Origin of the sequence: Mycobacterium sp. MFM001 (assembly GCF_003402475.1) — a bacterium.
In the GTDB taxonomy this organism is placed as follows: domain Bacteria; phylum Actinomycetota; class Actinomycetes; order Mycobacteriales; family Mycobacteriaceae; genus Mycobacterium.
In genome coordinates this window covers 115344-171598 of sequence record NZ_BFAB01000007.1, presented here as the reverse complement: position 1 = coordinate 171598, position 56255 = coordinate 115344, and the positions used below count along the sequence as shown (strand labels likewise).

The following is a 56255-nucleotide window of genomic DNA, read 5'->3' as shown; positions in this document are numbered from 1 at the left end:
CGCGGGCGGTGACGTCGTTGGCGATGGTGTAGCCCAGGATGCTGTCGGCCGCCCGGTCGGCGGTGACATCCTTGCAGGGCCGGCTGACGACTGCGGCCAGCTCTCCTTCGAAATGCACCGGTGATGCGTTGGCGGGCAACCGAATCGGAACGTTCGGCCCAACGATCGCGGTGTTGGGCTTCAGGAAGATCACCGGGTCTGCGGCGCCCTTTCCGGAGCCGCCCATCTCGGCGACGTGCGCGGCGTAGTTCTTGCCGACGCAGATCACCTTGCTGGCCAGCATCGGGGCCAGCAGCCGCACATCGGCCAGCGGCCAGGAACGGCCGGTGAACGTCGGTGTGCCGAATGGATGTTCGGCGATTTCACGGGCAGTCATCCCGGTCGGGTCCTGCGGTTCGCCTTCGATGCTGACGAAGGCGACACCGTCCGGGCTGGCGATTCGGCCAAGGCGCATTCGTGAGAGCTTAAAGCGTCTCGCCCCGGCGTTTGCCGGTGACCATCGCCACCAAGAAGTCCTCCAGGTGCTCGCGGCTGATGTCGAGTTCGTCGCGCAGCCAGAGCGTGACCAGATCGAACCCGCCGGCGACAAGCGTGAACGCGGCCAGATCGATGTCGGGGTCCAGCGATTCCTGCCCCTCGAGCAGTGCACGCCCCTGGTCGGCCATCACCTTGGCCAGCATCTTCACCAGCTCCAGGCGGCGCGCTCGCAATCCCTCGGTGGTCTGCGACTCGATCAGCAGCCGCCCGCGCCGCGGATCGTCGGCCAGAAAATCCAGACCGCTGCCGATGGCAGCGCGGGCACGAAGCACCGGATCGGGCGCGGCCGCCTCGATCGCGGGAAGCAGCGCGCTGAATGCCCGGCTGATCTGGTCGTCGAGCATGGCCAGCACCAGCTCGTCGACGTTGCGGTAGCTCTCGTAGAAGTAGCGGTCGTTGAGCCGCGCCCGGGCGCAGACGCCGCGCACGGTGAGGCTGCCGACACCACCGGCGGCGACCAGGTCCAGTGCGGTGTCGATCAGCGCGGCCTGCCGCCGGGACCGTCGCTCGGTGTGGGTGGCACCGCCGTAGGTGCGCGCCGTGCCCGCCATGGGCTCGATTGTCTCATCCTTGACCGGTCCAACTATCTGGTGAAGACTGCCACCAGATGGTCCATATGGGAAGGCCCGTAATGACGCCTCGCAACGAGAAACTGCCGAATCCGCCGTTCCTGACCGCGTTCCCGTTCAACGTGTTCATGCGCCTGCTGGCGCCCGGCGACGTGCGGGCCACCGTCGCCCAACGGGAATCGTTCCGTCGCTTCGCCAACGTCGGTGACCCCCTGGCCGACGACGTCGTCGCGATGATGCAGCGGCTGCCGACCGGAGTGGGCCGGCGCATGTTCAACATCGCCGTCGAGCAGGGCATCGAGGCCGTCGATGACCCGCCCGAGGAGTTGGTGGCATTCTTCGCCCAGGTCGACGACCGGCCGTACTGGCTGGACCAGGCCAAGCTCGACCAGGCAGTGCGGGTGACGATGCGGACCGGGCTGGTCGCCATCGGGTTGGCGCTGCCCGGCCTGGCGCTCACCGGCGGCTACCTGGCGTCGAAGGCCGACAAGCCGCTGGTGGGCACCGGCGATCTGCGCCGGATGGCGCCGCGGCGGCTCAACGAGACCGCGACCTGGTTCATCGACGTCACCTCCCCCGGCGGCCTGGACCGCTTCGCGCCGGGATTCACCGGCACACTGCGCGTGCGCCTGATGCATGCGATGGTGCGCGCGGCCATGAGCCGCCGCAACGACTGGGACTTCGACGCGTGGGACCACCCGCTCAACCAGGTGCAGCTGGCCGGCACGCTGATGCTGTTCTCGCTGGCGAACCTGGCCGGATGCCAGGCGATGGGGGTGAAGTTCTCGCCGCGCGAGCGCGACGCGGTCTTCCACCTCTGGCGCTACGTCGGCCTGCTGATGGGCGTGCAGCCGGAGTTGGTCCCGGCGACCGAGGACGACACCTGGCGGCTGTTCTGGCTCGAGGCCGACACGGAGTTCCGGCCCGACGAGGACTCCTACCGGCTGGCCCAGGCGCTGCACGCCGGCCCGCCCGACGAAGACCCGCTGACGTCGCTGGCGCGCGGCTTCCTGTCCTCCTACAGCCGGCTGATGCTGGGCCGGACGAACGCCGACCAGCTTGGCTTGCCGGACAACAAGCCCCTGCAGGCAGCGGTGCTGGCCACCTCGGCGATCAACCGGGTGTTCGAGTTCCGCCGGCTGCTGCCGGGCGCCACGCGCCTGTCCGAAGAATTCGGGCAGTGGTCGCGGCGGCGCTTCGTCGGCCGCGGCCTACGCGAGACCGGCGGTGACCGCAGCTATCGCCGTCACGACGCGCTGGCCGCCGTCGGCTGACATCTGCACCATGGAAGGGTGCCGACAGCAACGATCAGTGCGACGCGGCGCTGGTCACTACTGGGCATTTCACTCGCGGCGACGCTGTGCGCCACCGTCTTCATCAACGGCATCGCCTTCCTGATCCCGGCACTGGACGCCGAACGTGGCATCAGCCTGGCCGAAGCCGGTCTGCTTTCGTCGATGCCGAGCCTCGGCATGGTGCTCACGCTGATCGCCTGGGGCTACCTGCTGGATTTGGTCGGCGAGCGGGTCGTGCTGACGGTAGGCCTGGCCCTCACCGCGGCGGCCGCATTCGGCGCGGCGTCGATGCACTCCATGCTGACCATCGGAGCGTGTCTGTTCGCGGGCGGTATGGCCGCGGCCAGCGCCAACACCGCCAGCGGCCGATTGGTGACCGGCTGGTTCCCCAAGGACCAGCGCGGGCTGGCGATGGGCATTCGCCAGACCGCGCAACCGCTGGGAATTGCGTTGGCGGCCTTGGTCCTTCCCGAGCTCGGCGAACGCGATTTCTCGGTGGCACTGTTGTTTCCGGGATCGGTCTGTGCGGCGGCGGCGGTGGCCAGCGCCATCGGCGTGCTCGATCCGCCGCGGAAGACACGGGCAGCGGCCGGCGCCGACGAACTCGCCAACCCCTACCGGGGCACCGCGGTGCTGTGGCGCCTGCATCTGGCGTCGGCGCTGCTGATGGTGCCTCAGACGGTGGTGTTGACGTTCATGCTGGTGTGGTTGATGCGCGCGCACGGTTGGTCACCTGCGGCGGCCGGTGTGCTGGTCAGCGTTTCGCAACTGCTGGGCGCGCTGGGCCGCGTCGCCGCCGGCCGATGGTCGGACCGGCTCGGTTCGCGGATGCGGCCGATCCGTATGATCGCCGTGGGCGCCGCCATCGTGATGGCGGTGCTGGCGCTGAGCGAACACCTGGGTTCGTCGCTTGCCGTGCCGGTCATGGTCATCGCCTCGGTGATCACGGTGCTCGACAACGGGTTGGCGTTCACTGCAATCCCCGAATTCGCCGGGCCGTTCTGGAGTGGACGCGCGATGGGCGCCCAGAACACCACGCAGCGGCTGACTGCTGGCGCCGGGCCGCCGGTGTTCGGTGAGCTGATCGACGCGAGCGGTTATCCGCTGGCGTTCGCGGTGTGCGCGCTGTTCCCGATCCTGGCGCTGCCGATTGTGCCGGTGCGCGCTCGGCCGCGCGGCACGTAAGTTTTACCGGCGTCTCCGCCACATGCGTGTGGAACGATGTATCGAATGGCGGCGGAGTCGATCGGTACCGGGGCTCGGTGGTCGATGGTGGCGATCTCGCTGGCCGTCACCGCAAGCGCTTTCATCTTCATCAACGGCGTCGCATTTCTGATCCCTGCGCTGGAAGCCGAACGCGGTACGGCGCTGGCCGAGGCCGGTTTGTTGGCGGCGATGCCGAGCTTCGGCATGGTGGTCACGCTGATCGCCTGGGGCGCCCTGCTCGACCGCGTCGGCGAGCGGATCGTGCTCACCGTCGGTTCGGCGCTGACGGCGGCCGCGGCCTACGCCGCGACGACGGTGCACTCGCTGATGGCGATCGGCGCGTTCCTGTTTGTCGGCGGCATGGCAGCAGCCAGCTGCAACACGGCCGGCGGGCGGCTGGTGTCCGGCTGGTTCCCGCCGCATCACCGCGGGCTGGCGATGGGGATCCGCCAGACGGCGCAGCCAGTGGGGATTGCCTTGGGCGCCTTGGTGATTCCGGAGCTGGCCGAGCGTGGCCCCGTGGCCGGCCTGATGTTTCCGGCGTTGATGTGCACGGTGTCGGCGGTGGCCAGCGCGATCGGGGTGATCGACCCGCCACGCAAGCCGCGCGCCGCCGCCACCGACGAGGAGCTGGCCAACCCGTATCGCCGCAGCCCAAAAGTGTTGCGGCGCATCCACATCACGTCGTCGCTGCTGATGATGCCGCAGACGGTGACCGTGACGTTCATGTTGGTCTGGTTGATCAACGACCACAACTGGTCGATCGCGTCGGCCGGCGCGCTGGTCACTATCTCCCAATTGCTCGGCGCCGTCGGGCGCATCCTGGCCGGGCGATGGTCGGACCGGGTGGGTTCGCGAATGCGACCGCTGCGAACGGTCGCGATCGCCGCCGCGCTGAGCATGTTCCTGCTGGGCCTGATCGACCGGGTGGGCTGGCGACTCGAGGTGGTGGTCATGGTCGCCGCGGCGGTGATCGCCGTGCTCGACAACGGGTTGGAGTCCACCGCGATCACCGAGTACGCCGGGCCGTACTGGAGCGGGCGGGCGCTCGGCATCCAAAACACCACTCAGCGACTCACCGCCGCAGCCGGGCCGCCGGTGTTCGGCGCGCTGATCACGGCGGCCGGTTATCCCACCGCATGGCTGGTGTGCGGATTGTTCCCGCTCGCCGCAATCCCGTTCGTCCCGACCCGCGTGCTTCCGCCCGGGCTGGAGACTAGAGCTCGAACGCGATCCGTTCGCCGACTTCGGCGGTGGAGAGTCGTGCGTTCCCGCGCGTTGCGAGATGAGCCGCCACCGCCCGGTCCACCCGAGCCGCCGCGGCGTCCTCGCCGACGTGGGACAGCAGCAGCGCCACCGACATGATCGCCGCGGTCGGGTCGGCGATCCCCTGACCGGCGATGTCCGGCGCGCTGCCGTGCACCGGCTCGAACATCGACGGGTTGGTCCGGGTGGCGTCGATATTTCCGCTGGCGGCCAACCCAATTCCGCCGCACACCGCGGCAGCCAGGTCGGTGATGATGTCGCCGAACAGGTTGTCGGTGACGATCACGTCGAAGCGGCCGGGGTCGGTGACCAGGTGGATGGTCGCGGCGTCGACGTGCTGGTAGGAAACCTCGACCTCGGGGTACTTCTCGCCGATCTCCTGCACGGTCCGGGACCACAACGTCCCGGCGAACGTGAGCACGTTGGTCTTGTGCACCAGGGTCAGCCTGCGTCGTCGTTGCTGGGCGCGCTCGAAAGCGTCTTGGACGACGCGGCGCACCCCGAACGCGGTGTTGACGGAAACCTCGGTGGCCACCTCGTGGGCAGTGCCGACCCGGATCGCGCCGCCGGTGCCGGTGTAGGGCCCTTCGGTGCCCTCGCGGACCACCACGAAGTCGATCTCCGGGTTGCCGGCCAGCGGGCTGCTCACCCCGGGATACAGCCGGGCGGGCCGCAGGTTGATGTGGTGGTCCAGCGCGAAGCGCAGCCGCAGCAGCAGACCTCGTTCGAGCACCCCGCTGGGCACCGACGGGTCGCCGATGGCGCCGAGCAGGATCGCGTCGTGTGCCCGCAGTTCGTCGATCACCGTGTCGGGCAGCACTTCTCCGGTGGCGTGAAAGCGCCGCGCACCCAGGTCGTAGTCGGTCTTATCCACGCCGGGCAACACCGCGTCGAGCACCTTGACGGCCTCGGCCACCACCTCCGGGCCGATCCCGTCGCCCGGGATAACCGCGAGTTTCACGAAAGATCAACCACTTCAAGCTTGTTGGCGTCGACAGCCACCGCGATCGCCGAGCGCACATCCGCCGGGACGTCGCGGTCCACGCGCAGCAAGATCGTCGCGCCCGGACCCTCGGTGTCCTCGGACAGCTGTGCGGCGTGGATGTTCACGCCGGCCGCGCCGAGCAGAGTGCCGATCTTGCCCAGCGCGCCGGGCTGGTCGATGTAGTTGATCACCAGGTTCGTGCCCTGGGCCCGCAGATCGAAGTTGCGCCCGTTGATTTGGACGATCTTCTCCACCTGCTGCGGCCCCGTCAGTGTGCCGGCCACGTTGACGACCGAGCCGTCGGAGGCCACCGCACGCACGTCGACGACGCTGCGGTGGTTTGGGCTTTCGGTGGCGGTGCTGATGTCGGCGGCAACGCCGCGTTCTTCGGCGATCGCCGGAGCGTTGACAAACGTCACCGGATCTTCGATGACCGCCGAGAACAATCCGCGCAGCGCCGAAAGTCGAAGTACCTCAACGTCTTCGGCGGCCAGCTCACCGCGCACCTGCACCGACAGCGATGCCGGCAGCTCGTCGGACAGTGCGCCGGCGAGCAGCCCGAGCTTGCGCACCAGATCCAGCCAGGGCGCCACCTCCTCGCTGACGACGCCGGCACCGACGTTGACGGCGTCGGGCACGAATTCGCCGGCCAGCGCGAGCTTTACGCTGGCCGCCACATCGGTGCCCGCGCGGTCCTGGGCCTCGGCGGTCGAGGCTCCGAGGTGCGGGGTGACGATTACTTGCGGCAATTCGAACAGCGGGCTGTCGGTGCACGGCTCGCTGGCGAACACGTCGATGCCGGCGGCACGCACATGCCCGCTGGAGACGGCTTCGGCCAGCGCCGACTCGTCGACCAGCCCGCCGCGCGCGGCGTTGACGATGATGACGCCGGGCTTGGTTTTGGCCAGCGCCTCCTTGTCGATCAATCCGGCAGTCTCGGGCGTCTTGGGCAGATGCACGGAGATGAAGTCAGCGCGGGCCAGCAACTCGTCGAGCGTCAGCAGCTCGATGCCCAGCTGCGCGGCGCGCGCTGGCGACACGTATGGGTCGTAGGCCACCAGGTGGGCGCCGAAGGCGGCCAGCCGCTGGGCGACCAGTTGGCCGATGCGGCCGAGCCCGACGACGCCGACGGTCTTGCCGAAGATCTCGGTGCCGGAAAACGACGAGCGCTTCCACTCGTGGGAGCGCAGCGACGCGTCGGCCGCGGTGATCTGGCGGGCCGCGGCCAGCAGCAGCGCGATCGCGTGCTCGGCGGCGCTGTGGATGTTCGATGTCGGCGCGTTGACCACGAGCACGCCGCGTGAGGTGGCGGCGTCGACGTCCACGTTGTCCAGTCCCACGCCGGCGCGCGCGACGATCTTCAGCTTGGGCGCGGCCGCCAGCACCTCGGCGTCGACGTTGGTGGCCGAGCGCACCAGCAGCGCGTCGGCGTCGGGCACCGCGGCCAGCAGCTTCTGCCGGTCCGGGCCGTCGACCCAGCGCACTTCCACCTGATCCCCGAGGGCGGCGACGGTTGATTCGGCAAGTTTGTCAGCGATCAAAACAACAGGCAGGCTCACGCGGCAAGCGTAGTGGGCATCGATTGGCGTGGCCCAGCCGGGCGCGGCGGGCCGCCGAGCGATTACCTGTTGCCGGTGTGAGCGCCGATGGCGGCCTGGAACTCTCGGTTACGCGCATCGATCTGCTCTTGGGTCGCCGGCACCAAACGGTCGCCTCCGGGCGCCGCCATCGCCTGGACCCTGGTCGCGTCGAGCCGCCGGTCGCGGTCGTATTGCGCAAATGCCTGGGCGACGTCGCCGGGGTGGTCGCGCAGCGCCTGGGCCAATGACCAGGCGCCGGTCAAGGCCAGACTGGTGCCACGGCCGGTCAGGTTGGAGGTGCAGTGGGCGGCGTCGCCGACGAGCACGACACGGCCGCGGTGCCAGACCGGCATTCGAATCTGGCTGACCGAATCGAAGTACAGTTCCGGGTCTGCGACCGCGGCCGTTATCAGTTCAGGGATTCGCCACTCGCGATGGCCGGCGAACGCATCGACCAGGATCTGCTTTTGAGCCGCCAGGTCGTGGTAGTCGTAGTCGATCCACGGGGATCGAAACGTGAAGACCGCCAAGGCTTTGTCGTTGTAGGTGGCGATACCGGTCAGATGACCGGGATAGTTGTACATCGGGTTGGTGCGTCCGCTCGGCGTGTAGTCGGGCAGTTCGGCCAGGGCGATGTAGAAACCCAGGTAATGCAGAAACTCCTGTTCGGGACCGAACACCAAGCGGCGAACGGCCGAGTGCATCCCGTCCGCCCCGACCACCAGGTCGTAGCGGTCCCGCTCGCCCGAGGCGAACCGAACGTCGACGCCACGGTCATCGCCACCGAGTTCGGCGACGGATTCCCCGAACCGCAGCTCCGTCGACGGCGTGAGGTGGTTGTAGAGGATGGTGGTGAGGTCTTCGCGGGGGATCTCGAGATCGTCCGCGGAGTCGTTGATCTGGTCCCACGGCGGTTCCGCAACCACGGTGCCGTTGCGGTCGACGAACTGGACGCGTTCGCTCATATCGATCCGCAGCTCGCGGATCTGTCCGAGCACACCCATCTTGTCGGCAATGTCGACCGCGTCACCGCGAATATCGATCGGGGATCCGTTGACGCGCAAGTGGTTGGCGCGTTCGACCAGAGTGACGTCGTGGCCGGCGGCCCCGAGGTTGATCGCGGTGCTCAGGCCGGCGATACCGGCACCGGAGATGAGAATGCGCATCGGATTCGACCCTTCTGTCGGTAAGATACGTGTTGTATCTAAAACATAGGTCGCACCGTTAGGAAACGCAATGTCTCTTAGTTCGACCGGTGTGTCGCAGAGGCGCCGCGGGCGCGCGCTGGAGGAAGCCCTGCTGGAGGCGGCATGGGCGGAGTTGACGGAGCATGGCTACGACGACTTCACGATCGACTCGGTGGCCGCGCGGGCGGGCACAAGTCGCGCGGTTCTCTACCGGCGCTGGCCCGGCAAGCAGGAACTGGTGTTCGCCGCGCTGCTCTACGAGGTGGGCAAGGATCCAGTGATCGCCCCCGACACGGGCAGCCTGCGGGGCGACGTGATCGCGTTGCTGCAGCAAGCCAACAAAGTCAGGGTCGGTTTGGCGACGCAGCTGTTCACCCAGCTGGGCGGCTTCTACCGGCAGACCGGCGCCAGCCTGGCCGATCTCAGCGCGTTTGTGCACGGTGGCCGTAACCCAGCCCTCGACGCGGTGATCCAGAGGGCCATCGACCGCGGTGAGATCCAACCCGACCAGCTCACCGACCGCATCGCTCGGCTGCCGGCGGACCTGTTCCGCTACGAAATCTTGATGACCTTGCGCCCGCTATCCGATGAAGCCATCGAGGAGATCGTCGACACGATTTTTCTTCCGCTGCTGCGCCGGCGCGACGCCGGACGGTAGCGGGATACGTCCTGTCCTGACCTGACCGCGGCGGTCCCTACCATCGCAGGATGGACGTCACCGTCGTCGGCAGCGGACCCAACGGGCTGACCGCCGCCGTCATCTGTGCCCGTGCTGGGTTGTCGGTGCAGGTCGTCGAGGCGCAACCGACGTTCGGCGGCGGTTCACGCACCATCGCCGACCCCGAGTTTCCCGGGGTGTCGCACGACATCTGCTCAGCCGTGCATCCGCTGGCGCTGGCCTCGCCGTTCCTCCGGCAATTCGACTTGCCCGCCCGCGGGGTGAAATTGGCGGTGCCGGAGCTGGCCTACGCGAACCCGCTGCCGAACCGTCCGGCGGCGATCGCCTATCACGACCTGGATCGGACCTGCGACGGCTTGGAACATGGTGCTTCGTGGCGACGGCTGCTGGGCCCGCTTGTCGAAAACTCCGATGCCGTGGTGGGGTTGCTGCTCGGCGACAAACGTTCGGTGCCCACCGCTGTGCTGCCGGCTGTGCATCTTGGGTTACGGATGCTCACACAGGCCACCCCGGCCTGGCGGACACTGTCTGGCGAGGACGCCCGTGCGCTGTTCAGTGGCGTTGCCGCACATACGATTTCGCGGATGCCGTCGCTGGTGTCTGCGGCCGCGGGGCTGATGCTCGCGACACTGGCGCACTCGGTCGGGTGGCCTATCCCCGTGGGCGGGAGCCAGGCGATCGCCGATGCGTTGATCGCCGATCTTCGCTCACACGGCGGCCAGCTGACCGCCGGCGTCGAAATCACCGAACCACCAGGCGGTGTCGTGCTCTACGACACCGCGCCCACCGCGCTGTTGCAGATTTACGGGGACGCACTTCCGTCGCGTTATGCAAAGGCCTTGCGCCGCTATCGGTTCGGACCAGGCGTGGCCAAAGTCGATTTCGTGCTCAGCGAAGACATTCCGTGGTCCGACGCGCGGCTGGCACAGGTGCCGACCTTCCATCTCGGCGGCACCCGCGCACAGATGGCCCGGGCCGAAGCGGAGGTGGCCGCCGGCCGGCACGCCGAGTGGCCGATGGTGCTGGCCGCCACGCCGTATGTCTGCGACCCGGGCCGAATCGATGCCGATGGCCGTCGACCGTTGTGGACCTACGCACACGTGCCGTCGGGCTCGACCGTCGACCAAACCGAAGCTGTCACAGCGATATTCGAGCGGTTTGCACCCGGCTTCCGCGACGTCGTGGTGGCCGCCCGCGCCGTGCCCGCCGCCCGGTTGGCCGACCACAATGCGAACTATGTGGGCGGTGACATCGGGGTCGGCGGAAACTCCGCCGTACGAGCCATTCTCGGTCCGACACCGCGGCTCAACCCGTGGACGACGCCGATTCCCAAGGCGTACCTGTGTTCGGCTGCGACCCCGCCTGGCGGCGGGGTGCACGGTATGGCCGGCTACTACGCCGTGCGGACGGTGCTGCGCCGCGAGTTCGGGATTCGCGAGCTGCCGAAACTCTCGCCCTGAATTGCCGTCGTTACCAGCACTTCCCGGCACTTAACATTGAGCTGTCAGGGGGTTGTCATGTCGGAACGTAGGTTCGCCGGTGTCGCACGACTGGTCGGATCGGTGCCGAACACTGTGGATAGGCGGTTCGCGGTCGGCGACATGCAGCTCTACCACCTGGACCCGCCGATGTGCGGCTACCGGGTGGTCGCCGCATCGCAGACTGGATGGTGGGCGCGCTCGCATCATCCGCCCGACCCGCCCGATGATCCGGTCTCGACGACGTTCTACGGAGTGACCGGCGAGGGCCTAGGCATCGATCCGCACCAGAAGCTGCCGGCCAGCGCGGACGGCAGATCCCCCGCCCGCGCATTGGCCGACGCCGGATACGTGGTCTGGTGAGCGTGATGCCCGCCGAGCGTGCGTAAAACCGCCGCGCGATACGGCGTGTCGCGCGGGGACACGAACGCTCGGCGCAAACGTCAGGCGGTCTCGGTGATGGGACGGTCGACCCAGCTCATCAGGTCGCGCAGCTTCTTGCCGGTCACCTCGATCGGGTGCTCGGCGTTCTCCTTGCGCAGCCGGGTGAGTTCCTTGCCGCCGGCCTCGACGTCGGCGACCAGCTTCTTGACGAACGTGCCGTCCTGAATGTCGCGCAGAATTGCGCGCATCCGCTCCTTGGTGTCGGCGTCGATGACCCGCGGGCCCGACAGGTAGCCGCCGAACTCCGCGGTGTCGGACACCGAATAGTTCATCCGCGCGATGCCGCCCTCGTACATCAGGTCGACGATCAGCTTGAGCTCGTGCAGCACCTCGAAGTAGGCCATCTCCGGCGCATAGCCCGCCTCGACCATCACGTCGAAACCGGCCTTGACCAATTCCTCAGTGCCGCCGCACAATACGGCCTGCTCACCGAACAGGTCGGTCTCGGTCTCCTCTTTGAACGTGGTCTTGATGACGCCGGCACGAGTGCCGCCGATGCCCTTGGCGTAGGACAGCGCCAGCGCCTCGCCTTCGCCGTTGGGGTCCTGGTCGATCGCGATCAGACACGGCACACCCTTGCCGTCCACGAACTGGCGACGCACCAAGTGCCCCGGGCCTTTTGGCGCGACCATCCCCACAGTGATCTCCGGCGCGGGCTTGATCAGGTCGAAATGGATGTTGAGCCCGTGACCGAAGAACAGCGCATTGCCCGGCTGCAGGTTGGGCTCGATCTCGTTTTTGAAGATGTCCGCCTGCGCGGTGTCCGGTGCCAGCAGCATGATCACGTCGGCCCACTTGGCGACCTCGGCAGGCGTGTCGACCTCGAGTCCCTGCTCGGCGACCTTCGCCCGCGACTTCGACCCTTCCTTCAGGCCCACCTTCACCTGCACGCCGGAGTCGCGCAGGCTCAGCGAGTGCGCGTGCCCCTGGCTGCCGTATCCGATGACGCCGACCTTGCGGCCCTGGATGATCGACAGGTCCGCGTCGTCGTCGTAGAACATCTCCACTGCCACTGTGACTTCTCCTTATCTGTGGCGACCCGTCCCCCGCAAGCGGGAGGTGCCCCCAGCGCCCTCGCCGCGCTGGCGATCGCCACGCCTTCTTTCGATGAGTTATTTGGCGGTGCCGATGCCACGCGGACCGCGTGACAGCGACACCAATCCGGACTGGACAATCTCACGCACGCCGTAGGGCTCCAGCACCCGCAGCAGCGCCTCGAACTTCGCCGGGGTACCGGTGGCCTCGATGATGAGCGACTCCGGGGAGACGTCGATGACCCTGGCCCGGAACAGGTTTGCCGCTTCGATGATCTGGCCGCGAGTGCTGGCGTCGGCGCGTACTTTGATCAGCGCCAGCTCCCGCGCCACCGAATTGTCGTCGTCCTGCTCGACGATCTTGATGACGTTTATCAGCTTGTTGAGCTGCTTGGTGACCTGTTCGAGCGGCGTGTCCTCCGCCGAGACGACGATCGTCATCCGCGACATGTCTTTCTGCTCCGTGGCACCGACCGCCAGCGACTCGATGTTGAAGCCGCGCCGGGAGAACAGCGCCGCGACCCGCGCGAGCACACCGGGTTTGTCCTCGACCAGAACCGAAAGCGTATGGCTGCTAGCGCTGCTCATCAGGCGTGCCCCTCATTGCCCTCGTCGTCGAAGAGCGGACGAATGCCTCGAGCCGCCTGGATTTCGTCGTTGCTGGTGCCCGCGGCCACCATCGGCCACACCTGCGCGTCGGCGCCCACGATGAAGTCGATGACCACCGGGCGGTCGTTGATCGCGCGGGCCTGCTTGATCACGTCCTCCACGTCTTCGGCACGCTCGCAACGCAATCCGACACAACCCAACGCCTCGGCCAGCTTGACGAAGTCCGGGATGCGATGCGAGTGGGTGGCCAGGTCGGTCTGCGAGTAGCGCTCGGCATAGAACAGCGACTGCCATTGCCGCACCATGCCGAGGTTGCCGTTGTTGATCAGCGCGACCTTGATCGGTGCGCCTTCGATGGCGCAGGTGGCCAGCTCCTGGTTGGTCATCTGGAAACAGCCGTCGCCGTCGATGGCCCACACCTCGGCGTCCGGGCGGGCGATCTTGGCGCCCATCGCCGCCGGGATAGCGAAGCCCATGGTGCCCAGCCCGCCGGAATTGATCCAGGTGCGCGGGTTTTCGTAGGAGACGAACTGCGCGGCCCACATCTGGTGCTGCCCGACCCCGGCGACGTACACCGCGTCGGGCCCGGCGATGCGGCCCAGGGTTTCGATCACATACTCCGGGCTCAGGCTGCCGTCGCTTTGCGGCCCGTAGCTCAGCGGGTAGGTGTCCTTGACGCCGCGCAGGTAGTCCCACCACGCGTCGATCTCGATGCTGGCCTCGTCGTGGCGCAGCGCGGCGATCAGGTCGGTGATGACGGCCTTGACGTCGCCGACGATCGGGACGTCGGCGTGGCGGTTCTTGCCGATCTCGGCCGGGTCGATGTCGGCGTGGATGACCTTGGCCTCCGGCGCGAACGAGTCGAGCTTTCCGGTGACCCGGTCGTCGAAGCGGGTGCCCAGCGCGATCAGCAGGTCGCTGCGCTGCAGGCCGGCCACGGCCGCGACCGTGCCGTGCATCCCCGGCATGCCCAGGTGCTGCGGGTGAGAGTCCGGGAAGGCGCCGCGCGCCATCAGCGTGGTGACCACCGGGATGCCCGTTAGCTCGGCCAGCTCGCGCAGCTCCTCGGTGGCGTCGCCGCGGATGACGCCGCCGCCGACGTAGAGCACCGGCTTGCGGGCCGCCGCGATCAGCTTCGCGGCCTCGCGGACCTGGCGGTTGTGCGGCTTGGTGTTCGGCTTGTAGCCCGGCAGGTCCATCCGCGGCGGCCAGGCAAAGGTGCACTGGCCCTGCAGGATGTCTTTGGGGATGTCGACCAGCACCGCGCCGGGACGCCCGGTGGCCGCGATGTGGAACGCCTCGGCCATCACCCGGGGAATCTCATCGCCGCTGCGGACCAGGAAGTTGTGCTTGGTGATCGGCATGGTGACGCCGGAGATGTCGGCCTCCTGGAAGGCGTCGGTGCCGATCAGCGACCGGCCGACTTGGCCGGTGATGGCCACCACGGGCACCGAGTCCATTTGCGCGTCGGCAATCGGGGTCACCAGGTTGGTGGCCCCGGGGCCCGAGGTCGCCATGCAGACGCCGACTTTGCCGGTGGCGTGGGCGTAGCCGCTGGCGGCGTGCCCGGCGCCCTGCTCGTGGCGGACCAGCACGTGGCGCAGCTTTTGCGAGTCGAACAGCGGGTCGTACACCGGCAGCACGGCGCCGCCGGGGATGCCGAAGATGACCTCGACGTCGAGTTCCTCCAACGACCGGATGACCGACTGTGCGCCGGTAACTTGTTGCGGCGCAACGTGTTTCGATTTAGATGCAGCAGACGCGCCGTTGGCAACCGGCATTGTGGCCGATCGCTCGGTTGGTCGCGTGGTGGGTGCGCTCACTGGGTCCTCTTCGTGGTCTCGTTGACAACAAAAAACCCCCGCCAGCTCAGCTGCTGTACGAGGGTTGCGCGTTGGTGCTCGAAAACTAGTCAGCCACCAACGCGCCGACCGAGTACTACGAGCATTTCGCGGCTGTCCATAACGTTCGACGGTAGCCTCCGCACAGGTCAGCCGTCAAATCCGGTCCGGTAGACCTCCCGACTCGAGATCGCACACAGGGTCGTGATTTACGCAGAAGCACAGCCGTGAACGCGATCTCAACGGCAATGACATGATGCCAGCGTGGCTTCTCACTCAGCGCCGGCGGTGATCAGGGTTTCGCCGATGGCGCATTTCGCGGTGGGCTTCCTAACACTGGGCCTGCTGGTGCCAGTATTGACCTGGCCGCTGACCGCGCCGCTGCTGGTGATCCCAATTGTGTTGTCGGCGCTGATCATTCGGCTACGCACCGTGGCCGACGAAGACGGCGTGACCGTTCGGACGCTGCTCGGCAGTCGGTCGGTGCGCTGGGAGGAGATCGACGGGCTGCGGTTCAGCAAAAGCTCCTGGGGTCGTGCTCGGCTGAAGGCCGGCGGCGAGTTGCGGCTGCCCGCAGTCACCTTTGCCACGCTGCCCTTGCTGGCCGAGGCCAGCGCGGGCCGCGTGCCCAATCCCTACGGCTAGCTCAACGGGTTGGCGCCGTTGAGCATCACCCACACCGCCACGCCGCCGCCGATACCGGCCAGCAGCGCCGCGAACGAACCGATGAACGGCCGGCGCGCCCAGCCGCGACCGGCGTCGAACCCGTACCGGCCAGGTCCGATCAGGATGACGGCGGCGGCCACCAGGATCAGCGTGATCTCGTACTCGTGGCCGTCGGGCAGGAAGTAGGGAAAGGAATGCGAGTCCGACTGGCCCGACACCCCGGCGATCAGGCCGTTGATCAGGTACGCCAGCGCGCCGGCAGCCGCCAACGGGGTGAACAGACCCAGCACCAGCAGCACGCCGGCGATGATCTCACCGCCCGCGGCGACGTAGGTGAGGATGTCGGCGTGCTGGTAGCCGACATCGGATAGCGAGTTCTTGAACGCAGTCAGTCCGTGCCCGCCCCACCAGCCGAACAGTTTCTGCAGTCCGTGCGCGATCAGCACCGCACCCAGCCCGACCCGAAGGATCAGCAGCCCGAGGTCCTGGGTGCCGCGACGGCCGGCCGCACGGACCCGCTCGTCGTCCTCGGCGGTGTCGGTTTCCGGAGGCCCGAACACCGAGTGGCGCCCGGTGTCCGGCGGCTGGACGTACGGCAATGGCTGCGACGCGCCGATCAGGCCATATCCGCTACTGGACACCCGCGAACTGCTGGAGTCGTAGTGCGGGATCGTGGTCGTCTCGAAATCGCCTGCATAGGTGGCTGACGGCAGGTCGTCTTCCGGGTCGACCAGGCTTGCGGTTGCCGGGCGTCCCGGGGTTGGCGCCTCGGATTCCTCCGGCCGCCGCCAAGGTGCGTCATGCGATTGACTGGTCACGCGTGTCAGGGTAAGGGCAGTTCGGCCGAGATTGGGGATTTGAGCGGCGCTTTTACCAGACTGATGCACGCGCCGGAGTTTCACGCCAGCGGATTGGCGCCATTGAGCAACACCCAGATGCCGACGCCGACGCCTATGCCCACCAGCAGCGCCACCGACGATCCGATGAATGGCCGCCGCGCCCAGCCGCGGCCCGCGTCCAATCCGTAGAGTCCCGGGCCGGCCAGCAGGATCGCGATCACCGCGATGATGGCCACGACGTGGTACTCGTTGCCGTCGAGCAGGAACGTGGGGTGTCCGTGCTGGCGCTGCGCAGCGATGTTGGCCAGCAAGCCGTTGATCAGGTAAGCCAGCGCGCCGGCGGCGACCACCGGGGTGAACAAGCCCAGGATCAGCAGCGCACCGGCCGCGATCTGGCCGCCGGCGGCCACCCAGGCCAGGATGTCGGCGTGCTGGAAGCCGAGGCCGGTCAGCGAGGTGGTGAAGCCGTCGTGGCCCTGCCCGCCCCACAAGCCGAACGCGTTCTGCAGGCCGTGGGCGCCGAGCACCGCCCCGAGGCCCGCTCGCAGCACCATCAGGCCCAGATGCTGGGTGCCCCGTTGTTTCGCGATTTTGAGCCGGGGATCGTCGACCAGCCGCGGCTGCACCGACGGCAGCGGGTCCCGATCGGCGGCCGGCTGTGCGACGTCCTCGCTGACGTCGTCCGGCTCGTCGGGCTCGGTCGCGGTGGTCTCCGCCTCGGCGTCCTCGTCGCTGGCCGCTTCGACCTCTTCTTCGGTGTGCTCCTCGGGCTCGAGCAGTTTGTGCGGCGCCGACTCCCGCTGCGGTGGACGCGGCTCCTCCTGCGGCGGAGGGGTTTCCCGCTTGGGCGAGGAGCCGGCCTCCTCCAGGCGCTGCCAGCGGGTGAAGTCAAAGGAACCGGTCACACTGCCAGCCTAAGGGCAAGCAACTTACGGCCGCGACACTTTGCCGGACGCCTTGACCTCCCCGTTATCCGGCCCATGGGCGGGTCGGCATGGCGGGGACCGGCGCGGTGTCCGTAACCTTGCGGACATGCGGTTACGGCGGTCGGTTCGGTGCGGGTTCGTCGCGCTGTGTGCGGGGCTGCTCGTCGTGAGCGGTTGCGCACGGTTCAACGACGCCCAGTCCGAGCCGTTCACCACCGAACCGAATCGACGCCCGCCGCCGACGTCGACGCCTCCCCCGCCGCCACCGCTGCCCGCCAAGCCCTTTCCCAAGGAGTGCCCGGCCCCCGGGGTGATGCAGGGCTGCCTGGAAAGCACCAGCGGGTTGATCATGTTGCCGGACAGCAAGTCGGCGTTGGTCGCCGAGCGCACCACCGGCGCGGTCAAAGAGGTCTCGGTCAGCGCCGAGCCGAAGGTGAAGACGGTGATCCCGGTGGACCCCTCCGGTGACGGCGGGCTGATGGACATCGTGCTGTCCCCGACCTACAAGCAGGACCGGCTGATGTATGCCTACGTCAGCACGCCCAGCGACAACCGGGTGATCCGGATCGCCGACGGCGACATCCCCAAGGACATCCTGACCGGAATCCCGAAGGGCGCCACCGGCAATACCGGCGCGTTGATCTTCACCAGCCCGACCACACTGGTGGTGCTCACCGGCGATGCGGGCAACCCGGCGATGGCGGCCGACCCGGGGTCGTCGGCGGGCAAAGTGCTGCGGATCGAGCAGCCGACCACGCTCAACCAGGCCCCGCCGACCACCGCCCTGTCCGGCATCGGCTCGGGCGGCGGGTTGTGCACCGACCCGGTCGACGGGTCGCTGTACGTGGTGGACCGCGCGCCGACCGCCGACCGGCTGCAGCGCATCACCAAGGACTCCAAGGTGTCGACGGTGTGGACCTGGCCGGACCGGCCCGGCGTGGCCGGCTGCGCCGCCCTCGACGGCACGGTGCTGGTGAACCTGATCAACACCAAGCAGACCGTCGCCGTGCATCTCGCGCCGGCGACGGGCGCGGTCACCGGCGAGCCCGATGTGGTGCGTCAGGACACCCACGCCCACGCGTGGGCGTTGCGGATGTCGCCGGACGGAAACGTCTGGGGCGCAACGGTGAACAAGACCGCCGGTGATGCGGAGAAGCTTGACGACGTGGTGTTCCCGCTGTTCCCGCAGGGCGGCGGATTCCCGCGGGCCAACGAGGACAAGACTTAGCGGCGACGGTCCGCCATTGCCCACTGTGACCCTCACGACGTCCTACCGGCGTGTCGCGTCGCACAATTCACGGTCGGCGGGCCGGATCACGCCCCGTGGCCCGGCTCGAGGTCGGTGACATCGGAGAAGCTGACGAGACCTTCGTCGCGCTCGGGCGCGTAGCTGGCAACCGGTTCCAGCAGGTAACCCACATGATCGCCGACGTCGATACGGTCCAGTGTCTTGCCCACGAACCATGCCGCTGCATCGTCGAGAATCGGCATTGCCTCGGGACCGCTGTGCCATGAGCACTGCGCGAATTTGTCGACCTGGTCGCCGGTTTGGCCCCCGAACAGCCGGGCCAGTCCAATGTCTTTGCGCGCCAACACATGTACCGCCAGATGCGCGGATTGGCTTGCGACGCCGAAGGTGTGGTTGCGTCTGGACATCCCGACCAGAAACCGCGGCGGATTCAAACTGGTCTGGGTGGCGAACCCGACCAGGCAGCCCGACGGGTGACCGTCTGCCTGGGTGGTCACCACGAACATCGTGTAGTCCAGCATGGCAACCAGCCGGTCGAACGATTCGTCGGCCATCTCAGCCGTCTACGCCTGGCCGCAGGCTTTCAGCACCAGCTCGCGCACCCGCGCCGCGTCGGCCTGCCCCTTGGTTGCCTTCATGACCGCGCCGACGACCGCACCGGCCGCCTGGACTTTGCCGCCGCGAATCTTCTCCGCGATGTCGGGGTTGGCGGCCAGCGCCTCGTCGACCGCGGCCTGGATCAGCGAATCGTCGCGCACCACAGCCAAACCCCGCGCGGTCATCACCTGTTCGGGTTCGCCCTCGCCGGCCAGTACACCTTCGACGACTTGGCGGGCCAGCTTGTTGGACAACTTGCCGTCGTCGACCAGCTTGATGACCTCGGCGACCTGCTTAGGGGTGATCGGCAGCGCGTCGAGGTCGACGCCGGACTCGTTGGCCTTCTGCATCAAGAAGCTCCCCCACCAGGCCCGCGCCTTGTCACTGGAGGCGCCGTGCTCGACGGTGGCGATCACCAAATCGACGGCGCCGGCGTTGACCAGGTCGCGCATCACCTCGTCGGAAACGCCCCACTCCTGCTGAATTTGCTTGCGGCGCAACCACGGTAGCTCCGGGATGGTTTGGCGAAGCCGCTCGACGAGCTCGCGGCTGGGTGCGACGGGCTCCAGGTCGGGCTCGGGGAAATAGCGGTAGTCCTCGGCGGTCTCTTTGGTGCGACCCGGGCTGGTGTAGCCGGACTCATGGAAGTGCCGGGTCTCCTGAATGATCCGACCGCCGGAGGCCAAAACCGCGCCCTGCCGCTGCATCTCGTAACGGACGGCGACTTCGACACTTTTCAGCGAGTTGACGTTCTTGGTCTCGGTGCGGATGCCGAATTGCTCAGCCCCGATCGGCATCAATGACACGTTGGCGTCGCAGCGCATCGAACCCTGATCCATCCGAACATCGGAAACACCCAACGCGCGCAACAGATCCCGCAGTGCCGTCACGTAAGCCCGGGCGATCTGCGGGGCCCGTTCGCCGGCTCCGACAATAGGCTTGGTGACGATTTCGATCAGCGGCACGCCGGCGCGGTTATAGTCGATCAGCGACGTGGTGGCGCCGTGGATGCGGCCGGTCTCGCTGCCGATGTGGGTCAGCTTGCCGGTGTCCTCCTCCATGTGCGCGCGTTCGATGTCGACGCGCCAGGTGGTGCCGTCCTCGAGCGGCACGTCGAGGTGGCCGTTGATGGCGATCGGCTCGTCGTATTGCGAGATCTGGTAGTTCTTAGGCATGTCCGGATAGAAGTAGTTCTTCCGGGCAAAGCGACACCACGGCACGATCTCGCAATTCAGCGCCAGCCCGATCCGGATAGCGGACTCCACCGCGGCCTGGTTCAGCACCGGCAGCGACCCGGGCAGACCCAGGCACACCGGGCACACCTGCGTGTTGGGTTCGGCGCCGAACGTGGTGGCGCAGCTGCAGAACATCTTGGTGGCGGTGGACAGCTCGACGTGTACCTCGAGGCCGAGCACAGGCTCGTAGCGTGCGACGACGTCGTCGTAGTCGAGCAGCTCAGCCGCAGCAACAGTCATGGACTAAATCCTAGTGAGGACCGCGAGCGCGGCGGAGCCGGGCGCGGCGGGTCCTCACCAAAGCTCAGGAGGACATCGTTCGCGCCGGCTCGTCAGGCAAGCGGGCGGCCCGTTCGTGCGCCGTGAGCAGCAGATGGTCGAACATCGATCGCGACGGGATGCCATCTCGACTGGCAGCGCAGAAGTCCGCGGCGACCTGCTGCGCAAGCAGCCGTAGCTTGATGTTGCTTTCCTGCGATCGCCACTTGAGCAGACCGAAGGCGGCGTCGGCGTCGATGCCGTAGACCAGCATCAGCATCCCCTTGGCCTGTTCGATGATCGACCGCTGGCCGGTGATCTCGGCGACCTTCGCTGTGATGAAGTCTTCGCCCGTGCGGTCGGAGGTCGGGGTGATGTCCACGTAGTAGCCGTGGGTGCCGATGACCGCACCGCGCTCCCCGATCAGCTGATCACCGACCACCACGACGTGGTGCACGGTGCCACCCGTGTCGAGGATGCGATGGCGCGTGCTGAACGGCAGACGGGTGTGCAGGATGTTGTCGATGGTGGCGGCCACCTGCCGGCGATCGTCGGGGTGCTTGTGGGAGAGCACCAACTCGGTCGTCGGCGTCACCGTGCCCGGCTCGTAGCCGTGCATGCGCTGCACCTGCTCGGACCATTCCCAGCGCTGGTCGTCGAAATAGAACCGGAACGAGCCCACCCGCTGCGACGCACCGGCGGCCAACGCCTGCTCGGCATCGGCTGTCTGACCGTCTAGTTCGTCGGCCATGCAGCACCGCTCTCTGCATCGTCTCGCGCCGGCCGGGACGAGCCGAACACCCCGGGATAGCGGGTGACCAGCCGTTGGTGCGGCCGGGCAGCCACGCGCCCAGGCTGACCTTCGGCACGTGCCGGCGCGCGCTGCGCGTTACGGGCCCGGTGGGCCTTCTGCCGGCACGCGGGTGAGCAATATCGCGCGTCGGCGCGGGCATAAAAGCTGGTGCCGCAAACGCTGCACGTCAACGTCGTCGCAACCATGATTCGTTACGTTACAGCTATCCGTAACGCAACGGGGTGGCTTAGCGGCGGCGCTGTGAGGGGAACATGTCGGCCAGCGCCGCAGCCATTTCCAGGTAGCGGCGCCTGCTCTCCTGGCTCAACCGCGACGGGACGATCTCTTTCTCGTCCTGCACGTGCCGGTCGAACGGCAACGTCACCACGCGTGTGGGCGAGAATCGCTGCGACAACTCCCGAAGTTCCTTGCCGACCCAGGCTCGCGGCTTTCGTTGCTCGCTGTGGTTGATCGCGAGCATGGCCGACTCGGCCAGTTTCTGATATCCGTTGCGGCCCAACCAGTCCAGCATGGTACTGGTCTTTCGGATCGCGTCGATGGACGTGTTGGTCACCAGCACGAGCGCTGCAGATTCCAGCAGAACCGCTTCGGTCACATTGGATTTGAGTGTCTTGCCGCAGTCCATCAACAGCACCGGGTAGCGTTTGCGAAGCATCGAGAATGCTTTGACGACGTCGTCGCGCTTGATCTGCCAATCACTGTGCGCATAGTCTCGATGCCCGAAAACCTCTAAGCCAGAACCATTTCGGTGACCGAGGCGGTCGGCCAGGTCGCCCGTGTCGACGTCGAGCGCGATCACCCGGTCGTCGCGCACCTCGGCAAAGGTCGAGCCGAGCGCCTCGACGACGGCCGTTTTGCCGACACCGCTCTTGGCGCTCACCACCGCGATCGGAAAGGCGCCGCCGACCGGCACGCGGATCCGCTCGTGCAGGCTGCGTTCGTGGGCCCGCGGTTTGCCCTGTCCGGGTTCGCTTCGAGTCAGGTTGGAGAGCAGATTGCGCCAGCCCGGTTTGGCCGGGACCGGGACGACTTCCACACTGTCGAGCACGGCCTGCTCCGGCTCAGCCTCGACCGGCGCGTCCATGTTGGTCAGCGGAACCGTCGCGCGGATGTCCGCCGGCGACGGCGGCGAGTACGGGCGTAAATCGTCGCGTCGCCGCGCTGACGGCCGCCGTCCCGCCAGCGGCTCCGTCTGCGCAAACATGCCGCGATCAGGGCCGCGGTTATTCATATTCCCGACGGTAGCACCGGTCTGCGGTGTCGGAAAACCTTGGCAGTGGCCGGAATTCGGTGAAAGGTTAGTGGCCCACGGGTGAACGCGGGGTGGACTCAGCCGAAAAAGGCCGCGGCGTCGTCGTAGCGGCTCTGCGGTACCAGCTTGAGCTGGCGGACCGCGTCGGCCAGCGGCACCCGGCCGATGTCCTGGCCGCGCAGCGACACCATCTGGCCGTATTCGCCGGCGTGTGCGGCGTCGGCCGCGTTCACCCCGAACCGGGTGGCCAGCACCCGGTCGTAGGCCGTAGGAGTGCCGCCTCGCTGCACGTGGCCCAGCACCGTCACCCGCACGTCCTTGTTGATCCGCTTTTCCACCTCGGCCGCCAACTGGGTCGCAACGCCGGTGAAGCGCTCGTGCCCGAATTCGTCCATGCCGCCTTCACGCAGCATCATCGAGCCAGGAATCGGCTTGGCGCCCTCGGCCACCACGCAGACGAAATGGGAGTCGCCACGCTGGAAGCGCCTCTTGACCAACCGGCACACCTCTTCGACGTCGAAGGGCTGTTCGGGGATCAGCGTCATGTGGGCGCCGGAGGCCAGCCCGGCGTTCAGCGCGATCCAGCCCGCGTGCCGGCCCATCACCTCCACCAGCATCACCCGCTGGTGTGATTCGGCGGTGCTGTGCAGCCGGTCGATCGCATCGGTGGCTACCGTCAGCGCCGTGTCGTGGCCGAAAGTCACGTCAGTGCAATCGATGTCGTTGTCGATGGTCTTCGGTACGCCGACGACGGGAACGTTCTCCTCGGAAAGCCAGTGCGCAGCGGTCAGCGTGCCCTCGCCGCCGATCGGGATCAGCACGTCGATGCCGTTGTCGTCCAGGGTCTGCATGATCTGCGGCAGTCCGGCGCGCAGCTTGTCGGGATGCACCCGGGCGGTGCCGAGCATCGTGCCGCCCTTGGACAGCAGCCGGTCGTTGCGGTCGTCGTTGTGCAACTGGATTCGCCTGTTTTCCAGTAGGCCGCGCCAGCCGTCCTGGAAACCGACCACCGACGAGCCATACCGGGCGTCGCAGGTGCGCACCACCGCCCGGATGACCGCGTTGAGCCCTGGACAGTCGCCGCCTCCGGTGAGAACCCCGATCCGCATGGTCCCCATCTTGCCCGGCCGCCGCCATCGTCGTGGCGAGCAGACGCAGAATCGCACAAAACCGTCGCAGGAAATGCGATTCTCTGTCTGTTCGCGCTAGATGGCTGTCGGCAACTCCCCGCGGGCGGCCTCGTAGGCGGCGCCCACCCTGTACAGGCGGTCGTCAGCCAGTGCCGGCGCCATGATCTGCAGCCCGACCGGCAGCCCGTCGTCCGGCGACAGCCCCGACGGCACCGACATGCCGCAGTGGCCCGCCAGGTTCAACGGCAGCGTGCACAGGTCGAACAGATACATGGCCAGCGGGTCGTCGACCTTCTCCCCCAACCGGAATGCGGTCGTCGGCGTTGCGGGCGACACCAGCACGTCGACCGACTTGTACGCCTCGTCGAGATCGCGGGCAATCAGCGTGCGCACCTTCTGGGCCTGGTTGTAGTAGGCGTCATAGTAGCCCGCCGAGAGCGCGTAGGTGCCGATCATGATGCGCCGCTTGACTTCTGGGCCGAACCCGGCGGCGCGGGTCAGCGCCATGACCTCCTCGGCGCTGTGGGTGCCGTCGTCGCCGACGCGCAAGCCGTAGCGCATCGCGTCGAACCGCGCCAAGTTCGAAGACACCTCCGACGGCAGGATCAGGTAATAGGCGGCCAGCGCGTAATCGAAATGGGGACAATCGACTTCGCTGACTTCGGCGCCGAGCTTGGTCAGCTGCTCGACGGCGTCGTTGAACGAGGCCAGCACGCCGGGCTGGTAACCCTCGCCGCTGTGCAGCTGGCGCACCACCCCGACGCGTACACCTTTCAAATCGCCTGCCGCACCGGCCTTTGCGGCGCCGACGATGTCGGGCACCTGCGCGTCGACGGACGTGGAGTCACGCGTGTCGTGCCCGGCGATCACCTGGTGCAGCAGCGCGGTGTCCAGCACGGTGCGCGCGCACGGCCCACCCTGGTCCAGCGATGACGCACACGCCACCAGGCCGTAGCGCGACACGGTGCCGTAAGTGGGTTTGACGCCGACGGTCGCGGTCAGCGCGGCCGGCTGGCGAATCGAACCGCCGGTGTCGGTGCCGATGGCCAGCGGCGCCTGGAACGCCGCCAGCGCCGCCGCGCTGCCGCCGCCGGACCCGCCGGGCACCCGCTCGGTGTCCCACGGGTTGCGGGTCGGGCCATAGGCCGAGTTCTCCGTCGAGCTGCCCATCGCGAACTCGTCCATGTTGGTCTTGCCGAGGATCGGGATGCCGGCCCCCCGCAGCCGCGCGGTGACGGTGGCGTCGTACGGCGAGCGCCAGCCCTCCAAGATCTTGGACCCGCAGGTGGTGGGCATGTCGGCGGTGGTGAACACGTCCTTGAGCGCCAGCGGCACCCCGGCCAGCGGGGACGGCAGCGCCTCGCCGGCGGCCACCGCCTTATCGACGGCGCCCGCCGCGGCCAGCGCCTTGTCGGCCGCGACATGCAGGAAGGCGTTGAAACGGTCGTCGGTGGCCTCGATCTGGTCGAGGCAGGCCTGGGTGATTTCGACCGACGACAACTCCTTGGCCGCGATTTTGGCCGCCAACGTGGCCGCGTCCTGCCGGATGAGGTCGCTCACTGCTCTTCCCCGAGGATTTGCGGCACGGCGAAGCGGCCGTCGACGGCCGCGGGCGCCTGGTCGAGCGCCTGCTGCTGTGTCAAGCAGGGCCCGATCTCGTCGGGGCGGGTGACGTTGACGTCTTTGAGCGGGTTGTCGGTCGCTTCGACGCCGGTGACGTCGACGGCCTGGATCGCGCTGACGTGCGTCAGGATGGCGTCGAGTTGGCCGGCGAAGCTGTCCAGTTCGGCGTCGGTCAACGCCAGCCGGGCCAGCCGGGCCAGGTGGGCCACCTCGTCACGGGAGATCTGGGACACGAGGCAAAAGCGTACCCAGCCGGGCGGTGCCCGCCGAAATGCCGCAGCCGCGTGGCTGTGCGACAGTGTGCGCGTGCCTTCCTATCTGCTGCGGGTTCAGCTGGCCGACCGACCGGGCAGCCTGGGCTCGCTGGCGGTCGCGCTCGGCTCGGTGGGCGCCGACATCCTCTCGCTCGACGTGGTCGAGCGCGGGTCCGGCTATGCGATCGACGATCTGGTGGTCGAGCTGCCGGCCGCGGCGATGCCCGACACATTGATCACCGCGGCCGAGGCGCTCAACGGCGTCCGGGTGGACAGCCTGCGGCCGCACACCGGCCTGCTGGAAGCGCACCGCGAACTCGAGCTCATCGACCACATCGCGGCGGCCGGCGCCACACCGGCCAAACTGCGGGTGCTGGCCGACGAAGCGCCCCGGGTCCTGCGGGTGGGCTGGTGTGCGGTGCTGTGCGATTCGCCGGGAGGCCTGCAGCTGGTCGTCGGCAGTTCCGGCACTCCGGAAACCCTGCCCGATGCGGTGCCGTGGATGCCGATCGAGCGCGCCGCCGCACTGGACGGCGGCGCTGAGTGGGTGCCGCGGGTCTGGCGGGAGATGGACACCACTTTGGTGGCGGCACCGCTGGGCGAGCCGAACACCGCGCTGCTGCTGGGCCGGCCCGGGGGTCCGGCGTTTCGGCCGTCCGAGGTGGCGCGGCTGGGTTATCTGGCCGGCATCGTGGCGACGCTGCTGCATTAAAGCGTGTCGAAGTCGTCGATCAGCCGTCATCCGTGGCCGACAACTGGCGCAGTACGCGAAGGAACACGCGACGATCGTCGGCAGACAACTTCCCGAGCCAGCGCTCTTCGCCGCGCTGGATTTCTTGCTGCACGGCATCTCTCGTGGCCCGCCCCGCCTCGGTGAGCGCAAGTAGGCGCACCCGCCGATCGTCCGGGTCGGGACGGCGCTCGATATAGCCCCGCTCCTGCAAGTCATCGAGCGTGGAGATGATGCGCGTCTTGTCTGCGCCGATCGCCTCGGCGAGAGCGGCCTGAGTTCGTACCGGCGAGCGCCCGAGCGCACTCAGCACGATGTAGCCCCACATCGACAACCCATGTGCTTCGAGCACGGGAATCTCTGCGGCGATCAGCTCGCGAACCAGCGGCCCCATCATCGCCGCCAAATCGGGACGCCTTCGCCTCGGTGCCATGCGGTAAGCGTAGACGTTGACAAATAATATGCGTGCGCATACGATCTGCGCATGCATACCGTTTCAGATCTTCGCCCCGCCCACAGATCAACAGTGCTGGCGTCTGTCGACGTCGTTTCGGCCGTCACGCGCGACGACCTTCGTCGGCCGACGCCCTGCGCAGGCTGGAACATGCTCGACCTGCTCGCCCACATGACCGTGCAGCATCAGGGTTTTGCCGCGGCGGCCCGTGGCGGCGGCGAAAGCCTGGCCATGTGGGAGCCCGCCCAGATTGCCGACGCAGTAGCGGCTGATCCCGGCGGCACCTATGACGCGGCTGCTGCGGACGTGCTCGACGCTTTCGCCGCAGACGGAGTACTCGACGCGGAATTTGCGTTGCCCGAACTCGCACCCGGAGCGCGTTTTCCCGGCGCACTGGCAATCGGCTTTCACTTCGTGGATTACGTTGTGCACGGCTGGGATGTCGCCCGCAGCATCGGCGTCCCCTTCACGCTCCCCGATGACGTTGTCGCTGCCGTGCTACCGCTTGTCTTCGCTATTCCCGATGGCGAGTTCCGCACCTCGGACGGCGCTCCGTTCGGCCCGGCCATCGCCACGCCCGACGGCGCCAGCGACCTCGACCGCATCGTCGGGCACCTCGGCCGCTCGCCCGACTGGAAACCGTGACCGAGAACGCCATGGCGGCGTCACTCACTGGCCCCACCAGAGGCGTTTGAGTTGTCCAGCAGGGTCCGTAGCCGGTCGAGCGGGTCGCCGCTGCCGGTGCCCAATCGCGGAGCGACACCGGGACTGCCGACGCTCGGCAGCCGATCGGGGCTCACCGGGTTGAGGCCACTGCCTTCGCCGCCGGGTCCCTCGCCGCCCGGGGTTGCTTGGCCGCCGGGTCCGGCGGGCGGCGCGCCCGAACCGCCTTGCGGCGGCGGGGATCCCGGACCCTGGCCCGACGGCGGTGGCGGCGACCCCGGGCCTTGGTCCGGTGGCGGCGGGTTGCCTTCGCCCGGTGGCGGTGGCGAACCCGACCCGCCCGACCCGCCGCCTGAGCCGCCCGAGCCGCCCCCGTCGCCGCCGGAGCCGCCCGACGAATCCGGCGGCGGCGACTCCGGCGGACTAGACGACGGGGGCGGCTTGTGCAGTTTGTCCAGCTTCTGCTGCAGCCGGGGCAGAGCTTCGTGGCGAATGCGACGACGATCCTTGTCCGGGTCGTCGTTTCCGGCAAAACAGCCCTGCGGGGCCTCCTTGACCACGGTGATCGCGCTGTTGTACCGCTGCTCTGCCACCTGAACGTTGCCTGCGCGCGCCGCAAGATCGCCCTGCGTCTCGATCACCAGCTCCAGGTTGACCCGCGCCGGACAGGACTGCGCGAAACTGGTGTGCGCCAACGACTTCCGGAACAGTGCGGCAGCGTCATCCAGCCGGCCCTCCAGAACCGCCAGATCCGCGTCGGCGAACGCCGACTTGGCCGGCTCGAAGATGTCGAAAGACTTCAGCGCCGAGACGTCGTCGCGCAGCGCGGCGATGTCGTGCCCGGCGAAATCGCTGATCGCCGAATTGCTCACGACCGCAACGCTGATCATCTTGGCCGCCGCCAGCAACAACACGACGACGACCGGCAAGGAGAACAGGAACAGTCGCCACCGCAACCGGATCCGCGATGGCCCCGAGCGCAACCGCGCCAATGCACCCTCGAGCCGCGGGCGGATCGCAAAATTCGGTGCCTTGCGCAGCATCATCGCGACACATCCTGGCGCGCCATGCGATTGAGCCGGAACTCGCGGATGGTCAGCACGATCTCGGTCAGCAGCAGCACCGTCGACAACACGGTGAACACCCAATACAGCTCTCGGCGCTCGATCAGCTTGGAAGCCCGCAGCGAGCCGGCATCGTCGGAGGTCACCCCGGGCGCATCCACCGCGGGCAGCACAGCGGCGATGCCCTGCCCGCTATCCCGGTGGAAATACGGCACTTTCAGCGCGCCCGCGACGCTTTTCAGTTCCTGCTCGTCCAGGACCGATGTCAACTCGGCGCCGGTCGCCGGATCGGTTTGGTAGACCTTCGTACCGTTCACCCAGCCCTGCGGGATCGGCCCACCGGTCGGGGTGCCATAGCCCAACACCGCGCCGCCGGCGATCGCGTTGTGTGGCGGATCGAACGAGGCTCGTGTGACACGCGAACCGCCGTCGCCCGCACCGAAATAGAAAACCAGGCTCGCCGAACCCGGAAACAGATCCGCGGCGGACTTGAGTTGCTCGCCCAGGATGTCCCTGGCGGCGCTCGCGTCGGCCTGATACATCGCGTCGGGGGCGGCCACCGTGTACGACGACATTCCGTGCACCATCGACGCCAGGCTCCAGGCGTCGTCGGACAGCGGCCAATCGAGCGTCGCTTTCGACGCGAACGAGATCACCGCGAACCGCGCTCGGCGGTACTCGCCGATCAGCGCGTCGATGTCGGAACGGATCCCGCTCATTCGCGACTGGTGGTCGCCGTAGTCTTCCACCCGCGAATTCACCGAACGATCCACCACGAAGAACACGTTCAGATTCGGCTCGGCCGCCGTCGTGCGGTTGGGTTGATCGGCCGAGCCGCCGGCCAGGTCGATACCCGGCCGCGCCGCCGCGAACACCAGCAGCAGAACGGCCAGCGTCAAACCGCACCAGCGCAACACCACCCGCCGATAGCGGCCGCTGCCGGTGCGGACCAGCACCCGATACAGCGCCACCATCCGCACCGCGATCAGCGCGACCGCGATCACGACGAGAACCACTGGCGCAAATACCGGATTGAACGTCATCGCCGCAGCACCGCCAGTGACAGCCCCAGCAGGGCGGCGAATGCCAGCGCGGCAATCAGCGCCAGCCGCGGCGAGTCAAACGACTCGGTCGACACCACTTTGCCGTTCGGCAGCGTCGCCTGCGGCGGGTTGTCGCGGATTTGGTCGAGGATGCGTGTCAGCGTGGCGTCGGCTCCGGAATCGCTCGATGCGATTCCGGACGGGTTGTACAGGAAGAACTTTCCCCCGCTCGATTCGGCGACCGACCGCAGGGTGTCGTTGGCCTGCGGCGAGCTCTGCGCGACGTCGGAACGTGAGATGGCGTTGATCTGCACACCGGCGTCTGCGGCCATCTTCTGCACGGCCTGCTGGGTGAACAGGGCGGGCCGCGTCTCGTTCGGCGGCCGCGGCTCGCTGTAGCCGATGTAGACCAGCGACCGCCGATGGGTGCTCTTGGCCTCGAACGACGGAAATCCGGTCAGGCACAACGCGAGGTTGTCCTCGAGGCTGGTCGCATAGTCGACGTAGCTGACCCGCTGGCTGAATTCCTCGACCCCGGTCTGCAGTGCGCGCCGATCGCCCTCGGGCACCGCCTTGTTCGCGGCCAGCTCTTGCTGGGTCCGCGCGAGCTTGCCGAGGTGCTCGAAGCGCTCGGCCGCATATCGGTGATCGCGAGTCAGCGGGACCACCCGCAGGCTGGTCGATGTCAGCCCGATGCGTTGGGTGCCATAGGACTTGGCTTGCTGGGCGTAGTAGCCGAGGAAGTTGGCGGTGGTGGGATCGGTGACGGGTTCTCCGACGCACAGCATGATGTCGTCGGGGTGCTGCGTCTCGAATTCCTTTGTCACCGAGGACATTCCCATGGGCCTGGCGCTGGCGACCAGCGCGGTGGCGAAGGTCGCCAGTAGTAATGCGCCGGTGATGACCATGGACAGGAAATAGATCCGGTAGACCCGTGCATACTCGGGCAGCCTGGTCAGGCGGTCGACGTGGGCCAGCGGCCGCAGCTGACGATGGACCTTGGGCATCGGCAGCAGTGCCGCCGCGGCGATACAGCCCGCAAGGCACAGAATGCCCACCGCGATCAGCGGCCACCACCTCAGCTCCATGACCGGATGAGCTCCTCCGTGGATCGGCCCACAGCGCCGACGTCGACGCGGCTGTCGCCGTTGAACTGAATGTCGCCCAGCGCCTCCAACAATGGCCCGGCCGGCGCAAGCTCCCCGGATGCGATGTCGCCGACATGCAGGTACTGCGCCCGCGTTCCGGTCGCCATGAACAGAAAGCTGCGCAACGTGCGGCTGATCGCTGCGCCCGCCTGCCGCGCGGAAATGGCGCCGCTGCGGTACTGCCCGCAGATCCTGACGACCGAGCGCGCGAAACGCCGTCGCAGCAGCCGCGCATGCAGACCGCCGATCACCGGCATGGCGCGCAGCCGGGCCGGCGGCATGGTCCACACGAAAATGCCTGCAAGCCAGCATATTACCGCAACAATGAGAAACAACCCGACCCACAACCACCACGCCGAGAACGGCAGCGGGCCGCTCACAAACCGCAGCAGGTCGTCAGCTGGCATTGCGATACGCCTCGGCCATCTCGACGATGCGCGGACGGATCTCGGCGCTGTCGCCGATCTTGGCGAAGCGGACGTGGTGGCTGGTGAGGAACTGGTCGAGCTGCACCGCCCGCCGCTGCTCGGCCGCCTGGTAGGCAGCGACGACACGCGGCCCCAGCGTGGCGCCGTTGAGCACGAATTTGCCGCTGGACACGTCGAATCCGTCCTGCTCGCCCTCGTCCGAGCCGACGGCGGGCAGATCGGTGATCATCAGCCAGATCAGCTCGTGACGCCCGACAAGCTGGTTGAGCACCTCGTCGAGGCGCGCGCTGACATCGGGTTCGTCGGAGACCACGATCAGCAGCAGCCGGCGGCGGTGCGCGCGGGTCACATACTCCAGCTGGCTGACGATATCGCTCGGGCCCGGATCTGTTGTGGCACTGCTGTAGTAGAGCTCGAGCATGCTTTCGATGTGCGTCTCGCCGCGCCGGTTGCGGATGTTGGCGCAGCCGCGCGAGTCGCCGTACACCATGCCGATTTCGTCGCTGCGACCCATCGCGATCAGGCCGATCGCGCCCATCGCGTTGGCGGCGATGTCGCGTTTGATTTCGCCGTTCGGTGCCAGCGCCGACATATTCCGTCCGGCGTCGGCGACCAGCAGGATCTTGTGATGCCGTTCGGAGACATAGCGTTTGATCAACACCGTGCCCGCCCGCGCCGATGCCTTCCAGTCGATGTCGCGCACGTCGTCGCCGGCGACGTACGGCCGAAGGTCGTCGAGTTCGAGGCTGCGGGTGTGCAGCAGCGCGTACCGTCCGCCCTCGAGCAGGCCGCGGGTGTCGGTGCCGAAATACAGGCGCGCCCGGTTGAGGTGCTTGCCCATCGGCGTCAGGGAACTCGAACCGAAGCCAGCACAGCGTCGATCACGATCTCCGGGGTGACCTTGGCCCGGACCGCTTCGAATCCCAGAATCAGCCGGTGTCGCAGCACCCGGTGGGCGAGTTTGTGGATGTCGTCGGGAATCACGTGGTTGCGTCCGCTCAGCACCGCCAGTGCGCGCGACGCACGGCAAAACGCAATGGTGGCACGGGGACTGGCGCCGTACTCGACCAGTTTGGCCAAATGCGGCGGCAGGAATTGCTCGGCGTTGCGGGTGGCATGTACCAGTTGGCTCGCATAGTGCACCAGGACCTGATCCATGTGCACGTTGCGCACCACCTGCTGCAGACGCCGGATGTCGTCGAGACCGACCACCGGGCGCGGCTTTCGATCGCGGTCGTAGACGCCCGCGTCGATGCGGAAGATGACCTCGGCTTCCTCCTGCGGCATCGGGTAGCGCAGCACCTCCTTGAGCATGAAGCGGTCGGTCTGCGCTTCCGAAAGTGGGTAGGTGCCTTCCTGGTCGACGGGGTTCTGGGTGGCGATCACCACGAAGGGGTCGGGAATCGGGTAGAGCTGACCGGCGATGGTGGTCTGCCGCTCCTCCATGGCCTCCAGCATCGCGCTCTGGGTTTTGGCGCTGGAGCGGTTGATCTCGTCGAGCAACACGATGTTGGTGTGCACTGGGCCCAGCTGGGTGGTGAACGAATTGGTCGACGAGTCATAGATTTGCGTGCCGATGATGTCGCTGGGCAACAGGTCCGGCGTGCACTGGATGCGCTGGAATCCACCGGAGATCGAATCGGCGACCACCCGGGCCGCCGTCGTCTTCGCCAGTCCCGGAACGCTTTCCAGCAGGATGTGGCCGCCGGTGAGCAGCCCGATCAGCAGTGACTCGCGCAGATTCTCTTGTCCGACAACCTTGCTGGAGAACACTTGAGTGATCGCGTTGACAACGCGGTATGCGTTGTCCATGTCCTGACGGTTGGGCTGAAGTCGAATATGTTCGGTTGTCATGGTCAGTGCCAATTGATCGTCGGTGGACTTTGCGAAAGATCGGCCTCGCCAATGAGAATGGCGGGCGCGCTGCCCGTCACGCTCGAGCCGTCCCTGGTTTGAGCCGTAAACCCGAAGGTGGTCTGCATGGTGACGAGCGCCGACATTTTCAACGGGATGAACCGGATTTCGGCATTGTTGGCGTCGGGCGGTTGCCATGTCACCGTCCCGTCGACGATGCCGGGCGTAAACATCTTCTGCGGGCACTGCTCGGGCATCAGCGATTTCGATTGCGCACAGGTATCCAGCCGCTGCTTGACAGCGGCGACGATATCCGCCCGCCCCGCGTCACTGACCGAGAGCGTGGGTAAGACGGCGGCCCCGGCGGAGGACGCCAGCGACTCGAGCAGCACCGGTTTGCCTTTCGCGGCAATGTTCTTGTTGCTCGAACCCCAGTCGATCCAACCGGGAAATACATAGGCCACGGATTTTCCGACCGGCTTACCGAACGCGGTGAGGGTCTCCATCGCCTGATTGGTGCTGGTGAAGCGCGTAAAGTCCAGCCGTACTGCGCTGGCGCTGAGTTTCCAACGGCCATCGGCCTTTTTGACTGCCAGCGTGGCATCGGAACTCTGGTCACCGAAACTCACGGTCACGTGGACCTGGTCCATGCCGGACGCGTCGGTCGCGTTGTCGCCGAGGATCCGGATATTGGAGATCGGCATCTTCTCGATTTGCTTCTTGAGGATGTCGTCAGTCAGGAGCTCCTTGGATGCCGGCTGATCGGCGCCGTCGGACAGCGCCGCCTCCGCGTCGCCGCGCGCCAGCGCTTCCAGGTAGCCCTTGACCGCGGCACTCGGGCTGCCCGCGCCACTGCCGCCGCCCCCGCCGAACAAGGTGAATGCGCCGACGATGGCGATCACCACGATCACCGCCACACCGGCCCCGACCGTCACCAGCAGCGCCTTGCGGTGACGACGCCCGCCGCGCGGTTGCACAGGAAACTGCGGACCCCATTCCGGCGTGCCGGCAGGCCCCCAGCCGGGCGGTGGCGGAGGCGGTTGCTGGGCAGGCGGGGCCTGCCACGGCCCCGGTGCCTGCGGCGGCGCGGGCGGCACCCAGCCGGTGGGCGGTGCCGGAGCGGGTCCCCCGATCGGGTTGGGACCGCCGTAGTTGCGCCCCGCGCCCGACGAATCCGTCACTGCACTCCTCCCGCAGAAATAGGCGGCGAACACCGCTTGGCGGGCGGCGCCGGCACCGCAGAGCCGGTGAACCCCGAAAGTCTAACCAGACGCCGGCGGGCCCGATGACGGGAATTCGAGGCTATGTGCCCGCAATCCCGGCGGGGCCTTTGTCCAGCAACCTGCGAAAACCGTCCTCGTCGAGGATCGGCACGCCCAGTTCGACGGCCTTGTCGTACTTGGATCCGGGTGAGTCACCGGCGACCACGTAGGCGGTCTTCTTCGACACCGAGCCGGCGGCCTTGCCACCCCGCGCGACGATGGCCTCCTTGGCGTCGTCGCGGGAGAAGCCCGTCAGCGACCCGGTCACCACGATCGACAGCCCCTCCAGCGTCCGGGGCACGCTGGCATCGCGCTCGTCGGCCATCCGCACCCCGGCGGCGCGCCACTTGTCGACGATCGCGCGATGCCAGTCGACGGTGAACCACTCTTTGACCGCGTCGGCGATGGTGGGCCCGACACCCTCGACCGCGGCCAGCTGCTCGGTGGACGCCGACGTGATCGCGTCGATGCTGCCGAACTCGGTGGCCAGCGCGCGGGCGGCGGTCGGCCCGACGTGCCGGATGGACAGCGCCACCAGCACCCGCCACAACGGCTGCTGCTTGGCCTTGTCCAGGTTGGCCAGCAGCCGCTTACCGTTGGCCGACAACGTTCCGGCTTTGGTGCGGAACAAGTCGGTGCGCAACAGATCCTCTTCAGTGAGCGTGAACAAATCACCTTCGTCGCCAATGACTTTCGCCTTCAGCAGCGCAATACCGGCCTCGTAGCCCAGCCCTTCGATGTCCAGGGCGCCGCGGCTGGCGACGTGAAACACCCGCTCCCGCAGTTGCGCCGGGCACGACCGCGAGTTAGGGCAGCGGATGTCGGCATCGCCCTCCTTGGCTGGGGCAAGCGTGGTGCCACACTCGGGACACGTTGTGGGCATGACGAATTCGCGTTCGGAGCCGTCGCGCAGGTCGACGACGGGTCCCAGCACTTCGGGAATGACGTCGCCCGCCTTGCGGATCACCACGGTGTCGCCGATCAGCACGCCCTTGCGTTTGACTTCCGACGCGTTGTGCAACGTCGCCAGCCCGACCGTCGACCCGGCGACCTTCACCGGCGTCATGTAGGCGAACGGGGTGACCCGCCCGGTGCGCCCGACGTTCACCCGGATGTCGAGCAGCTTGGTCTGCGCCTCCTCGGGCGGGTACTTGTAGGCGATCGCCCAGCGCGGCGCCCGCGACGTGGACCCGAGCCGGCGCTGCAATGACACTTCGTCGACTTTGACCACCACGCCGTCGATTTCATGGTCGACGTCGTGGCGGTGCTCACCCCAGTAGGCGATGCGCTCGTGCACGCCGGGCACCCCATCCACCCGGGTGGTGTGCTCGGAAACCGGTAGGCCCCAAGCTTTTAGCGCGAGGTAGGCGTCATGCAGGCTGGCCGGGCGGAAGCCTTCGCTGTGTCCCAGGCCGTGGCAGATCATCCGCAGTTTGCGGCGAGCGGTCACCGCAGGATCCTTCTGCCGCAGCGATCCGGCGGCGCTGTTGCGCGGGTTGGCGAACGGCGTCTTGCCGTCCTCGACCAGCGCGGCGTTGAGCGCCTCGAAATCGGCCAGCCGGAAGAACACCTCGCCGCGCACCTCGAGCACGTCGGGCACCGGGTAGTCGTCGCCGGCCGTGAGCCGCTCGGGGACGTCGTCGATGGTGCGGGCGTTGAGGGTGACGTCCTCGCCCGTGCGCCCGTCGCCGCGGGTGGCTGCGCGGACCAGGCGTCCGCCCCGGTACACCAGCGACAGCGCGACGCCGTCGATCTTCAGCTCGCACAGATAGTGGGCGTCGTCGCCGACCTCGGCGCGGACGCGGGCCGCCCACGCGTCGAACTCCTCGGCGCTGAACACGTTGTCCAGCGACAGCATCCGCTCCAGGTGCTCGGCCGGCATGAAGTCGGTGGCGAAGCCGGCGCCGCCGACCAGTTGCGTGGGCGAGTCCGGGGCCCGCAGCTCGGGGTATTGCTCCTCGAGAGCCTGCAGGCGCCGCAACAGCTCGTCGAACTCGGCGTCGGAGATGATCGGTGCGTCGCGCACGTAATAGCGGAACTGGTGTTCGCGCACCTCGTCGGCCAGTTCCCGCCATTGCCGGCGGACGTCGGGCGCAACCGGGTCGGCTTCTGGCGAGCTCACCTTGGCAGGCTATCGAAGGCCGGCGACAGTCCTCGTGCGTACCGTGACACCATGCCGCATCCTGTGATGTTTCGCGACGACGACCCGGGCCTGGCCGAGCTGCGCAGCATCGCGATGGGCTTTCCCGGCGCATTCGAGAAAATCTCGTGGGGCCGACCGGTTTTCTGCGCGCCGAAAATGTTCGCGATGTACGGCGGCAATTCCAAAGCCGCCGGCCAGATGACATCGTTCCCGCACTCGTTGTTGTTCAAGCCCGACGAAGCCGAACGGAGAGCGCTGGAACAAGATGCCCGGATCTTCTACCCCGCCTACCTGGGCCCGCACGGTTGGCTGGGGCTGGATTTCACGGTCGGCACGCTGGACTGGACCGAGATCGCCGAATTGGTCGACGCCTCGTTCCGGCTGGTTGCCCCGAAGAAGCTGATCAAAGAACTCGACCAACGCTAACCCTCGACGTAGTGCCGCAACCGGTCGATGGCGGCGTCCCAGCGGCGCGACAGCTGGGCAAGGTAGTCACTGGCCTCGGCCAAGGGCTCGGTCTTCAGCGCCCAGATACGCTCGCGGCCGCGGCGGCTGCTGCTGACCAGTCCGGCCGCCTCCAGCTGCTCCAGATGTTTGGTGGCCGCCTGACGCGTCACCGGAACCGCTTGCGTCACTTGGGAAGTCGAGCTTGGCCCGCCATCGCACAGCTTGACGACGATGCGCAGCCGGTTCGGGTCGCCCAGTGCGCTGAAGAGCGGTGCCGTCACACTCTGTGCTCCAGCGCCAGGTACTTTCGCACCAGTTCGACTTGGTGAGCCCAACCGGCGCTGTTGGACTTGTATGCGTCCGAGCGCCGCGCGGCGGGCAGCGCGTCGAACCCGGATTCGACGATGGTCAGCAGCACGCCGTCGGGTGTCTCGTCGAGGCTGAACTCCACCAACGTGGTGGGCTCCTGGTCGACGTCCGGTTCGCCGGCGCACGGGTGCCAGCGGTAAGCGAACCTTCTCGGCGGTTCGACCGCGACGATCTGCCAGGTGCTTGTGTTCCCGGCGTGCGACTGTTGAAGTTCGGCGACCTCGTCGTCGACAGTGGTCGGGGTGATCGTCCCGGTGACCGATGCCCCGGCGACGAACGGCCCGTCGAAGCGGACGCCGAACCACTGCCCGAACTCGTCTGCGTTGCTGATTGCGCGCCAGACCCGGTCCAGCGGCGCGCGAAGTAGTACCTGCTTTTCGATGCGATCCGTACTCATATGCAACCTCCTGGTTGCATGTTAGTAGAACACGGTCCGGCGTGATGCGCAACCCTGTGGTTGCGTTTCAGATTGCGTCGGGATCGTTCGCGAACGCGTCGGCGGCCTTGCGGGCCAGTTCAATCGCGGTGCGCGCCCACTCGGGTGTCGCGCCGGCCAGGCCACAGGCGGGGGTGATTCCGATCCTGTCCCGCAGCGCAGCGCGGGAAAACCCGAGCCGGTCGACTACCGCGACGGCCGCCTTGGCAACCTCCTCGGCCGAGGGCCGTCGCGGCGGGGCGGTGGCTGCCACCGCACCCAGCACCACCGTGCGGCCGGAGTCGACAAACTCCGCGACGCCGTCCAGATCGGCGGCTTGCAATGTGGTGACATCCACCGATACCGCGTGAATCTTGCTGCGCTGCAGCACCTTCCACGGCAGATCGGGCGCGCAGCTGTGCACCAAAGCGTCGGCGCCGGCGGCGGCCACACAGCCGTCGAGCAGCGTGATGGCCAGCGTCTCGTCGATCGGGTGCACCGGGCTCAGTGCCGTCACCCCGGTCAGCCGCCCGGCCAGCGCGGCCGGCAGCGACGGTTCGTCGAACTGCACGACGACGGGTGTGTCGAGCCGCCGCGACACCGTCGCCCGGTGGGCGGCCACCCCCTCGGCCAGTGAGGCGGCCAGGTCGCGGACGGCGCCGGCGTCGGTGATGGCGCGGTGCCCGTTGCCCAGTTCCAGCTCGGCGGCCAGCGTGACGGGCCCGGGTGCTTGCACCTTGACGACGCGGCCGCTGCCCCGCAATCCGGCCGTCTCCCAGGCCTCCTCGAGCGCGTCGATGTCCTCGTCGAGCAGGCTGATCGCCCGGCGAGTGACGGCGCCCGGCCGGGCCGCAATCCGGTAGCCGCGCGGCACCGTGTCGATCGCGACGTCGATCAGCAGCGCGCCGGCGCGGCCGATGATGTCGGCGCCCACTCCCCTGCCGGGCAGCTCGACGATGTGGGCCAGCGCGCCGGCCAGTTCGCCGACCACGACCTCGGCGGCCTGCCGCGCAGCGATGCCGGGCCACGATCCGGTCCCGCTGGCCGTCGCGAAAGCAGTCACCGGCCAACCGTACGGTCTCCGGCTAGGCTCGATTGTCCGCCTCGCCCCCTCGCCGCTGCGCGGCTGGGGGTGCCCCCACCTCATCGCGGCTCCGCGCTCTGCATCGTCGCCGGACTAGCCTCAAAGGATGCGGATACCGGCACGCACGCTGCTGGTGTGTGGTGTCGTGCTATTGGCGGCGGCGTGCACGCGGGTGGTCGACGGCGTGGCGGTGCCGGCATTTCCCGGGACGCTCAGCGCGTCGCCCGTCGACGTCGATCAGATCCTTCTCGACCAGGCTCGGATGCAGGCGATCACCGGAGGCGGCGAGCACCTGACGATCATCCCGTCGATGGACGGCAAGTCGCCGGTGGACCTCGACGAGCTTGCCGCGCACGCGCCGCCGCAGTGCCGGTTCATCTACGCCGAGACGGCCACCTTCGGACCCGACGTCGAGGAGTTCCACAAGACGACGTTCCAGTATCCGCCGCAGGGCGGGCTGATCTCGGAGGGCGCGGCCGCCTATCGCGACGCCGACACCGCCCGGCACGCGTTCGACGTGCTGGTGTCAACGGTCGGCAGTTGCGCGGACAGTTCGGACGGATCGCTTTACGTCGGCTACTGGCACGCCGATGCCTCGTCGTTGCACACCCGTCCCGGCGCCTGCGGGCGCGATTACCGGCTCAAATCAGTGGTGTTGGTGGAGGTCACGTTCTGCGGTTTCCCAGAGACGGTGTCCGACATCGTGATTACGAACATCGCCGCCAACGTGCCGGGCTAGGACGCGCCGGCGATCGTGGCGCTGCCGATCACCTCGTCGCCGTCGGCGTCGGGGCGATAGAGCACCAGCGTCTGGCCGGGCGCCACGCCGCGCAGCGGTGCACGCAACCGCACCGCGAGCTCGTCGCCCACCAATTCGGCTACGCCGTCGACGGTTTCGCCGTGGGCACGCACCTGAACCGCGCACTCGACGGGCCCCGAGGGTGCCGCGCCCGCGGTGAAGACGGGCTTCTGCCCGGTGAGCGCCCCCACGTCCAGATCGGCGGCAGCGCCGACCCGTACGGTGCCGCTGTCGGCATCGATGCCCGTCACATACCGCGGCTGGCCGTCCGGGCCGGGACCGGCGATGCCCAACCCCTTGCGCTGGCCGATCGTAAAGCCGTGAACGCCGTCGTGTTCGGCCAGCACCGCTCCGTGCGCGTCGACCACGGTGCCGCGCCGCACCCCGATACGGCTGCCCAGAAAAGCGCGGGTGTCTCCGGACGGGATGAAGCAAATGTCATGGCTGTCCGGCTTTTCCGCGACCGCCAGGCCGCGACGGGCGGCCTCGGCGCGGATCTGCGGCTTGGGGGTGTCGCCGATGGGGAACGCGGCATGGCGCAGCTGCTGGGCGGTCAGCACCGCCAGCACGTAGGACTGGTCCTTGTCGCGGTCGACGGCGCGCCGCAACCGACCATCGGCCAGCCGGGCGTAGTGCCCGGTGGCGACGGTGTCGAAACCCAGCGCCAGCGCGCGGGCCGCCAGCGCGGAGAACTTGATGCGCTCGTTGCAGCGCACGCACGGGTTGGGGGTTTCCCCGCGGGCATAGGACGACACGAAGTCGTCGATCACGTCTTCCTTGAACTTGTCGGCGAAATCCCAGACGTAGAACGGGATTCCGAGCACGTCAGCGACCCGGCGGGCGTCGCTCGCGTCCTCCTTGGAACAGCAGCCTCGCGATCCGGTGCGCAGCGTGCCGGGCGCGGTGGACAGCGCCAAGTGCACGCCGACCACGTCGTGCCCGGCGTCGACCATCCGGGCGGCAGCCACCGACGAGTCGACGCCGCCGCTCATGGCGGCCAGCACCTTCATCGCGACACCCCCGCCGCAGCCAGCGCGGCCTGCCGGGCCCGGGCGACTGCCCCCGGCAGGACCCGCAGCGCAGCGTCGACATCTTCGTCAATGCTGGTGTGCCCCAACGACAATCGCAGCGATCCGCGTGCACTGGCAGTGTCGGCGCCCATCGCGAGAAGAACATGCGACGGCTGCGCCACCCCGGCAGTGCAGGCCGAGCCGGTCGAGCATTCGATTCCGTTGGCGTCCAACAACATCAGCAACGCGTCGCCCTCGCAGCCGGCAAAGGTGAAGTGCGCGTTGCCCGGCAACCGGGCTTCCCGCGGGCCGTTGAGCCGCACGTCGTCGATCCCCGTCAGCACCCCGTCGATCAGCCGGTCACGCAGCACCCGAAGCCGCGCGCTGTTGGCCTCCAGCCCGTCGACCGCGATCTGCGCCGCCGCGGCCATGCCTACTGCCCCGGCGACATCTGGTGTGCCGGAACGAATGTCGCGTTCCTGCCCGCCGCCGTGCGACAACGGCACACAGGTGATGTCGCGGCGCAGCAGCAACGCCCCGACTGCGGGCGGGCCGCCGAACTTGTGCGCGGCCACACTCATCGAGGACAGCCCGCTGGCCCCGAATCCGACCGGCAGCTGACCCACCGCCTGGACGGCGTCGCTGTGCATCGGAACGTCGAATTCGGCTGCGATAGCGGCTAGTTCGGCGATCGGCATGATGGTGCCGACCTCGTTGTTCGCCCACATCACCGACACCAGCGCGACGTCGTCGTGGTTCTCCAGAACGTCGCGCAGGGCGGCCGGTGACACCGAGCCGTCGGCGCCGGTAGGCAGCCAGGTCACCTCGGCGCCTTCGTGTTCGGCGAGCCAGGTGACGGCGTCCAGGACGGCGTGGTGTTCGACCGCCGTGCTCACGATGCGACGGTGACGCGGCTCGGCGTCACGGCGCGCCCAGTAGATGCCCTTGACGGCCAGGTTGTCGCTCTCGGTGCCGCCTGCGGTGAAGATCACCTCCGACGGCCGCGCGCCGAGCTTGTCGGCGATCAGCTCGCGGGATTCCTCCATCCGCCGCCGCGCCGCCCGACCGGCGGTGTGCAGCGAGGAGGCGTTGCCGACGGTGCTCAACACGGCCGTCATCGCCTCGATGGCAGCGGGATGCATCGGGGTGGTGGCGGCGTGGTCGAGGTACACCATGACCCGCCCAGGATACCGACGCTATTCGGCGCCGCCGTCTGCCAGGACGTAGCCGGCAAGGCTGCCCAGCAGCCCGGCGCAGTGCTTGACGAGCTGATCGGGGGTGTAGTCGAGTTCGCCGTCGGCCCAGCGGCGCAACACCTCGAACACCCCGCCGACGCCGACGATTGCGGCGAGTTCGCCGACCTTGGCCGCCGAATCGGAGATGTCCAGGTGCAGCCGGGCCTGCTGCCAGACCAACTCGGCGAAGCTGGCCATCAGCTCACTGTGAAGCTGGCGCAGAGTGGGCTCGGTGCCGGACTCGGTGAACAGGATCCGGCCCAGCCGTGGATCGTCGCCCATCATGGTCAGCAGCGCGCGAATCGGGGCTTGCGCCAACGCATCTGGCGCGGAGTTGCCCTCGGGAATCGCCTTGACGATGGCCTCTTGCATGGTGGTGCGGAGTTGCTCGGCGACGGCGCGTAGCAGCGCGTCGCGGTCGGCGAAGTGCTGGTAGAAGTAGCGCGACGTGACCCCCGACGTCGCGCAGACCGCGGTCACCGTGGTGTCGGCGGCGCCTCGCGTGCCCATCAGCTCGATCGCCGTCTCGATCAGGCGCGCCCGCCGCCCGGCCTCACGCTGCTCGGCGGTCATGCCGCCATAGATCCGCGCGGGGCTCACAGGTTACAGTCTGTCATTCCCATCTGACTAGGCGTAAAGTCACATGTGAGCTTGCCGACAGGAGGACCAATGCCACAGCGCCCAGTATTGAAAGCCCGCCGGGTCCAATTCGCGCTTCCCACGGGCACCCGCAAGCATTTCGCCGGCGACGACCTGGTGATGAGCCACTTGGTCGCGATGCTGTCCGCGGTGTTTCCGGAGGGCGAGGACTTCTTCATCCGGTCCGTGCGCAACTATCGCGACCAGATCACCGACCCGGAACTGCAGCAGGCGGTCAAGGGATTCATCGCCCAGGAGGCCACCCACCGCCAGCAGCACCGGATGCTCAACGACCGACTCCAGGACATGGGGTATCCCACCGCGCGGTTCGACCGCCACGTCACATGGTTGCTCGCCAAGCTGGAAAAGGTGTTCTCCACAGAGATGGCGCTAGCCGGCACCGCCGCCCTGGAGCACTACACGGCGACGTTGGCGGAGCTTCTGCTCACCGACGACGAGATGCTCGACCTTCTCGGCCGATCCGACGTGCGCCCGATACTGCTGTGGCACGCCTTCGAAGAGTGTGAGCACAAAGCGGTGGCCTTCGACGTCTTCCGCGCGGTCGGCGGAACCGAGCGGACCCGGGTGCGGGCCATGCGGATCGCCACCGTGATCTTCCTGACCGAGATGGTCATCCAGACGCTCCGGTCGATGGCCCGCGATCGCGCGTCCTACAACCCGCGACGGCTGCTGCGCAGCCTCAACGATTTCCGCAAGTCACCGTTGGTGAGCGCCGAGACCCGCCGTCGCATCGCCTCTTACACCCGCCCCAGCTTCCATCCGGACGACTGGGACACCACCGAGCTCCTCGACCACTGGTCCAAGGAACTGTTCGACGCGGACGGAAACCAGCTGGTGCAGGCTCGGCCGGTGAGCTGTCGAGGAGACGTCAAAGCCCCCGACACGCCGGGTGTGCGGGGGCTTTGACGTCTGGTCACCCAGAAAAAGCTAGCCCTTGCGGGTCTTGACCGCCTCGGTCAGCTGCGGGGTGACCTTGAAGAGGTCGCCGACCACGCCGTAGTCGGCGATCTCGAAGATCGGCGCCTCTTCGTCCTTGTTGACCGCGATGATCGTCTTGGACGTCTGCATGCCGGCGCGGTGCTGGATCGCTCCGGAGATGCCCAGCGCGATGTAGAGCTGCGGCGACACCGTCTTACCGGTCTGACCGACCTGGAACTGGCCCGGGTAGTAGCCCGAGTCCACGGCGGCGCGCGACGCACCGACCGCACCGCCCAGCGAGTCGGCCAATTCCTCGACCACGCTGAAGTTCTCGGCGCTGCCCACACCGCGTCCACCGGAGACCACGATGCTGGCCTCGGTGAGCTCCGGGCGGTCGCCCGCGACGGCGGGCTGACGCGAGGTGACCTTGGCGGCGTTCTCGGCAGGAGCGGGCACCTCGATGGTGACCTGTTCGCCCGCGCCGTCGGCCGGTTCGGCGTCGATTGCGCCGGCCCGCACGGTGATCACCGGGGTGTCGCCGTTGGCCTGCGCCTCCACGGTGAACGCGCCACCGAAGATGGAATGCACGGCCTTGCCGCCTTCCTTCACGTCGACGACGTCGACCAGCAGCCCGGAGCCGATCCGCGCGGCCAGCCGGCCGGCGATCTCCTTGCCGTCGGCGCTAGCGGCCAGCAACACCGCCGCCGGCGATGACGACTCGGCCAGCGAGGCCAGCACGTCGACCTGCGGGGTGACCAGGTAGTTGTCGGCGGCGTCGGATTCGGCGACGTAAATCTTGGCGGCGCCGGCCGACTTCAGCCCGTCGACCAGCGGCTCGGCCGTCCCGGGGGCACCCACCACGACGGCGGCGGGCTCGCCCAACCGGCGGGCGGCGGTAATCAATTCGGAGGTGACTTTCTTCAGCGCGCCTTCGGCGTGCTCGACGAGCACCAGTACTTCAGCCATGAGTGTGTTCCGTGTCTTTCAGGTCTAGTGGTTTTAGATGATCTTTTGCGCCACAAGGTATTCGGCGATCTTGGTGCCGCCGTCGCCCTCGTCGGTGACCTTTTCACCGGCGGTCTTGGGCGGCTTGGGGCTCGCCGACAGCACCGACGACCCGGCGTTGGCCAGCCCGACCTCGTCGGGCTCGACGCCGATCTCGGCCAGGGTCAGGACGGTGACTTCCTTCTTCTTGGCGGCCATGATGCCCTTGAACGACGGGAAACGCGGCTCGTTGATCTTCTCGTTGACGCTGACCACCGCCGGCAGCGACGCCTCCAGGGTGAACACGCCGTCGTCGGTCTCCCGCTCGCCGGTGATCTTGCCGCCCTCGACCGAGAGCTTGCGCAGGTGGGTGAGCTGCGGCAGGCCGAGGTATTCGGCGATGATGGCCGGCACCGCGCCGCCGGTGCCGTCGGTGGACTCGTTACCGGCGATCACCAGCTCGGTGCCCTCGATGGTGCCCAGAGCCCGGGCCAGCGCCCAGCCGGTCTGGATGACGTCCGAGCCGTGCAGGCCGTCGTCCTTGAGGTGGACGGCCTTGTCGGCGCCCATCGACAGCGCCTTGCGGATCGCCTCGGTGGCCCGCTCCGGGCCGGCGGTCAGCACGGTCACCGATCCCTCGGTGCCGTCGGCAGCCTCTTTCTCGCGGATCAGCAGCGCTTCTTCGACTGCGCGCTCGTTGATCTCGTCCAACACGGCGTCGGCGGCCTCGCGGTCCAAAGTGAAGTCGCCGTCGGTGAGCTTGCGCTCCGACCAAGTGTCTGGGACCTGCTTGATCAGGACCACGATGTTCGTCATGAGTGTGCTTCGTCCTCCTCGAAGGAGTCCTGCAGCCAGGCGGCGACAGGACCTGCGTCACGTGCTCGTCGACCACACGCGCTTGTTACTAGCCGGTAACTTTGTGCGGTTCGCCATCACACCATAGCGGGTCGTGGTAGGCGGATTGTCTACCTGTCTCCGGTGACCCATTCGCCTTCCGGCCACTAGGGGCTAGCCTGCCTTGCAATGAACGCATTCGTCCCCGACCTCCCCGATCCCGTGCTGACGCTGACCGGCGAACGCACGATCCCGGGCCTGGACGTGGAGAACTACTGGTTTCGCCGCCACGAGGTGACCTACCAGCGGCTGGCGCCGCGCTGCGCGGGCCTTGACGTGCTCGAAGCCGGGTGCGGCGAGGGCTACGGCGCCGATCTGATCGCCGAAGTGGCGCGCCGGGTGATCGCGTTGGACTACGACGAGGCCACGGTGGCCCACGTCCGGGCCCGCTACCCGCGGGTGGACGTGGTGCACGGCAACCTGAGCCGGCTGCCGCTGCCCGACGCTTCGGTGGACGCCATAGTGAACTTCCAGGTCATCGAACATCTGTGGGACCAGCCGCAGTTCGTCCGCGAGTGCGCACGGGTGCTGCGGCCGTCGGGGCTGCTGATGGTGTCCACGCCCAACCGGATCACGTTCTCGCCCGGCCGCGACACCCCCGTCAACCCCTTCCACACCCGCGAGCTCAACGCCGACGAGCTGACCGAGCTGCTGGTCGACGCCGGCTTCGGCTCGGTGTCGATGAGTGGGGTATTCCACGGACCGCGGCTGGCCGAGATGGACGCCCGGCACGGCGGGTCGATCATCGACGCCCAGGTCGCGCGTGCCCTGGCCGACGCGCCATGGCCGCCCGAGCTGCTGGCCGACGTCGCCGCGGTCACCGCCGACGACTTCGACCTCGTCGACGCCGCAGACCGCGACATCGACGACAGTCTCGATCTGGTCGCAATTGCGGTGCGCCCGTGACGAATCGGGTGCCGGGCATGTTCACGCTGGTGCTGCACACGCACCTGCCGTGGCTGGCCCACCACGGCCGCTGGCCGGTCGGCGAGGAATGGCTCTACCAGTCGTGGTCTGCGGCGTATCTGCCGCTGCTGCGGGTGCTGCACACCCTGGCCGCCGAGGACCGGCGCGGCGTGATCACGCTGGGCATGACGCCGGTGGTGACAGCCCAGCTCGACGACCCGTACTGCCTCGACGGCATGTATCACTGGCTGGCCAACTGGCAACTTCGCGCCACCGAGGCGGCGACGCTACCGTCGTTGCGCGAGTTCGGGATTCGTGAGGGCGCCGAAGCCGACCGGGCGCTTGCCGACTTCGCCACGCTGTGGCACCACGGCGGCAGCCCGCTGCTGCGCGGCCTGATCGACGCCGGCACGGTGGAACTGCTCGGCGGCCCGCTGGCCCACCCGTTCCAGCCACTGCTGGCGCCGCGGCTGCGCGAATTCGCGCTGCGCGAAGGCCTGGCCGACGCGCGGCAGCGGTTGGCGCACACCCCGACCGGGATCTGGGCACCCGAATGCGCTTACGCGCCCGGCATGGAAAACGACTATGCCGCAGCAGGAGTCGGCCATTTCATGGTCGACGGCCCGTCGCTGCACGGCGACACCGCGCTGGGCCGGCCGGTGGGCGAGACGGACGTGGTGGCGTTCGGTCGCGACCTGCAGGTCAGCTACCGGGTGTGGTCGCCGAAATCCGGCTACCCCGGACATGCCTCCTACCGCGACTTCCACACCTACGACCATCGCACCGGCCTGAAGCCGGCCCGGGTCACCGGCCGCAACGTGCCCTCGGATGCCAAGGCGCCCTACGACCCCGAGCGGGCCGATCGCGCGGTCGACGTCCACGTCGCCGACTTCGTCGACGTCGTCCGCGCGCGACTGACGAGCGAATCCGAGCGGATCGGCCGCCCCGCGCATGTGGTGGCCGCCTTCGACACCGAGTTGTTCGGCCACTGGTGGTACGAGGGCCCGACGTGGCTGCAGCGGGTGCTGCGCGCGCTGCCGGAGGCCGGGGTACGGGTCGGCACTCTGAGCGACGCGATCGCCGACGGCTTCGTCGGTGCGCCGGTCGAATTACCGCCCAGCTCTTGGGGTTCCGGCAAGGACTGGCAGGTGTGGGCGGGCGAGAAGGTGGCCGACCTGGTGCAGCTCAACACCGAAGTCGTGGACACGGCGCTCTCCACCGTCGACAAGGCGCTGTCCCAGACCGCATCGCTGGACGGGCCGACCCCCCGCGACCAGGTGGCCGACCAGATCCTGCGCGAGACGCTGTTGACGGTGTCCAGCGACTGGCCGTTCATGGTCAGCAAGGACTCTGCGGCGGACTATGCGCGCTACCGGGCGCACCTGCACGCGCATGCCACCCGCGAGATCGCCGACGCGCTGGCATCCGGGCGCCGTGAGGTGGCGCAGCGACTGGCCGACGGCTGGAACCGCGCCGACGGGCTGTTCGGCGCGCTGGACGCGCGAAGGCTCCCCCGATGAGGCTCTGTTGCGGCGAGCGTGCGTGTTTGTCCGTCAACACGCCGCGTCCCGAGCGGTTTTGCACACGCTCGCGCCGGAAGTGGACCCGCACGTGAAGATCCTGATGGTGTCGTGGGAGTACCCGCCGGTGGTGATCGGCGGGCTCGGCCGCCACGTCCACCACCTGGCCACGGCACTGGTCGCGGCCGGTCACGAGGTCGTCGTGCTGTCGCGTCGCCCGACGGGCACCGACCCGAGCACGCACCCGTCGTCGGATGAGATCAGCGAAGGCGTGCGGGTGGTTGCAGCGGCACAGGACCCGCACGAGTTCACCTTTGCCGACGACATGATGGCCTGGACCCTGGCGATGGGCCACGCCATGACCCGCGCCGGCCTGGCACTGGACTTCACGCCCGACGTGGTGCACGCGCACGACTGGCTGGTGGCCCACCCGGCGATCACGCTTGCCCAATTCTACGACGTACCAATGGTTTCCACGATCCACGCCACCGAAGCGGGCCGGCACTCCGGCTGGGTTTCCGGCTCGATCAGCAGGCAGGTACACGCCGTCGAGTCGTGGCTGGTGCGTGAATCCGATTCGCTGATCACATGTTCGGCGTCAATGGGCGACGAGATCACCGAGCTGTTCGGACCGGGCCTGGCCGAGATCACCGTGATCCGCAACGGAATCGACGCTGCCCGTTGGCCTTTCGCTCCGCGGCGGACGCGCACCGGACCGGCGGAACTGCTGTATGTGGGACGGCTGGAATACGAGAAGGGCGTGCACGACGCGATCGCCGCGCTGCCCCGCATCCGTCGCACCCATCCCGGTACCACGCTGACCATCGCCGGGGAGGGCACCCAGCAGGACTGGCTCGTCGAGCAGGCCCGCCGGCACCGGGTACTCAAAGCCACCAAGTTCGTCGGGCGGCTCGACCACGACGACCTGCTGACCGCGCTGCACCGCGCCGACGCCGCGGTGCTGCCCAGCCACTACGAGCCGTTCGGGCTCGCCGCGTTGGAAGCAGCCGCCGCCGGCACACCGCTGGTGACGACGAACATCGGCGGCCTGGGCGAGGCGGTCATCGACGGCCAGACCGGAATGTCGTGCCCGCCACGCGATGTGGCCCGACTGGCGACCGCGGTCCGCACAGTGCTCGACGATCCCGCCGCCGCACAGCGCCGCGCGTACGCCGCGCGGGAACGGCTCACCTCCGACTTCGACTGGGACACCGTGGCCGGGGAGACCGCGCAGGTATACCTGGCGGCCAAGCGTCGCGAACGTCAGCCGCTGCCCCGGCTGCCGATCGTCGAGCACGCGCTGCCGGACCGCTGAATCGGCTGGAAACCCGGTGCGCGGGAGCCAGTTAGAGCAAGCAACTGAAATGGTGACCTGGGACCGCCTTGCCGCCGCCGTGACCGGCCGCCGTTCCTGGTTGATCGCCCTTCCAGCGGTGCTCGTCGCCGCCGGTTTCATCGCGCTGATCGGTGCCAACACCGCCGCAGGCCAGGCGCCAGTGGCGCTGCCTCCGAGCTCCGAATCGGCCCGCGCCGAAGCACTCGCCGCCCGCTTCCCCGACGGCGACCGGACACCGGTGATCTTGGTGGTCACCCGGTCGGACGGCTCCCGGCTGGGTGCGCCGGACGTGGCGGCCGCCGACCGGGCGCACGCCCGGATGCAGGCCGTCGCGAGCCCCGCTCCCCCGATGACCGTGTCGACCGACGGGCAGGCCGCCGTCGGCGTGGTGACCGTCAGCGCAGGGTTGTCCGGCCTGGCTCTCGACGACACGGTGGCCGCGCTGCGGCGCGCCGCGGCGACTGGCCTGCCGCCGGACCTTCGCGCTCATGTCACCGGCGGACCGGCATTCGGCGCCGACATCGCCAACGCGTTCGCGGGGGCCAACATCACGCTGTTGGCGGTGACGGCGTCGGTGGTGGCGCTGCTGCTCGTCGCCACCTACCGCTCGCCGGTGCTGTGGCTGGTGCCGTTGGCGGTCATCGGGTTCGCCGATCGGGTCGCGACGGCGGTCGGCACCGCCGTGGCCGGGTTGACCGGGCTGACCTTTGACGGCTCCACCGCCGGGATCACCAGCGTGCTGGTATTCGGGGCCGGCACCAATTACGCGCTGCTGTTGATTTCGCGCTACCGCCAAGAGCTTCGCCGCAACACCGACCACCGCGAGGCGCTGCGCCGCGCGGTAAGCAGGGCCGGGCCGGCCATCGTGGCCAGCAACGCCACGGTGGTGCTGGCGTTGTTGACCCTGCTGCTCGCCGTAATCCCCAGCACCCGCAGTCTGGGCGTGCTCGCGGCGTGCGGCCTGGTGGTCGCCGCAGTCTCGGTGCTGGTGGTGTTGCCGCCGGTGCTGGCGTTGTGTGGCCGTCGGCTGTTTTGGCCGCTGATCCCGCACCCGGGCGATGATCCGGGTGTCGAGTCGGGGCCATGGCATCGCGTGGCCGAGTCGGTTGCCCGGCGCCCGGCCCTGGTTGCCGTAGTTGCGATCGCGGTACTGGCCGTGATGGGCACCGGGCTGCTGGGTCTGCGAATCGGCCTGTCGCAGACAGAACAATTCCGAGTCGAGGCCGACTCGGTGACCGGGTTCCAGGCGCTGGCCAGTCACTTTCCCGCCGGCCTGGCCAGCCCGACCACGGTGATCGCACACACGTCAAGCAAAACCCGAGTGCAACAAGCGATCAACGCCACACCCGGCGTGGTGTCGGCGACTGCGTCGAATTCATCGCCCGATGTGACGAAGTGGTCGTTGGTGATCGAGGCGGCACCGTCGTCAGATGATGCCTTCAGAACCATTGCGGTGCTGCGTGATTCACTCAGAACAACGAACCCGGGTGCTGTGGTGGGCGGTGCGGACGCCCAGGCGCTCGATATTCGCGACGCCGCCGCGCGTGACCGGCTGGTGGTGATTCCGGCCATTCTGGTGGTCATCGCGATTGTGCTCTACATCCTGCTGCGCTCGGTGTTCGCGCCGCCGACGCTGCTCGCCGCGACCATCCTGGGCGCGCTGGCGGCGCTGGGTTTGGGCGGCTGGGCCAGCGTTCACGTCTTCGGATTCCCAGCGCTGGACAACAGCACACCGTTGTTCGCGTTTTTGTTCCTCGCAGCGCTGGGTGTCGACTACACGATCTTTTTGGTCACCCGCGCCCGCGAGGAAGCAGCCGGCCATGGCGCACGCGACGGCATGATGCGCGCGGTGTCGGTGACGGGGGGTGTAATCACCAGTGCCGGAATCGTTTTGGCCGCGGTCTTTTGTGTGCTCGGCGTGCTGCCGCTGATTGTGCTGACTCAGCTGGGCATCATCGTCGGACTCGGGATCCTGCTCGACACCTTCGTCGTTCGCACCCTGGTCATTCCCGCGTTGTTCGCGTTGATCGGTGACCGCATCTGGTGGCCCGCCGACCCGACCCGCAACAATGGTTAGCGCGCGGCCTTTTTGCGTTCGATGTCGGCCAGCGCCGCCGCCAGCTCGGCCCGCTGTGCCGCCGACGTCTCCCAGGCCAGCTGGCGGTTCTTGACCACTTTGGCCGGGGCGCCGACGGCGATCGAGTAGTCCGGGATGTTGCCCTTGACCACGGCGTGCGAGCCGAGCACGCAGCCCCGGCCAATGGTGGTGCCGCGCAACACCGTCACCTTGGCGGCAATCCAGGTGTCCGGCCCGATGCGGACCGGCGCCTTGACGATGCCTTGGTCTTTGATCGGCATCGTGATGTCGTCCATCCGATGGTCGAAGTCACAGATGTAGCACCAGTCGGCCATCAGCACCGAATCGCCGATCTCGATGTCGAGGTAGGTGTTGACGACGTTGTCGCGGCCCAGCACCACCTTGTCGCCGAATCGCAGCGAGCCCTCGTGGGCGCGGATCGTGTTCTTGTCGCCGATGTGCACCCAGCGGCCGATCTCGAGTTGCGCCAGCTCCGGCGTCGCGTGAATCTCCACGTCCTTGCCGAGGAACACCATGCCTCGGGTGATGATGTGCGGGTTGGCCAGCTTGAACTTCAGCAGCCGCCAGTAGCGGACCAGGTACCACGGCGTGTAGGCCCGGTTGGCCAGCACCCACCTCAGCGATGCCAGCGTCAAGAACTTGGCCTGGCGCGGGTCGCGCAGCCGCGATCCCCGCCACCGGCGATGCAGGGGCGCCCCCCACATTGTCGTCATGGCCGGAGAGCTTAATCCAGCAAGCACCCGTTACTCTCGGCACCGTGTCCCGGCCCGCTGCCCCTGCGTCGACTGTGGGGGTTATGGACACAAAAGCCGGGATCTTTCGCCATAGCCCCCACGCTCGGCGCATCGCGTGCGCCGCAGTGGTGCTGTTGACCCTCTCCGGCTGCCGCAACACCGACTCGTGGGTCGACGCCGCCCCCGCCCCAGGATGGCCCGCGCAATACGCCGACGCGTCCAACACCAGCTACACCGCCACCGCAGGCGCGACGGCGCTGAAGCTGGACTGGACGCGGTCGGTGAAGGGCAGCCTGGCCGCGGCACCGGCGCTGAGCGGCCGGGGCTGGATGACGCTCAACGCGCAAACCCCGGCCGGCTGTTCGCTGATGGAGTGGGAGAACGACGACAACGGCCGGCAGCGCTGGTGTGTCCGGCTGGTCCAGGGCGGCGGCTTCGCCGGCCCCCTGTTCGACGGTTTCGACAACGTCTATGTCGGCCAGCCCGGTGCGATGATGTCCTTTCCGCCCACCCAGTGGACCCGCTGGCGGGCCCCGGTGATCGGAATGCCTTCCACCCCAAGGATTCTCGACGGCGGTCAGTTGCTGGTGGTGACCCATCTGGGTCAGGTGCTGGTGTTCGACGCCCACCGCGGCACCGTGGTCGGTAGCCCGCTGGATCTGGTGGAGGGCGTCGATCCGACCGATCCCACCCGTGGACTTTCCGACTGTGAGCCGGCTCGGCCCGGCTGCCCGGTTGCCGCGGCGCCGGCATTTTCTCCGGCGAGCGGGTCGGTGGTGCTGGGACTGTGGCAACCCGGCGCACCCGCGGCGACGCTGGTCGGGCTGAAATACCACCGTGGCCAAAACCCGCTGCTCACCCGGGAGTGGACCAGCGACGCCGTGGCAGCCGGGGTGCTGGCCAGCCCGGTGTTGTCCGCCGACGGCTCGACCGTCTACGTCAACGGCCGCGACCAACGGCTGTGGGCGCTGCACGCCGCCGACGGAAAGCCGAAATGGTCAGCGCCGCTGAAGTTCTTGGCGCAGACGCCGCCGGCCCTGACGCCGGGCGGGCTGATCGTGTCCGGCGGCGGTCCCGACACGCAGCTGGTCGCCTTCAAAGACGCCGGCGATCACGCCGAACAGGTCTGGCGCCGCGACGACGTCAACCCGCTGTCCACGTCGAGCCTGGCCGGAAGCGACGTCGGCTACGCGGTGGCCAAAGAACACGGCATGTCACTGCTCGTCTTCGATCCGCGCGACGGCCACACCCTCAACAGCTATCCGCTGCCCGAAGCGACCGGCTACCCGGTGGGGGTGTCGATCGGCCATGACCGCCGGGTGGTCGCCGCCACCAGTGACGGCCAGGTGTACAGCTACTCACCCGCGTAGCGGCGATCGCAAGCGCGGCGAAGCCGGGCGCTGGGGGCACCCCCAGCCGCGAAGCGGCCAGGGGGACGGGTCGCCGCGCGACGACCCGCTACACCGCCAGCGGCGGGATCGCGTTGCGCGGCACCTGCGCCTGGGCGGGGCCGGCGAACGGCGGCAGCAGTTCCCCGGGCGCGAAGTAGAAGATCAGCGAGTCGTCGGTGATCGCGAAGTTCTGGTAGTGCGACGAGTCCAGGCCGGTGCCCGGCGGGATCGCGCCGCCCAGCCCGGTCTGACGTCCGAGCTCGCGCTGCACGATCGGATAGATGGCGTCCAGCGGCTTGCTGTTCGGCGCGAACAGCGTGTCGAAGGTGATCGGCTGGCGTTTGTCGAGGTCGTAGTTGAAACCCTTGTAGAAGGTCGATGGCCGCGGCCCGCCCAGGTCCTCGAACACCTTGAGCACCACGCTCTGGGTGCCCTTCGGCGGTTTACCCGAGTGGTACTGCTCGGAGGTGACTTCCATCTGGTAGGGCTGGTCGCGCGGCCCCGACGTCTGCGCGACGTTGACGAACCCGTCGCGGTTCTGGGTGAGGTAGTCAGTCAGGGCTTGCTGGTCGGGATAGTCGACCGGGAACTTCATGTCGAGCGTGTAGGTGGCGTTCGAGGTGTGCACATGACACGTCTGCCCGCTCTCGACGCTGCCGCCCATGCCGGCGCACGACGGGTCGGCGACGGCCAGCGGCCCGGCCGGCCAGCCCACCAGGGCTCCGGCCGCCAGCAGTGCGGCCGCGATCACAGTGCGCATCGTCGATGTGTCCTCGCAAACTCAAAAGACGGCGCAGCCGCCGTCCCGGCCAGCCTACCGGGGCGCTCATCGCGACGGACGACAAACGAACACCGTCCCGCCGGAGCCGATCCGGGCGACGACCGCCGACAAAGCTCGCCCGCCGCGCAGCCGCAGCCGCTTCCGCAACGCGTCGGGGTCGACGTCCACGCCGCGGACCAGAATCTCCAGGGCGCCGCAGTCCAGCGCCGCCAGCGCCTGACGCAGCCGTCGCTCGTCGAACGCCAGCTGCTCGAGAATCTCGAAACCACGCACGCCGGGCGGCAACCGGTCGCCGGACAGGTAGGCGATGTCGGGGTCAAGTTGCCACAGCCCGTGCCGCGTCGCGTAGTGGCGCACCAGACCGGCCCGCACCACCGCCCCGTCGGGGTCGACGATCCAGCGCCCCGCGGGCCGCACCGGGCAGTCGTCCGGCTCGGCGTCGGTGAGCTGTTCGCCGCGGTCCAGCACCGTGGCCCGACGTTGCACGCCCTGCTCGGCCAATGCGCCCGACCACAGACACGCCTCGCGAACCGAGCCGCCGTAGGAGGTCACCTCGATCTCGCCGTCGAAGCCCAGACGTCGCACGGCGTCGAAGTCGATTCCGGGAGCGCACTTTACAACCAGCGGGCGGTCGCGGTAGACGTCGAGCAACGCGTCCAGCGCCGGCTGGTAGTCACGCGGGTTGAATCGGCGCCGCCCGCCGCTGCGTCGCCCTGGGTCGGCGACGACGACCGCGTCGCGGGTGACTGGGTGCAGCGCGTCGGCGCGGCACAGCGCGACATCTCCCACGTTGTGCCGCGCCATCGCCAGCCGCACGGGGTCGATGTCGCTGCCGACCGTCCGCGCGGCGCAACCCCGCAGCGCCGCCAGTTCGGTGCCGATCGAACACGTCACGTCGTGCACCACGAGGCCGGCCAGCCGTTGCGCGCGATGCCGGGCGACCGGTGCGGCGCTGGCCTGCTGCAGCGCCTCGTCGGTGAACAGCCAATCGCCCGTGCCCGGCAGTTTGACGGCCGCGCGTCGTCGCAGCAGCACGGTTTCCACCAACGCCGGTGTGCGCTCGCCGAACCGGGCCCGTATCGCGGAAACATCCCCGACCAAGTCGGTCAACTCGAAGCCGGCCACCTCGGCCAGCGCCGCGAAACCCGCCTCCGATGCCAGGTAGGCAACGTCGTCGAGCCCGAACTTCAGGACGGCTTGACCCCGGTGATCATCACGTTGTAGAACCAGCCCTTCGGCACCACCCGCCGCCAGACGTTCTCGTCGACCCAGGTCAGCGTCTTCCAGCTGGTGAACGCGAACTTGGCCCATCCCCAGCCCAGTCGCTCAGAAGGCACCGCGTACTCGAACGTGCGCAGCGGCCACCCCACCATCGCGGCGGTGAACTCGACGGTGGCGGTCTGCACGTCGGCGGCGCCGGCGGCGGCGGCCATCCTTTCCAGGTCGCCGGGGGCAAACGTGTGCAGGTCGACGACGGCCTCCAGCGCCGCAGCTCGAGACGATTCGTCGAGCTCGGCTTGCGGTCGCCGCCAGGCGCCCAGACCGGGCAGTTTGGCGACGTTGGTGGCGACGCGCCAGGTCAGTGTGGACAGCGCCCGGGCGTAGCCGTCGCCGACGGTGGTCGGCTCGCCGGCGAACACGAACCGCCCGCCCGGCCGAAGTACGCGCAGCACCTCACGCAGCGACAGCTCGACGTCGGGAATGTGGTGCAGCACCGCATGTCCGACCACAAGGTCGAAGGTGTCGTCGTCGTAGGGGATGCGCTCGGCGTCGGCCACCCGGCCGTCGATGTCGAGGCCCAGCGACTGCCCGTTGCGGGTTGCGACCTTGACCATGCCCGGCGACAGGTCGGTGACCGAGCCGCGCCGGGCCACCCCGGACTGGATCAGGTTTAGCAGGAAGAAGCCTGTGCCACAACCTAATTCAAGAGCCCGGTCGTACGGCAGCCGGTGGATCTCGTCGTCGGGAACAACGCCGTCGAAGCAGTCGCGCGCGTAGTCGACGCAGCGCTGGTCATAGGAGATCGACCACTTCTCGTCGTAGTTCTCGGCCTCCCAGTCGTGGTAGAGCACCTGGGCCAGCTTGCTGTCGTGCCGCGCTGCTTCCACCTGCTCGGCAGTGGCGTGGGGCTGCGGCGCCGGATCAGTCCTGGTCATGGTGGCCCAGCTTAACGGCACGGGCGAACACGTCCAGATAGCGGCGGCGGTCGGCGGCCAGCCGCTCGGCTGGTGCCAGCGCGTAGACGTCGTCGATGCCGGCCTTGGCGGCGGCCAGCGCGTACGGCGGGCCGTCGACAAACCGGGCGGCCCACGCCGCGGCGGCGTCGTACACG

Annotated in this window: 56 protein-coding genes and 1 pseudogene (2 of these 57 cut by a window edge); 18 read left to right on the top strand and 39 right to left on the bottom strand. The window is 68.2% G+C overall.

The features are described 5' to 3' along the window. Nucleotides 1-454, bottom strand: partial view of a fumarylacetoacetate hydrolase family protein gene (locus MFM001_RS14255; protein WP_116375919.1) — the 5' portion only. Its footprint begins 341 nt before the window's first position; 454 of the gene's 795 nt are visible here — the first part of the coding sequence; its start codon is at nt 452-454; its stop codon lies beyond the left edge, outside the window. Between the two features lie 10 nt (nt 455-464). Next, on the bottom strand, nt 465-1088 hold the full coding sequence (locus MFM001_RS14250; protein ID WP_116375918.1) for a TetR/AcrR family transcriptional regulator: 624 nt from the start codon (nt 1086-1088) through the stop codon (nt 465-467). A 65-nt stretch (nt 1089-1153) separates the two neighbouring features. On the opposite strand from MFM001_RS14250, the gene MFM001_RS14245 reads away from it, so the two are divergent. From MFM001_RS14245 to MFM001_RS14235, 3 genes and pseudogenes are all read left to right on the top strand, one after another. Further along, the gene (locus tag MFM001_RS14245; protein ID WP_116376100.1) at nt 1154-2380 is read left to right on the top strand and encodes an oxygenase MpaB family protein; all 1227 of its coding nucleotides are present in this window, start codon (nt 1154-1156) and stop codon (nt 2378-2380) included. An 18-nt stretch (nt 2381-2398) separates the two neighbouring features. Beyond that, on the top strand, nt 2399-3586 hold the full coding sequence (locus tag MFM001_RS14240) for an MFS transporter (protein WP_116375917.1): 1188 nt from the start codon (nt 2399-2401) through the stop codon (nt 3584-3586). A gap of 36 nt (nt 3587-3622) precedes the next feature. Continuing rightward, nucleotides 3623-4690: pseudogene (locus MFM001_RS14235) on the top strand (MFS transporter); the annotation flags it as partial. Between the two features lie 133 nt (nt 4691-4823). Here the strand turns inward: MFM001_RS14235 and MFM001_RS14230 are convergent. The 3 genes from MFM001_RS14230 to MFM001_RS14220 form a co-directional block, all read right to left on the bottom strand. Further along, nucleotides 4824-5834 carry a 3-isopropylmalate dehydrogenase gene (locus tag MFM001_RS14230; protein WP_116375916.1) on the bottom strand — a complete coding sequence of 337 codons (1011 nt, stop codon included), beginning with the start codon at nt 5832-5834 and terminating at the stop codon, nt 4824-4826. Continuing rightward, nucleotides 5831-7417 carry a phosphoglycerate dehydrogenase gene (serA, locus tag MFM001_RS14225; RefSeq protein WP_116375915.1) on the bottom strand — a complete coding sequence of 529 codons (1587 nt, stop codon included), beginning with the start codon at nt 7415-7417 and terminating at the stop codon, nt 5831-5833. Before serA ends, MFM001_RS14230 begins: the two co-directional genes overlap by 4 nt. 62 nt (nt 7418-7479) lie before the next feature. Then, nucleotides 7480-8604, bottom strand: coding sequence for an FAD-dependent monooxygenase (locus MFM001_RS14220; protein WP_116375914.1), 1125 nt, complete (start codon nt 8602-8604; stop codon nt 7480-7482). A 70-nt stretch (nt 8605-8674) separates the two neighbouring features. Between MFM001_RS14220 and MFM001_RS14215 the strand changes: the two genes are divergently transcribed. Genes MFM001_RS14215 through MFM001_RS14205 form a run of 3 tightly spaced genes read left to right on the top strand, consistent with a single transcriptional unit; the run spans nt 8675 to nt 11145 of the window. Next, nucleotides 8675-9283, top strand: a complete 609-nt coding sequence (locus MFM001_RS14215) for a TetR/AcrR family transcriptional regulator (protein WP_192886944.1) — start codon at nt 8675-8677, stop codon at nt 9281-9283. Between the two features lie 50 nt (nt 9284-9333). Continuing rightward, nucleotides 9334-10764, top strand: a complete 1431-nt coding sequence (locus MFM001_RS14210; RefSeq protein WP_116375913.1) for an NAD(P)/FAD-dependent oxidoreductase — start codon at nt 9334-9336, stop codon at nt 10762-10764. 57 nt (nt 10765-10821) lie between these two features. Continuing rightward, nucleotides 10822-11145, top strand: coding sequence for a hypothetical protein (locus tag MFM001_RS14205; protein ID WP_116375912.1), 324 nt, complete (start codon nt 10822-10824; stop codon nt 11143-11145). 80 nt (nt 11146-11225) lie between these two features. Here MFM001_RS14205 and ilvC read toward each other — a convergent pair whose 3' ends face one another. The 3 genes from ilvC to MFM001_RS14190 all read right to left on the bottom strand — a co-directional run bounded on the left by ilvC (nt 11226) and on the right by MFM001_RS14190 (nt 14692). Next, on the bottom strand, nt 11226-12227 hold the full coding sequence (gene ilvC, locus MFM001_RS14200) for a ketol-acid reductoisomerase (RefSeq protein ID WP_116376098.1): 1002 nt from the start codon (nt 12225-12227) through the stop codon (nt 11226-11228). Between the two features lie 111 nt (nt 12228-12338). After that, the gene (gene ilvN / locus MFM001_RS14195) at nt 12339-12848 is read right to left on the bottom strand and encodes an acetolactate synthase small subunit (RefSeq protein WP_116375911.1); all 510 of its coding nucleotides are present in this window, start codon (nt 12846-12848) and stop codon (nt 12339-12341) included. Then, entirely contained in the window at nt 12848-14692 is a 1845-nt protein-coding gene (locus MFM001_RS14190) for an acetolactate synthase large subunit (RefSeq protein WP_371685540.1), read from the bottom strand. The genes ilvN and MFM001_RS14190 overlap by 1 nt, the downstream gene beginning before the upstream one ends. A gap of 324 nt (nt 14693-15016) precedes the next feature. Here MFM001_RS14190 and MFM001_RS14185 point away from each other — a divergent pair, with 324 nt between their 5' ends. Then, nucleotides 15017-15355, top strand: a complete 339-nt coding sequence (locus tag MFM001_RS14185) for a PH domain-containing protein (RefSeq protein WP_116375909.1) — start codon at nt 15017-15019, stop codon at nt 15353-15355. Here MFM001_RS14185 and MFM001_RS14180 read toward each other — a convergent pair. Both MFM001_RS14180 and MFM001_RS24860 read right to left on the bottom strand, forming a co-directional pair. Further along, complete coding sequence (locus MFM001_RS14180) at nt 15352-16194, bottom strand: DoxX family protein (RefSeq protein WP_116375908.1); 843 nt, start codon at nt 16192-16194, stop codon at nt 15352-15354. The two genes, MFM001_RS14185 and MFM001_RS14180, sit on opposite strands and share 4 nt — an antisense overlap. Nucleotides 16195-16274: 80 nt before the next feature. After that, complete coding sequence (locus MFM001_RS24860) at nt 16275-17120, bottom strand: DoxX family protein (RefSeq protein WP_238159176.1); 846 nt, start codon at nt 17118-17120, stop codon at nt 16275-16277. Nucleotides 17121-17247: 127 nt separating this feature from the next. On the opposite strand from MFM001_RS24860, the gene MFM001_RS14170 reads away from it, so the two are divergent. Beyond that, nucleotides 17248-18369: a PQQ-dependent sugar dehydrogenase gene (locus MFM001_RS14170; RefSeq protein WP_116375907.1), complete on the top strand. Its 1122-nt coding sequence runs from the start codon at nt 17248-17250 to the stop codon at nt 18367-18369. Between the two features lie 86 nt (nt 18370-18455). Here the strand turns inward: MFM001_RS14170 and MFM001_RS14165 are convergent, their stop codons facing one another. The 7 genes from MFM001_RS14165 to gatC form a co-directional block, all read right to left on the bottom strand. Continuing rightward, the gene (locus tag MFM001_RS14165; protein ID WP_116375906.1) at nt 18456-18944 is read right to left on the bottom strand and encodes a flavin reductase family protein; all 489 of its coding nucleotides are present in this window, start codon (nt 18942-18944) and stop codon (nt 18456-18458) included. A gap of 9 nt (nt 18945-18953) precedes the next feature. Further along, nucleotides 18954-20462, bottom strand: a complete 1509-nt coding sequence (gene gatB, locus MFM001_RS14160) for an Asp-tRNA(Asn)/Glu-tRNA(Gln) amidotransferase subunit GatB (protein ID WP_116375905.1) — start codon at nt 20460-20462, stop codon at nt 18954-18956. Between the two features lie 64 nt (nt 20463-20526). Beyond that, nucleotides 20527-21231, bottom strand: a complete 705-nt coding sequence (locus tag MFM001_RS14155) for a PAS and ANTAR domain-containing protein (RefSeq protein ID WP_116375904.1) — start codon at nt 21229-21231, stop codon at nt 20527-20529. A 289-nt stretch (nt 21232-21520) separates the two neighbouring features. Next, on the bottom strand, nt 21521-22525 hold the full coding sequence (locus tag MFM001_RS14150) for a MinD/ParA family protein (RefSeq protein WP_238159175.1): 1005 nt from the start codon (nt 22523-22525) through the stop codon (nt 21521-21523). A gap of 98 nt (nt 22526-22623) precedes the next feature. After that, a complete protein-coding gene (locus MFM001_RS14145; protein WP_116376095.1) occupies nt 22624-23655 on the bottom strand; it encodes an ATP-dependent 6-phosphofructokinase in 1032 nt (343 codons plus the stop codon). A gap of 96 nt (nt 23656-23751) precedes the next feature. Further along, nucleotides 23752-25236 carry an Asp-tRNA(Asn)/Glu-tRNA(Gln) amidotransferase subunit GatA gene (gene gatA / locus MFM001_RS14140; RefSeq protein WP_116375903.1) on the bottom strand — a complete coding sequence of 495 codons (1485 nt, stop codon included), beginning with the start codon at nt 25234-25236 and terminating at the stop codon, nt 23752-23754. Beyond that, nucleotides 25233-25532, bottom strand: a complete 300-nt coding sequence (gatC, locus tag MFM001_RS14135; protein ID WP_116375902.1) for an Asp-tRNA(Asn)/Glu-tRNA(Gln) amidotransferase subunit GatC — start codon at nt 25530-25532, stop codon at nt 25233-25235. Before gatC ends, gatA begins: the two co-directional genes overlap by 4 nt. A 73-nt stretch (nt 25533-25605) precedes the next feature. On the opposite strand from gatC, the gene MFM001_RS14130 reads away from it, so the two are divergent. Further along, entirely contained in the window at nt 25606-26265 is a 660-nt protein-coding gene (locus tag MFM001_RS14130; RefSeq protein WP_116376094.1) for an amino acid-binding protein, read from the top strand. 19 nt (nt 26266-26284) lie between these two features. Here the strand turns inward: MFM001_RS14130 and MFM001_RS14125 are convergent, their stop codons facing one another. After that, the gene (locus tag MFM001_RS14125; RefSeq protein WP_116376093.1) at nt 26285-26716 is read right to left on the bottom strand and encodes a MarR family winged helix-turn-helix transcriptional regulator; all 432 of its coding nucleotides are present in this window, start codon (nt 26714-26716) and stop codon (nt 26285-26287) included. Nucleotides 26717-26767: 51 nt separating this feature from the next. Between MFM001_RS14125 and MFM001_RS14120 the strand changes: the two genes are divergently transcribed. After that, a complete protein-coding gene (locus MFM001_RS14120; protein ID WP_116375901.1) occupies nt 26768-27382 on the top strand; it encodes a TIGR03086 family metal-binding protein in 615 nt (204 codons plus the stop codon). Nucleotides 27383-27402: 20 nt separating this feature from the next. On the opposite strand, the gene MFM001_RS14115 is transcribed toward MFM001_RS14120, so the two are convergent. From MFM001_RS14115 to ligA, 8 genes are all read right to left on the bottom strand, one after another. After that, nucleotides 27403-28446: a hypothetical protein gene (locus MFM001_RS14115; protein ID WP_116375900.1), complete on the bottom strand. Its 1044-nt coding sequence runs from the start codon at nt 28444-28446 to the stop codon at nt 27403-27405. Beyond that, complete coding sequence (locus tag MFM001_RS14110) at nt 28443-29507, bottom strand: VWA domain-containing protein (RefSeq protein WP_116375899.1); 1065 nt, start codon at nt 29505-29507, stop codon at nt 28443-28445. The genes MFM001_RS14115 and MFM001_RS14110 overlap by 4 nt, the downstream gene beginning before the upstream one ends. Further along, a complete protein-coding gene (locus MFM001_RS14105; RefSeq protein ID WP_116375898.1) occupies nt 29504-30595 on the bottom strand; it encodes a hypothetical protein in 1092 nt (363 codons plus the stop codon). Before MFM001_RS14105 ends, MFM001_RS14110 begins: the two co-directional genes overlap by 4 nt. Then, nucleotides 30586-31062 (bottom strand): hypothetical protein, encoded by a 477-nt coding sequence (locus tag MFM001_RS14100; protein WP_116375897.1) that lies wholly within the window; start codon nt 31060-31062, stop codon nt 30586-30588. Before MFM001_RS14100 ends, MFM001_RS14105 begins: the two co-directional genes overlap by 10 nt. Beyond that, nucleotides 31052-31924 (bottom strand): DUF58 domain-containing protein, encoded by an 873-nt coding sequence (locus MFM001_RS14095; RefSeq protein WP_116375896.1) that lies wholly within the window; start codon nt 31922-31924, stop codon nt 31052-31054. The genes MFM001_RS14100 and MFM001_RS14095 overlap by 11 nt, the downstream gene beginning before the upstream one ends. A gap of 5 nt (nt 31925-31929) precedes the next feature. Beyond that, complete coding sequence (locus tag MFM001_RS14090) at nt 31930-32937, bottom strand: MoxR family ATPase (protein ID WP_116375895.1); 1008 nt, start codon at nt 32935-32937, stop codon at nt 31930-31932. A 2-nt stretch (nt 32938-32939) separates the two neighbouring features. After that, nucleotides 32940-33872 carry a DUF4878 domain-containing protein gene (locus tag MFM001_RS14085; protein WP_160118015.1) on the bottom strand — a complete coding sequence of 311 codons (933 nt, stop codon included), beginning with the start codon at nt 33870-33872 and terminating at the stop codon, nt 32940-32942. A gap of 367 nt (nt 33873-34239) precedes the next feature. Then, nucleotides 34240-36321, bottom strand: coding sequence for an NAD-dependent DNA ligase LigA (gene ligA, locus MFM001_RS14080; protein ID WP_116375893.1), 2082 nt, complete (start codon nt 36319-36321; stop codon nt 34240-34242). A 51-nt stretch (nt 36322-36372) separates the two neighbouring features. Here ligA and MFM001_RS14075 point away from each other — a divergent pair, with 51 nt between their 5' ends. Further along, nucleotides 36373-36768, top strand: coding sequence for an MmcQ/YjbR family DNA-binding protein (locus tag MFM001_RS14075; RefSeq protein ID WP_116375892.1), 396 nt, complete (start codon nt 36373-36375; stop codon nt 36766-36768). Here MFM001_RS14075 and MFM001_RS14070 read toward each other — a convergent pair. From MFM001_RS14070 to MFM001_RS14060, 3 genes are all read right to left on the bottom strand, one after another. Next, nucleotides 36765-37070 carry a helix-turn-helix transcriptional regulator gene (locus MFM001_RS14070; RefSeq protein ID WP_238159174.1) on the bottom strand — a complete coding sequence of 102 codons (306 nt, stop codon included), beginning with the start codon at nt 37068-37070 and terminating at the stop codon, nt 36765-36767. The genes MFM001_RS14075 and MFM001_RS14070 overlap by 4 nt on opposite strands. After that, nucleotides 37067-37555, bottom strand: coding sequence for an SRPBCC family protein (locus MFM001_RS14065; protein ID WP_116375890.1), 489 nt, complete (start codon nt 37553-37555; stop codon nt 37067-37069). Before MFM001_RS14065 ends, MFM001_RS14070 begins: the two co-directional genes overlap by 4 nt. A 67-nt stretch (nt 37556-37622) precedes the next feature. Next, a complete protein-coding gene (locus MFM001_RS14060) occupies nt 37623-38636 on the bottom strand; it encodes a methionine synthase (RefSeq protein WP_116375889.1) in 1014 nt (337 codons plus the stop codon). Between the two features lie 127 nt (nt 38637-38763). On the opposite strand from MFM001_RS14060, the gene MFM001_RS14055 reads away from it, so the two are divergent. After that, entirely contained in the window at nt 38764-39396 is a 633-nt protein-coding gene (locus MFM001_RS14055; RefSeq protein WP_116375888.1) for a sensor domain-containing protein, read from the top strand. Here MFM001_RS14055 and mnmA read toward each other — a convergent pair. From mnmA to MFM001_RS14040, 3 genes are read right to left on the bottom strand one after another with little or no spacing between them, the layout of a single operon-like run. Continuing rightward, complete coding sequence (gene mnmA, locus MFM001_RS14050) at nt 39393-40466, bottom strand: tRNA 2-thiouridine(34) synthase MnmA (protein ID WP_116375887.1); 1074 nt, start codon at nt 40464-40466, stop codon at nt 39393-39395. The two genes, MFM001_RS14055 and mnmA, sit on opposite strands and share 4 nt — an antisense overlap. After that, nucleotides 40463-41641: a cysteine desulfurase family protein gene (locus MFM001_RS14045; RefSeq protein WP_116375886.1), complete on the bottom strand. Its 1179-nt coding sequence runs from the start codon at nt 41639-41641 to the stop codon at nt 40463-40465. The genes mnmA and MFM001_RS14045 overlap by 4 nt, the downstream gene beginning before the upstream one ends. 21 nt (nt 41642-41662) lie before the next feature. After that, nucleotides 41663-42301 (bottom strand): TetR/AcrR family transcriptional regulator, encoded by a 639-nt coding sequence (locus MFM001_RS14040; RefSeq protein WP_192886943.1) that lies wholly within the window; start codon nt 42299-42301, stop codon nt 41663-41665. 69 nt (nt 42302-42370) lie between these two features. Between MFM001_RS14040 and MFM001_RS14035 the strand changes: the two genes are divergently transcribed. Continuing rightward, nucleotides 42371-43267 (top strand): metal-dependent hydrolase, encoded by an 897-nt coding sequence (locus MFM001_RS14035; RefSeq protein ID WP_116375885.1) that lies wholly within the window; start codon nt 42371-42373, stop codon nt 43265-43267. Nucleotides 43268-43288: 21 nt separating this feature from the next. Here MFM001_RS14035 and MFM001_RS14030 read toward each other — a convergent pair whose 3' ends face one another. Both MFM001_RS14030 and MFM001_RS14025 read right to left on the bottom strand, forming a co-directional pair. Next, entirely contained in the window at nt 43289-44245 is a 957-nt protein-coding gene (locus MFM001_RS14030; RefSeq protein WP_116375884.1) for an electron transfer flavoprotein subunit alpha/FixB family protein, read from the bottom strand. 33 nt (nt 44246-44278) lie between these two features. Then, complete coding sequence (locus MFM001_RS14025) at nt 44279-45079, bottom strand: electron transfer flavoprotein subunit beta/FixA family protein (protein ID WP_116375883.1); 801 nt, start codon at nt 45077-45079, stop codon at nt 44279-44281. Between the two features lie 207 nt (nt 45080-45286). On the opposite strand from MFM001_RS14025, the gene MFM001_RS14020 reads away from it, so the two are divergent. From MFM001_RS14020 to MFM001_RS14005, 4 genes are all read left to right on the top strand, one after another. After that, complete coding sequence (locus MFM001_RS14020; protein ID WP_116375882.1) at nt 45287-46063, top strand: bifunctional 2-polyprenyl-6-hydroxyphenol methylase/3-demethylubiquinol 3-O-methyltransferase UbiG; 777 nt, start codon at nt 45287-45289, stop codon at nt 46061-46063. Between the two features lie 17 nt (nt 46064-46080). Then, a complete protein-coding gene (locus tag MFM001_RS14015) occupies nt 46081-47583 on the top strand; it encodes a glycoside hydrolase family 57 protein (protein WP_116376091.1) in 1503 nt (500 codons plus the stop codon). Between the two features lie 91 nt (nt 47584-47674). Further along, nucleotides 47675-48898 (top strand): glycosyltransferase family 4 protein, encoded by a 1224-nt coding sequence (locus MFM001_RS14010; RefSeq protein ID WP_116376090.1) that lies wholly within the window; start codon nt 47675-47677, stop codon nt 48896-48898. 49 nt (nt 48899-48947) lie between these two features. After that, nucleotides 48948-50996, top strand: a complete 2049-nt coding sequence (locus MFM001_RS14005; protein ID WP_116375881.1) for an MMPL family transporter — start codon at nt 48948-48950, stop codon at nt 50994-50996. On the opposite strand, the gene MFM001_RS14000 is transcribed toward MFM001_RS14005, so the two are convergent. After that, the gene (locus MFM001_RS14000) at nt 50993-51730 is read right to left on the bottom strand and encodes an acyltransferase (RefSeq protein WP_116375880.1); all 738 of its coding nucleotides are present in this window, start codon (nt 51728-51730) and stop codon (nt 50993-50995) included. The genes MFM001_RS14005 and MFM001_RS14000 overlap by 4 nt on opposite strands. A gap of 131 nt (nt 51731-51861) precedes the next feature. On the opposite strand from MFM001_RS14000, the gene MFM001_RS13995 reads away from it, so the two are divergent. Further along, the gene (locus MFM001_RS13995) at nt 51862-53121 is read left to right on the top strand and encodes a PQQ-binding-like beta-propeller repeat protein (protein WP_371685546.1); all 1260 of its coding nucleotides are present in this window, start codon (nt 51862-51864) and stop codon (nt 53119-53121) included. 88 nt (nt 53122-53209) lie between these two features. Here the strand turns inward: MFM001_RS13995 and MFM001_RS13990 are convergent, their stop codons facing one another. From MFM001_RS13990 to MFM001_RS13975, 4 genes are all read right to left on the bottom strand, one after another. Further along, nucleotides 53210-53902, bottom strand: a complete 693-nt coding sequence (locus tag MFM001_RS13990) for an esterase (RefSeq protein ID WP_116375878.1) — start codon at nt 53900-53902, stop codon at nt 53210-53212. Between the two features lie 66 nt (nt 53903-53968). Continuing rightward, nucleotides 53969-55177 carry a class I SAM-dependent methyltransferase gene (locus MFM001_RS13985; protein ID WP_160118019.1) on the bottom strand — a complete coding sequence of 403 codons (1209 nt, stop codon included), beginning with the start codon at nt 55175-55177 and terminating at the stop codon, nt 53969-53971. Next, entirely contained in the window at nt 55111-56079 is a 969-nt protein-coding gene (locus MFM001_RS13980) for a class I SAM-dependent methyltransferase (protein WP_116375877.1), read from the bottom strand. The genes MFM001_RS13985 and MFM001_RS13980 overlap by 67 nt, the downstream gene beginning before the upstream one ends. Further along, nucleotides 56066-56255: the 3' portion of an enoyl-CoA hydratase gene (locus MFM001_RS13975; protein WP_371685539.1), read on the bottom strand. 560 nt of this gene lie beyond the right edge of the window; only the last 190 of its 750 coding nucleotides appear in the window; the start codon falls outside the window, past its right edge — the gene reads right to left on this strand; the stop codon is at nt 56066-56068. Before MFM001_RS13975 ends, MFM001_RS13980 begins: the two co-directional genes overlap by 14 nt.

Bases quoted from the DNA above. Each gene is read 5' to 3' on its own strand.
- MFM001_RS14250 (WP_116375918.1), bottom strand. From the start codon at position 1,088: ATGGCGGGCACGGCGCGCACCTACGGCGGTGCCACCCACACCGAGCGA.
- MFM001_RS14245 (WP_116376100.1), top strand. From the start codon at position 1,154: ATGGGAAGGCCCGTAATGACGCCTCGCAACGAGAAACTGCCGAATCCG.
- MFM001_RS14220 (WP_116375914.1), bottom strand. From the start codon at position 8,604: ATGCGCATTCTCATCTCCGGTGCCGGTATCGCCGGCCTGAGCACCGCG.
- MFM001_RS14215 (WP_192886944.1), top strand. From the start codon at position 8,675: ATGTCTCTTAGTTCGACCGGTGTGTCGCAGAGGCGCCGCGGGCGCGCG.
- MFM001_RS14210 (WP_116375913.1), top strand. From the start codon at position 9,334: ATGGACGTCACCGTCGTCGGCAGCGGACCCAACGGGCTGACCGCCGCC.
- MFM001_RS14205 (WP_116375912.1), top strand. From the start codon at position 10,822: ATGTCGGAACGTAGGTTCGCCGGTGTCGCACGACTGGTCGGATCGGTG.
- ilvC (WP_116376098.1), bottom strand. From the start codon at position 12,227: ATGTTCTACGACGACGACGCGGACCTGTCGATCATCCAGGGCCGCAAG.
- ilvN (WP_116375911.1), bottom strand. From the start codon at position 12,848: ATGAGCAGCGCTAGCAGCCATACGCTTTCGGTTCTGGTCGAGGACAAA.
- MFM001_RS14185 (WP_116375909.1), top strand. From the start codon at position 15,017: ATGGCGCATTTCGCGGTGGGCTTCCTAACACTGGGCCTGCTGGTGCCA.
- MFM001_RS14170 (WP_116375907.1), top strand. From the start codon at position 17,248: ATGCGGTTACGGCGGTCGGTTCGGTGCGGGTTCGTCGCGCTGTGTGCG.
- MFM001_RS14165 (WP_116375906.1), bottom strand. From the start codon at position 18,944: ATGGCCGACGAATCGTTCGACCGGCTGGTTGCCATGCTGGACTACACG.
- gatB (WP_116375905.1), bottom strand. From the start codon at position 20,462: ATGACTGTTGCTGCGGCTGAGCTGCTCGACTACGACGACGTCGTCGCA.
- MFM001_RS14155 (WP_116375904.1), bottom strand. From the start codon at position 21,231: ATGGCCGACGAACTAGACGGTCAGACAGCCGATGCCGAGCAGGCGTTG.
- MFM001_RS14150 (WP_238159175.1), bottom strand. From the start codon at position 22,525: ATGAATAACCGCGGCCCTGATCGCGGCATGTTTGCGCAGACGGAGCCG.
- MFM001_RS14145 (WP_116376095.1), bottom strand. From the start codon at position 23,655: ATGCGGATCGGGGTTCTCACCGGAGGCGGCGACTGTCCAGGGCTCAAC.
- MFM001_RS14125 (WP_116376093.1), bottom strand. From the start codon at position 26,716: ATGGCACCGAGGCGAAGGCGTCCCGATTTGGCGGCGATGATGGGGCCG.
- MFM001_RS14120 (WP_116375901.1), top strand. From the start codon at position 26,768: ATGCATACCGTTTCAGATCTTCGCCCCGCCCACAGATCAACAGTGCTG.
- MFM001_RS14115 (WP_116375900.1), bottom strand. From the start codon at position 28,446: ATGATGCTGCGCAAGGCACCGAATTTTGCGATCCGCCCGCGGCTCGAG.
- MFM001_RS14110 (WP_116375899.1), bottom strand. From the start codon at position 29,507: ATGACGTTCAATCCGGTATTTGCGCCAGTGGTTCTCGTCGTGATCGCG.
- MFM001_RS14105 (WP_116375898.1), bottom strand. From the start codon at position 30,595: ATGGAGCTGAGGTGGTGGCCGCTGATCGCGGTGGGCATTCTGTGCCTT.
- MFM001_RS14100 (WP_116375897.1), bottom strand. From the start codon at position 31,062: ATGCCAGCTGACGACCTGCTGCGGTTTGTGAGCGGCCCGCTGCCGTTC.
- MFM001_RS14095 (WP_116375896.1), bottom strand. From the start codon at position 31,924: ATGGGCAAGCACCTCAACCGGGCGCGCCTGTATTTCGGCACCGACACC.
- MFM001_RS14090 (WP_116375895.1), bottom strand. From the start codon at position 32,937: ATGACAACCGAACATATTCGACTTCAGCCCAACCGTCAGGACATGGAC.
- MFM001_RS14075 (WP_116375892.1), top strand. From the start codon at position 36,373: ATGCCGCATCCTGTGATGTTTCGCGACGACGACCCGGGCCTGGCCGAG.
- MFM001_RS14065 (WP_116375890.1), bottom strand. From the start codon at position 37,555: ATGAGTACGGATCGCATCGAAAAGCAGGTACTACTTCGCGCGCCGCTG.
- MFM001_RS14055 (WP_116375888.1), top strand. From the start codon at position 38,764: ATGCGGATACCGGCACGCACGCTGCTGGTGTGTGGTGTCGTGCTATTG.
- mnmA (WP_116375887.1), bottom strand. From the start codon at position 40,466: ATGAAGGTGCTGGCCGCCATGAGCGGCGGCGTCGACTCGTCGGTGGCT.
- MFM001_RS14045 (WP_116375886.1), bottom strand. From the start codon at position 41,641: ATGGTGTACCTCGACCACGCCGCCACCACCCCGATGCATCCCGCTGCC.
- MFM001_RS14035 (WP_116375885.1), top strand. From the start codon at position 42,371: ATGCCACAGCGCCCAGTATTGAAAGCCCGCCGGGTCCAATTCGCGCTT.
- MFM001_RS14030 (WP_116375884.1), bottom strand. From the start codon at position 44,245: ATGGCTGAAGTACTGGTGCTCGTCGAGCACGCCGAAGGCGCGCTGAAG.
- MFM001_RS14025 (WP_116375883.1), bottom strand. From the start codon at position 45,079: ATGACGAACATCGTGGTCCTGATCAAGCAGGTCCCAGACACTTGGTCG.
- MFM001_RS14020 (WP_116375882.1), top strand. From the start codon at position 45,287: ATGAACGCATTCGTCCCCGACCTCCCCGATCCCGTGCTGACGCTGACC.
- MFM001_RS14015 (WP_116376091.1), top strand. From the start codon at position 46,081: ATGTTCACGCTGGTGCTGCACACGCACCTGCCGTGGCTGGCCCACCAC.
- MFM001_RS14005 (WP_116375881.1), top strand. From the start codon at position 48,948: ATGGTGACCTGGGACCGCCTTGCCGCCGCCGTGACCGGCCGCCGTTCC.
- MFM001_RS14000 (WP_116375880.1), bottom strand. From the start codon at position 51,730: ATGACGACAATGTGGGGGGCGCCCCTGCATCGCCGGTGGCGGGGATCG.
- MFM001_RS13990 (WP_116375878.1), bottom strand. From the start codon at position 53,902: ATGCGCACTGTGATCGCGGCCGCACTGCTGGCGGCCGGAGCCCTGGTG.
- MFM001_RS13980 (WP_116375877.1), bottom strand. From the start codon at position 56,079: ATGACCAGGACTGATCCGGCGCCGCAGCCCCACGCCACTGCCGAGCAG.